Below are 57671 nucleotides of genomic sequence, written 5' to 3'. Positions count from 1 at the left end.
ACCGGCTGATGGCTGAAGCCGGCGAGGATTACGTGCTCCAGCTGATCGACCTGGTCCTTGATGCGCTGGTTGATGCGCGGGTTGGCGTGGCCGAACACGTTGACCCACCAGGAGCTGACCGCGTCGAGGTAGCGTTTGCCTTCGAAATCTTCCAGCCACACGCCTTCACCGCGCTTGATCGGGATCAGCGGCAACTGTTCGTGGTCTTTCATCTGGGTGCAGGGATGCCACAACACCGCGAGATCGCGTTGCATCCACTGATTATTCAGGCCCATGTTCAGTCTCCTCGAGGCGGTCCGCGGCAGGCGCGGACATACAATCGCGCAAGCCTATGCAATGCGTCGCGCGGGAACAACCCATTGTGTCGATTGAGCTACTTTGTATGGGGTGACAGACGTTGCTGGCGGCCTATTGATGGCTAACGTATTCTTCGCGGTTCTTTGAGTCGTCTGACTCGTAAAACTGCTTTTTCCTCGTGTATTTCCGGAGTTCGCTGAATGTCTGCTGGTTGGCTGCGCGCCTGTGCGCTGGTGATGTTGGGGCTGTTCAGCGTGTCTGCGCTGGCCAAGGATAAAACGGCGATCGTGATTGGCGGCGGGCTTTCGGGCCTCACTGCTGCTTATGAACTGCAGAACAAGGGCTGGCAGGTCACCCTGCTGGAAGCCAAGCCGAGCCTCGGCGGCCGTTCCGGCATGGCCACCAGTGAATGGATCGGTAACGACAAGACCCAGCCGGTGCTGAACAAGTACGTCTCGACGTTCAAGCTGAGCACCACGCCGGCACCAGAATTCGTGCGCACGCCGAGCTACCTGATCGACGGTGTGTATTACACCGCAGCCGATCTGGCCACCAAGGAGCCGGCAACCGCCGATGCGCTCAAGCGCTACGAAAAGACCCTGGACGATCTGGCGCGCTCGATCGAAGACCCGCAGAACCCGGCGGCGAACAGCACGTTGCATGCCCTGGATCAGATCAACGTCTCCAACTGGCTCGACCGTTTGACGCTGCCAGCCACGGCCCGTCAATTGATCAATCAGCAAATTCGTACCCGCTATGACGAACCTTCGCGCCTGTCGCTGCTGTACTACGCACAACAGAGCCGGGTTTATCGCGGTGTGTCCGACCGTGACTTGCGCGCTTCGCGCCTGCTCGGGGGCAGCCCGGTGTTGGCACAAGCCTTCGTCAAACAGCTGAAAACCATCAAGACCAATTCCCCGGTCTCGTCCATTACCCAGGACAAGGATGGCGTGACCGTCAAAGTCGGCAGCGTTGGCTATCAGGCTGACTACGTCGTGGTCGCCGTGCCATTGCGCGCCCTGAACAAGATCCAGATGACCCCGGCGCTGGACGCCCAGCACATGGGCGCCATCAAAGGCACCAACTACGGTTGGCGCGACCAAATCATGCTGAAGTTCAAGACGCCGGTATGGGAAAGCAAGGCGCGCATGTCCGGCGAGATCTACAGCAACACCGGGTTGGGCATGTTGTGGGTCGAGCCAGCCCTGAAGGGCGGTGCCAACGTGGTGATCAACCTGTCCGGCGACAACGCGCGGGTGATGCAGGCCTTCGGCGACAAGCAGATGGCCGATCAGGTACTGATTCGCCTGCATGCCTTTTATCCACAGGCGCGCGGTTCGTTCACCGGTTATGAAATCCGCCGCTACAGCACCGACCCGTCGATGGGCGGCGCTTACCTGGCCTTCGGTCCGGGCCAGATCAGCAAGTACTGGCGCCTGTGGGAACGTCCGCTGCAGCGCATAGCGTTCGCTGGCGAACACACTGACACGTTGTACCCAGGCACGCTGGAAGGCGCATTGCGCACGGGTCAGCGGGCGGCAGGTCAGGTTGAAGACCTGGCGGCAGGCAAGTCGTTCGAGCCGGCGAAGGTTGTTCCGGCAGCGACCGCTGCGGCGGCCGGCGCAGTGGCGGCGAAGAAAGGCAACTTCTTCAGCAATCTGTTTGGTGGCTTGGATGACGAGAAGAAGCCGGAGCCGGTCAAGGCACCCGAGCCGGTCACACCGCCAGCACCGGCGCCCGCGCCAGTGGCCACCCCGGCACCAGCGCCCGTGGAAGCACCGAAGCCTGCAACACCGGTGAAAGCCGAGCCCGCCAAGAAGGCTCCGGCCAAGGCACCGGCGAAAAAGCCTGCGGCCAAGACCGAAGCCAAAAAAGCGCCAGCCAAGGCGCCTGTGAAGAAAGCCGAACTGGCGAAGAAACCAGCGACCAAACCCGCTTCGACCGCGGCAACGGACACCCAAGCGCAGTAAGCTTTTGGATTAAGGAAACGCGGCAGAAATGCCGCGTTTTTTTATGCCTTGAAGAACAGAACCGAATAAACCTCGTGGCGGAGGTGTTCTTCATTTGGACGTCATTTCTTTTCACACATTGGTCTTTAATCTTTCCTTAACTCACCCATTTCAGACTCTTTATCGTATTTCTCGATATTTCAAAGCGAAATTTTCCGCTTTAAATCGATAGATAACTCGATAGTCTTGGTCGCAATTCTCACAGGATTTGGGCATGCAGCTACGTAACTCTTCTTCCCGCTACGGTTGGGTCAGCATCTTCATGCATTGGGGCGTGGCGCTGGCGGTCTTCGGTCTGTTCGCGTTGGGGTTGTGGATGGTCGGTCTCGACTACTACAGCACCTGGCGCAAAGACGCGCCGGACCTGCACAAGAGCATTGGCCTGGTGTTGTTGGCAGTGATGATTCTTCGGGTGATCTGGCGCTTCATCAGCCCGCCGCCGCCCACACTGGAAAGCTATAGCCGCCTGACGCGCATGGGCGCGAAGTTCGGCCATTCGTTTCTGTACCTCGGCCTGTTTGCTGTGATGATTGCCGGTTACCTGATTTCCACCGCAGACGGTGTCGGGATTCCGGTGTTTGGCCTGTTTGAAGTTCCTGCACTGGTGTCCGGACTACCGGACCAGGCAGACACCGCCGGTGTGATTCATCTGTATCTGGCGTGGGCACTGGTAATTTTTTCCGGTCTCCATGCGTTGGCAGCATTGAAGCACCATTTTATCGATCGTGATGCGACCCTCACTCGTATGCTGGGCCGCAAAGCCTGAAGTTCAACCTCGACTCCAAAGGAATAGAAAGCATGTTGAAAAAGACCCTCGCCGCTCTGGCAATCGGTTCCGCTCTGCTGTCCGCCGGTCACGTAATGGCCGCTGACTACGTCGTCGACAAAGAAGGCCAGCACGCCTTCGTTGACTTCAAGATCAGCCACCTGGGCTACAGCTACATCACCGGTACCTTCAAGGATATCGACGGCAAGTTCAGCTTCGACGCCGCCAAGCCTGAAGCCAGCAAGATCGAGTTCAATGTGAATACCGCCAGCGTATTCACCAACCATGCCGAACGCGATAAGCACATCGCCAGCGGTGATTTCCTGAATGCGGCCAAATTCGCCAAGGCCACCTTCGTTTCCACCAGCGTCAAATCCACCGGCAAAAACGCCGCTGGCAAAGACACTGCCGATGTAGCGGGTGATCTGACCATCGCTGGCGTGACCAAGCCCGTCGTGGTCAAGGCTACGTTCCTGGGTGAAGGCAAGGATCCATGGGGCGGCTACCGTGCCGGCTTCGAAGGCACCACCAGCATCAAGCGTTCCGACTTCGGCAAGCAGAAAGACCTGGGCCCAGGGTCCGATGCGGTCGAGCTGTACGTTTCGTTTGAAGGCGTAAAAGCGAAGTAACTTTCGCACCTGACAAAAAAACGCCCCCGATCTCACGATCGGGGGCGTTTTTTATTGCCTGCCAACATTTTAATTACCACCACAAATCCCCTGTAGGAGCCGGCTTGCTGGCGATAGCGGAGTCTCCGCCGACATCCACGAGGCTGACACACCGTCATCGCCAGCAAGCCGGCTCCTACAGGGGAAATTGTCCGGCGCAGAATGTTTTTTGTCTGGCATAAAAAAATGCCCCGGATCGCGAGAGCCGGGGCATTTTTTTATTGTGGCGTTAAATCAGCGGTTGCGAGTCAGCAACGCCGGTTTTTCACCACGCGGACGGCCTGGCAGTTGATCAAGTTGCTCGGGAGTCGGGAAACGATCGGTTTTCGACTCCTTGTGAATGATCTTCGGTGCCGGACCGCGCGGGTTTTGCACGGCGGGTTCCGAGCGCGGCTGATCGTCACGCGCCGGGCGACGGTTGCGGCCTTCTTCGCGACGGGCCTGACCGTCACGTGGAGCGCCGTTGCGTGGACCGCTGCGCTTGGCCGGCGGCGTGCCGGTGGTGGCGCCGTCGCTGCTGCGCGGACCGCTTTGGCGACCCTGAGGCTTGCCGCCGGTGCGCGGAGCACCAGCGCCAGCGGCCGAACCTTGTGCCGGAGCACCTGGACGGCGGCCACGGCCCTGAGCCGGTTTGGCTTGAGGCACGTAGTCGACGCGGTTACCGAAGTTGTCGATATCGTCGTCCAGGAACTCGTCCGGAGCGCGATCAGCGGCAGCGCGTGGCGCCGGACGCTGTTGCTCTCGAGCCGGGGTGCCTTCGCGTGGTTTCTGCTCACGTGCCGGGCGTTCGCCACGGCCGCTGGCCGCCGGTTTTTCCTTGCCGCCCTTGTCCTTGCCTTTGTCTTTACGACCGCCGCCACCGCCGCTGCCGTTCGGACCGTCGCCGCGCGGGCCACGTGGGTTGCGCGGGTTACGCACATCCGGACGCTCGCGGACTTCCGGTTTTTCGGCTTCTACGGCGCTGGAATCGAAGCCCATCAGGTCGCCATCGGCGATTTTCTGCTTGGTCATGCGTTCGATGCTTTTCAGCAGCTTTTCTTCGTCCGGAGCCACCAGCGAGATCGCCTCGCCCGAACGACCGGCACGGCCGGTACGGCCGATGCGGTGTACGTAATCTTCGTCGACGTTCGGCAGTTCGAAGTTGACCACGTGTGGCAACTGATCGATGTCGAGGCCGCGTGCGGCGATGTCGGTGGCAACCAGGATGCGCACTTCGCCAGCCTTGAAGTCGGCCAGGGCTTTGGTGCGCGCGTTCTGGCTCTTGTTACCGTGGATCGCGACGGCGGTGAGGCCGTGTTTGTCCAGGTACTCGGCCAGGCGGTTGGCGCCGTGCTTGGTGCGGGTGAACACCAGAACCTGTTCCCAGGCGCCCGCGGTGATCAAGTGCGCCAGCAGCGAACGCTTGTGGTTGGCCGGCAGACGGAACACGCGTTGTTCGATGCGCTCGACCGTAGTGTTCGGCGGCGTGACTTCAATGCGTTCCGGGTTGTGCAGCAGCTTGCCGGCGAGGTCGGTGATGTCCTTGGAGAACGTCGCCGAGAACAGCAGGTTCTGGCGTTTGCTCGGCAGACGAGCCAGGACCTTCTTCACGTCATGGACAAAGCCCATGTCGAGCATGCGGTCGGCTTCGTCCAGCACGAGGATTTCCACGTGGGACAGATCGACGCTGCCTTGGCCGGCGAGGTCGAGCAGGCGGCCAGGGCAGGCCACCAGCACGTCAACACCACGGGACATGGCTTGAACCTGCGGGTTCATGCCGACGCCGCCGAAGATGCAGGCGCTGACGAACTTCAGGTCACGGGCATAGACCTTGAAGCTCTCGTGGACTTGAGCCGCGAGTTCGCGGGTTGGGGTCAGTACCAGCACGCGTGGTTGGCGCGGGCCGTGACGCTGGGATTTGTCCGGGTGACCGTTGGGGAACAACCGCTCCAGAATCGGAAGGGCGAAGCCGCCGGTTTTACCAGTACCTGTCTGAGCCGCAACCATCAGGTCGCGACCTTGCAACACGGCGGGAATGGCCCGCTGTTGCACCGGAGTAGGCTCGGTATAGCCCGCTGCCTCGATGGCGCGGACTAAAGCCTCGGAGAGACCGAGGGAAGCAAAGGACATGAGTAATCCTGTTTTAGTTAGGGCTTGGCCCAATGGGAGTCTTGCCTGGCGCGAATGGCGTTTAAGAAGAACGCAATCCCGTCCGGTCCTGCTGGGGCTTGAAAGCTCGTCTGAAGCGCTCGCGCGGGCTGAAAAGCTGCGCTGTAGCGGGGTCGAGATGCCTTGAACAAGTCCGAGCGTCCGGGCGTGAGCCTGGCGGGAAGGCCGGAGTATAACAGAGCAATCACTGCGCGCCGCTTTCCTGCTGCTCAACGGTTTTTCCGCGGGCAGCGGTGGCACCCGCGGCTGTCGTGCTGGCCGTCGGGTCGGCGCCATAACGGGCACTCAGTTCAGCGTAGGCGGGCTCGCGCTTGAACCGCTTGAGTTCGGCGCCGAAGCGTTGCACCAGCAAGTCCATGCCCGCATTGCGGCGCACCGCCAGGAACTGGCTCTGTTGGCTGATGACGATCGGGTTTTCGCTGATCTGGTCGCGGATGTTCAACTCGTCGAGTAAATGCTGGCCGACCCGGCGATCGGTGATCAGCAGGTCGATTCGCCCGCGCACCAGTTTGCCGAAGTTGGCTTCATGGGTGGGCGCCGGTTCGCGAGTGAACAGGGTCGATTCGCGAAAGTCCGGGCTGTACAGATAACCCGGAGACGTGCCGATTGTCAGGCCTTTCAGGTCCTCGAGGGTGCGAAACGGATGAGGTCGCTCGTTGGCGTAAAACATCACGAACTGAACTTCCGAGAGCGGTTCGCTGGGGTAGAGCAGGGTGGCTTCACGCTCTTCGCTATGAAAAATATCCAGCGCGCCATCGGCCTGGCCGGTTTCGAGCATCGACAGACAGCGCTTCCATGGCAGGAACTGCCACTCGACTTCAATCCCCAGGCGCTTGAAGACAATGGCTGTGGTTTCGTAGTCCAGGCCCAGCGATTTGCCGTTTTCCTCGTAGACGTAAGGCGCCCACGGTTCGGTGACAATGCGCAATTTCTCGCCCCGAGCGGCGAAGCTCAGGCAAGTGAAAACCAGCACGGCGATTAACTGCGGGATCAATGGCATGGGCTTGAGATTACGACGAGAAGCGGGAAAGAGCCAGAAACCGCCTGCAGATGCTCTATCTCCGTGTGTTGCATCACAATAAAAGTGCGTTGAATGCAAAATATCGCAGCCTGCGGCAGCTCCTACAGAGATTAAACATCCCCCTGTAGGAGCTGGCGCAGGCTGCGATATTTTGATCTTGCCTGTAACGATATTTAGCGCGGCAGCTTCAGGTTGTTCCACACCGCCAGACTCGCTTCAGCCTGGTTCAGTGTGTAGAAGTGCAGCCCCGGAGCGCCACCTTGCAGCAGGCGTTCGCACATCTCGGTGATGACTTGTTCACCAAAGCCTTGAATGCTCTGGGTGTCGTCGCCGTAGGCTTCCAGTTGTTTGCGGATCCAGCGCGGAATTTCCGCACCGCAGGCATCGGAGAAGCGCGCGAGCTTGCTGTAGTTGGTGATCGGCATGATCCCCGGAACGATCGGGATGTTCACGCCTTTCGCCCGTACACGCTCGACGAAGTAGAAGTAGCTGTCGGCGTTGAAGAAGTACTGGGTGATCGCACTGTCGGCGCCGGCGTTGGCCTTGCGCACGAAGTTGTTCAGATCGTCCTCGAAATTGCGCGCTTGCGGATGCATTTCCGGGTAAGCGGCGACTTCGATGTGGAAATGATCGCCGGTCTCTTCACGAATGAATTCAACCAGGTCATTGGCGTGGCGCATTTCACCGCTGGCCATGCCCATGCCTGAAGGCAGGTCACCGCGCAGGGCAACAATGCGTTTGATGCCGGCTGCCTTGTATTGCGCCAGCAGGCCGCGCAAGTCGTCCTTGCTGTCGCCCACGCAAGACAGATGCGGTGCGGCAGGGACTTTGACTTCGCTTTCGAGCTGCAACACGGTGTTGAGGGTTCGATCACGGGTCGAACCGCCGGCGCCGTAGGTGCAGGAGAAGAAATCGGGATTGTACGTAGCCAGCTGACGAGCAGTGGCGAGCAGCTTTTCATGCCCAGCGTCGGTCTTCGTAGGGAAGAATTCGAAACTGTAGCGACGGTCTTGGGACATGGTCATATCCTTGGAAACGCGTAAGCCTGTGGGGCTGGTTTGTCCGCGATCGCCAGCAAGCCGGCTCCTGCAGGGTTTGTATCGTACTCACGTACGACCGCTCCCCTGTAGGAGCCGGCTTGCTGGCGATGCAGGCGACGCGGTGCATCAGAACACCGCGCAGCCGGCCAGCGAATCAGTAGCGGTAAGCGTGCGGCTTGAACGGACCTTCGACAGTCACGCCGATGTAGTCGGCCTGGGTCTTGGTCAGTTGAGTCACGACGCCGCCGAAACCGCGGACCATTTCCAGGGCCACTTCTTCGTCGAGTTTCTTCGGCAGTACTTCAACGGTCAGGCGCTCGGCTTTCTGGGCTGGCGACAGGTCGGCGTACTTCTGGCCGAACAGGAAGATCTGGGCCAGAACCTGGTTGGCGAACGAGCCGTCCATGATGCGGCTTGGGTGACCGGTTGCGTTACCCAGGTTAACCAGACGGCCTTCGGCCAGCAGGATCAGGTAGTCGTCGTTCTGGGCATCGAATGCGCCAGGACCGGTACGGTGGATCTTGTGAACCTGTGGCTTCACTTCTTCCCATGCCCAGTTCTTGCGCATGAAAGCGGTGTCGATTTCGTTGTCGAAGTGACCGATGTTGCAGACGACAGCGCGTTTCTTCAGGGCTTTGAGCATGTTCGCGTCGCAAACGTTGACGTTGCCGGTGGTGGTCACGATCAGGTCGATCTTGCCCAGCAGTGCCTTGTCGATGCTTGCTTCAGTACCGTTGTTGATGCCGTCGATGAACGGCGAAACCAGTTCGTAACCGTCCATGCAGGCTTGCATGGCGCAGATCGGGTCGACTTCGGAAACCTTAACGATCATGCCTTCCTGACGCAGGGACTGAGCGGAGCCCTTGCCCACGTCACCGTAACCGATGACCAGCGCTTGCTTGCCGGACAGCAGGTGGTCGGTACCGCGCTTGATGGCGTCGTTCAGGCTGTGACGGCAGCCGTACTTGTTGTCGTTCTTGCTCTTGGTCACCGAGTCGTTGACGTTGATGGCCGGGATTTTCAGCTCGCCCTTGGCCAGCATGTCCAGCAGGCGGTGAACGCCGGTGGTGGTTTCTTCGGTCACGCCGTGGACGCGGTCCAGGATCGCCGGGTATTTCTTGTGCAGCAGCTCGGTCAGGTCGCCGCCGTCGTCGAGGATCATGTTGGCATCCCAAGGCGCGCCATCCTTCAGGATGGTTTGCTCCAGGCACCACTCGTACTCTTCTTCAGTTTCGCCTTTCCAGGCGAAAACCGGGATACCGGCAGCAGCGATGGCGGCAGCGGCCTGGTCCTGAGTCGAGAAAATGTTGCAGGACGACCAACGCACTTCGGCACCCAGGGCAACCAGGGTTTCGATCAGCACGGCAGTCTGAATGGTCATGTGGATGCAACCGAGGATTTTCGCGCCTTTGAGCGGTTGCTCGGCGGAGTACTTGCGGCGCAGACCCATCAGGGCTGGCATTTCGGATTCGGCGATGATGGTTTCGCGACGGCCCCAGGCAGCCAGGGACATGTCGGCGACTTTGTAATCGTTAAAATCTGCAGGCGTGATAACAGCGCTCATGATGAGCCTCCATTCGTAATGTATGCGAATGGGCGCCGTTGTGCGTTTAGTGTCTGGCCGTGGCCAGGCAACGCCCCATCCGAGCCTGACAGGTCGAACCTGCTGCAGCGCCCCTCGGACAGGTGGCGGGAAAACGGTATCAATGGAACGTTACCGTTTTGAAACGGGGGCGATTATAGCGGGCTATGCTGATCTTCCAAAGCCTTTCTGCAGGTCAATGTCCGAACGGTAATCGAGACCATAGTCGATGGTTAATAGAGCTCTAGTCCGGGCTCTGCCATGATGGCCGGCATCAATCGGCAAGACGGTCAGGAGTGAATATGAATTTCCACACCCGCAAATGGGTAAAACCCGAAGACCTCAACCCCAACGGCACGCTGTTCGGCGGCAGCCTGTTGCGCTGGATCGACGAAGAAGCGGCGATCTACGCCATCGTCCAGCTGGGCAATCAGCGCGTGGTCACCAAGTACATTTCCGAAATCAACTTCGTCAGCGCGTCGCGCCAGGGCGACATCATCGAACTGGGCATCACCGCCACCGAGTTCGGCCGTACGTCGATCACCCTGACCTGCGAAGTGCGCAACAAGATCACCCGCAAAAGCATCCTGACGGTGGAGAAGATGGTCTTCGTCAACCTCGGTGAAGACGGCTTGCCCGCACCGCATGGCCGAACCGAGATCAAGTACGTCAAGGATCAGTTTCAGGATGATGGTATCCGCGAGTAATGCGAGCCCTGTAGGAGCCGGCTTGCTGGCGATGGCGTCATCAGCGACACCGCTTAAACCGAGCCGGCCCCCAGCAGGCGAAGGCGCCATCAGCATCACCAAAGAAAACCGAGTCGCAGCGATCGCCAGCAAGCCGGCTCCTACAGGAGACTGTTTCGTTTGGGTGTGCAGTGAACAGCGACGAACCCCACGTGTCGTACCTACATGACACGCCACAGGTTCAGGAGCTTCAATGGACACGCAAAAAGACGGCAAGACCCCGGACCTCTCGGCGAAAGAGCAGCATGAGGTCGACAAGAGCCAGCCTCCGCGCGCGGCGGTGCTGCACGAAATCATCCGGACACAGGGCGATCAGGAACTTGAACGCAGCATCGCCGCGCTCTGGTGGTCGGCGTTGGCCGCCGGCCTGACCATGGGGCTTTCGCTGATGGCCATGGGGTTGCTCAATTCCCGTCTGCCGGACGCCGAAGGTTTCAAGGTCATCGCCAGTTTCGGCTACTGTGCCGGTTTTCTCGCGGTGATCCTCGCCCGCCAGCAACTGTTCACCGAAAACACCCTGACGGCCGTGCTGCCGATCATGAGCAAGCCGACACTGGGTAACTTCGGCCGGTTACTGCGATTGTGGTCGGTGGTGCTGGTGGGCAACCTCTGCGGCACCTTGCTGGTCGCGTATGTGATGCTGCATCTGCCGATTTTCGACAGCAAGACCGACCTGGCCTTCCTCGACATCGGCCGCAAGGTCATGGAAAACGATGCCGGCCAGATGTTCGCCAAGGGCATCGTTTCGGGCTGGATGATCGCCACCATGGTCTGGATGATCCCGTCCATGGAGAGCGCCAAGATGTGGATCATCATCCTCATCACCTACTTCATGGCGCTGGGGGATTTCACCCACATCGTGGTCGGGTCGGCCGAGGTTTCGTATCTGGTGTTTGCCGGGGAGCTGCCGTGGAAGGATTTCTGGCTGGTGTTCGCCGGTCCGACGCTGGTGGGCAACATCATCGGAGGCAGCTTTATTTTTGCGTTGATCAGCCATGCGCAAATTCGCAGTGAGTCCGGTGCGCCTAAAAAGAAGGGTAGCGAAGCCAGGCTGACCGCTGACGAAGACGCCAGGTAACGAGGGCGGGCGAGGTATCAACGCTCGCCCGGCCAGTCAGTCGGACACATTGACCGCAGCCACACCGTGACGCTGCAGGTAAATGAACAGCAGCGCGGTCAGCATCGTCAGCCCACTGACCAGCGCGCCGGTCCACGGCAAGTCCGCCAGATCGGCACCACTGGCGACCACCAGCCCGCCGATCCAGGCCCCGGCTGCGTTGCCCAGATTGAATGCACTCTGATTCAACGTCGAACCCAGGTTCGGCGCTTCATGAGCCTGATCAATAATCAGCAGTTGCAGGATCGGGCGCAGCGCGAAGGCAAAGATCCCCCACAGCACCAGCGTAATCGCCGCCGGGATCACCGAATGGCTGGTCTGCGTGAACGCTGCCAGCACAAGCACCACCGACAGTGCCATGCCCACCAGCGATGGCAGCAGGCGACTGTCGGCCAATCGACCGCCGAGCATGCTGCCCGCCGTCAGACCCACGCCAAACAACAGCAGCATGATGGTCACGCCATGGGGGCTGACGCCGGTGATGTCCTGCAGGATCGGCGCGATGTAAGTGAACACGCTGAACAGACTGGTCGATGCCAATACGCTCATGCCCAGTGCCAGCAGCACATTGACCTTGCCCAGCACTTTGAACTCGCTGGCCAGGTTGGCCTTGTCCATGGCGATGTTCTTCGGCAGCCAGACCCATTGCGCGATCGCGGCAATCACACCGATCACCGACACCGCCCAGAACGTCGAACGCCAACCGGCGTATTGCCCGAGTGCGGTACCCAACGGCACGCCGAGCACGTTGGCCAGCGTGAGGCCGGTGAACATCATGGCAATCGCCTGGGCCCGTTTGTTCGGTGCCACCAGGCCGGCGGCGACCACCGAACCGATGCCGAAAAATGCGCCATGGCACAGTGCAGTAATCACGCGCGCGGCCATCAGCGTGGCGTAGTTCGGCGCCAGTGCACACAGGATGTTGCCGAAGATAAACATCAGCGTCATGCCCAGCAGCGTGGCTTTGCGCGGCATGTTGGCGGTGCCGACCGCGAGGATCGGCGCGCCGAACACCACGCCCAGGGCGTAACCGGTGATCAGCAGGCCGGCGTCGGGAATGCTCACGGCAAGGTCGCGAGCGACGTCGGGCAGCAGGCCCATGATGACGAATTCAGTGGTGCCGATGCCGAACGCGGCAACAGCGAGGGCAAGCAAAGCGAGTGGCATGCGCAAGGTCTCTGTCGGTAGTCTTGACGCTGTGATCAGGCATACGCATGCCGACGACCGTTCTCGAGGAGAGCGGGCTGAGGCAGAAATTATTGGAATTAGTCTGAGCGCAACTGAGTGCGGCGTGGTCGCTTGCAGTATAAACAGCTGCTGACATATGGCGAATCAATTCTCCCCGATCACTGTAGGAGCGAGCTTGCTCGCGATGGTCGTCAACGATAACGCGTGCTTTCTGTTTAAACGCGGTGTCTCGACGTTCTTCGCGAGTATGCTCGCTCCTACAAGGGATCGCGGCGGTTACAAAAGGAGCGTGCCGTGCTTGCGACGGCTTTGGTGTTGGTGGCGGCGCTGTTGCACGCGGCGTGGAATACGCTGATTAAATTCAGCGCGGAACGGTTGTTGGTCGTGGCCTGCATGGACAGCGTGGCGATGTTGTTTGTCGCCCTGATGCTGCCTTTCGTGGCGTTGCCGCCGATTGAAATCTGGCCGTGGATCCTGGCGTCGGCGGCGTTCGAGTTGCTCTATCGCTATTTGCTGATTCAGGCCTATCGGGTCGGCGATCTGGGGCTGGTCTATCCATTGATGCGTGGGCTGTCGCCGCTGGTGGTGCTGGCGCTGACGCTGATCTTTGCCGGAGAAGTGCTGACCCCTCAGCAGATCTTCGGAATCCTGCTGATTCCGTTCGGCATGCTGTGCTTGCTGTGGCAGGGCGGTGGCGGCACACGTCTGCCGTGGTCGATGCTGCCGGTGGTCGCACTGATCGGTCTGTGCATCGGCTGCTACACCTTTATCGACGGTCAGGCGTTGCGGCGCTGGGCGCATCCGCTGGATTACCTGGTCTGGGTGACCTTACTCAGCGCCTGGCCGTTTCCGTTGCTGGCACTGGTGCGCAAACGCCCGGCGTTCATACTGTTCTGGCGTGAACAGTGGCGACTGGGGTTGGCGGTCGGGTTTTGCGTGTTGTTCAGCTACGCTCTGGTGCTGTGGGCGATGCTGCTGGGTTCGATTGCCGAGGCCGCGGCCTTGCGCGAAATCAGCGTGATTCTGGTGGTGCTGTTTGGCATGCGCTACCTGAAAGAACCTTTCGGCCGCCCTCGGCTCCTGGCCTGTGGGCTGGTGTTGATCGGTATGTTGGTGATGAAGTTTTGACTGGCTCACTGTCGACGAACGCTCGACACATGAAACTTGAAGAAGGGATGACTTTATGACGGTTGCTTTGTGGTGCATTTTGATCGCGATTTTCCTGCCTTTCCTGTGCACGGGCGTGGCCAAGATCAGTGGCGGTTACCGGTTGAGAGACAACCATGACCCCCGGGATTTTCTTGATTCGCTGGAAGGTTTGGGCAGGCGCGCGAATGCGGCGCAACTGAACAGTTTTGAAATCTTCCCGGCGTTCGCTGCGGCGGTGATCGTGGCGCATCTGGCGGGCAATGCCGAGCTGGTGACCATTAATGTGTTGTCGGTTTTGTTTATCACCAGCCGGTTGCTGTACATCATTTGCTACCTGGCGGACTGGCATATTTTGCGGACGTTGGTGTGGTTTGTGGGGCTGGGGCTGATTGTCAGTCTCTTTGTGGTTTCTGCTTAAGAGCCACATCAAAAGATCGCAGGCTTCGCCAGCGCCTACAACGATCGATGCGTCTGCGGCGAACCCGATCAATGTAGGCGCTGGCGAAGCCTGCGATCTTTTGACTTTAGAGCTTGTCGGCCACCTGCGGCACTTGCGGCAATGCTGCACCTTTGGGCCACAGCATCCAGATCTGCCCCTGCTGTTTCATGTCGCCAGCCAATTGCCCGGCCGCTTCCCCGGTGCCCCAGAACAGATCCGCCCGAACTTCACCGGCAATCGCACCGCCGGTGTCCTGGGCCGCCACTGGACGAACCAGCGCCGTGCCGTCCGGCCGCGTTGTGGATAACCACATCAGACTGCCCAGTGGAATCACTTTGCGGTCGACTGCGGCGCTATAACCTGCGGTCAACGGAACATTCAGCGAGCCGCGAGGGCCTTCGTTGCTGTCCGGGTTGCGAGTGAAGAACACATAGCTGGGGTTGCTGCCGAGCAGTTCCGGAATGCGCGTCGGGTTGGCCTTGGCCCAGTTGCTGATCGCACCCATGGTCACGTCTTCTTTTTTCAGTTCGCCTTGTTCCACCAGCCAGCGGCCGATCGGTCGATAGGGATGGCCATTCTGGTCGGCGTACGCGATGCGCAACTGGCGGCCGTCATTGAGCTGGATGCGACCCGAGCCCTGGATTTGCAGGAATTGCAGGTTCATCGGATCGGTCAGCCACGCCACCACCGGCGCCTTGACCCCTTTGGTTTCGATCGTTGCCGCATCGTCGTAAGGCTTGAGCACGCGGCCTTCGAGCCGTCCGCGCAGGCGTTTGCCTTTAAGCTCCGGGTAAATGCTGTCCAGGGAGACAATGATCATGTCTTCGGGCACGCCATATACCGGGATATTCGCCACAGCGGTCTGGGTCAGGCTGCCGGGGTAGACCGGTTCGTAGTAACCGGTGATCAACCCGTTGGGGTTGTCGTTGGCGGCACGCAGGCCGTAGACGTCGAGGTTCTGTTTGAGGAAGCCGCGAATATCGGTGGCGGTTTGCGGCACATTGGCGGCAGCGGCGCAGGTCGGGCCCCAGACCGGATCGGTCTTGAGTCGGGTGCAGGCGCTACGCCACGAACCGAAACCGGCAACCAGGTCGTTATCGGACACTGCGGGCAGGGCTTCCCAGGTGGCGCTGGAATACGTCGCCAGTGCGTGGGTTTTCGGTTTGTTGTTGTCACCACCGGTGCAGCCTGCAAGCACGGCCACTATCGGGAGGGTCCAGGCGAGGCGAGGGCGCCATGCCTTGAAACGGCTGTTCATGGAGTAATTCCTTTGCCGGTTGCGCGAGTGCTCCCTGCGCTCGAACAACCCGTATTGATAATAGGGCTATTGGTGTTTGTCGGTGACGCGAGGATACTGGCCGCCGTTTCCCGTGACCTGAAGCCACCATGACATTTAAAAGACTTTCCGTTGTATTGCTGGCCTGCCTGACGTTGTCTGCGTGTGGCGGTGTCGACCCGAACTCGCCACTGGGCCAGCGCAAGGCGATCTTCAAGCAAATGCTCAAGACCGGCGAAGACCTGGGCGGCATGTTGCGCGGCCGCATTCCATTCGACGGTCCGAAGTTCGCTGACGGCGCGGTGAAGCTCGATGCGCTGTCCCATGAGCCGTGGAAGCATTTTCCGCAGGTGCGCGAAGATGATCACACCAGTGCCAAAAGCGATGTCTGGCAGAAACAGGCACGCTTTCAGGAAATGGCCCGCACCCTTGAAGCCAGCACCGGTGAATTGGTGATTGCCAGCAAGGTCCAGCCTTACAAGGCCAGTAACCTCGGGCCGGCGGTGCAGAAAGTCGAAGATGCCTGCAGTGCCTGTCATAAAGAGTTTCGGGATCATTGATTTGCAGCGCTTTGTCTGACGCTTTCGCGAGCAAGCCCGCTCCCACATTTGAAATGCATGCCCTGTGGGAGCGGGCTTGCTCGCGAAGGCATCAGCCAGAGCACTAAAGATCCGGGAAAGGTCGCTGCTTTTATTTATCCAGCTCATCCAGCGCATCCTGCAATTCCTTGCGGGATTCGGCGAGTTTGTCTTTACGCTTGTTGATCTTCTCGGGATCACCTTTCTTCATGGCTTTGTCCAGGTCTGCCTGACGTTGGCTGACTTCATGTTTGGCGTCGAGAACCTTGTTCTCCCGTTCCTTTTTCAGCGAGGCGTCAGTGCAATGAGTGGTGACTTCGCTCAAAGCGGTTTCCAGGCCCGCCTGCTGATCGGCGTTGCCGTGGGATTTGGCCAGTTCGATCTGATTGATGATGCCCTGTTTCTTGGCGGCGCAACCGGTCAGGCCCGGGGCCTCTTCGGCGGCCATCAGCGGAGCGGCCATCACACCGCAAAGAGTCAGCAGGGCGAGCGGTGAAAGAAATCTCATAAAAGCTCCATGTACAAAGTGCAAATCGGATCGGTATGGCGGTGGGCGTTTGAGCCCATCGGCACCTTTGGGTTCCCGGGTGGGCGAGCACCTGCGGTCGCTAAAACCCGTCGATTCCCGCCGCACGTAATGTGTCACTCAAGGCCAGGACCTGCGGGTCGCGGAAAAATGCGCTCAATTGCGCTGCGCGTCCCGGGCCGATACCGGCCTCGGCCTGCCATTGTTCGGTGTTTCGTTGTGCCAGTGCCTGCCATGAATCGGCAAGCTGCGCCTGGCCGATCGGCGGTAATCCCAGGGCTTTGAGCCAGCGAGCAAAAGGGCGTTGGCGGGCGCTGGCGAAACTGTTTAAAAGACGAGTCGTGCTGCGCTCGCCGAAACCGTCAATGTTAGCAAGCTCTTGAGCATCGAGGGTCAACCAATCCAGCAGGCCGTTCAAACGGCCTGTTTCGAGAAGTTTCTCCCAGGTGCCGGGACCTACATGAGTCAAGGCCAGCCCTTGCTTGCCACTGAGCCAGGCCAGTCGCGCGAGGAATTGGCTCTCGCAACCGGGCGTCGGCTGCCAGCAGCTCAACGGATGAAAGTCTGCTGCCAACGGTATGTTTAATTCGGCGCGTTCGTCGGCGCGCAGAACCACACCGTCGAGCCTGGGAATGGTCAGCCCCGCCAGGCTGATGGACACCTGATCGCCGGGCCGTATATCCAGTTCCTCCCAGCGTCGCAGGGAGCTGACGCTCACGCGTTTGATCTGCCGGTCATCGAGCGTTACCGGTTTCAGCTCCAGCACCGGTGTGATCCGTCCGGTACGACCGATCTTGAAATCGACTTTTCGCACTTCGGCCAGCGCCTGGGCGAAGGGGTATTTCCAGGCGATGGCCCAGTAAGGTGTTTTTACCTGCCAGCGCTCGGCTGAGGGGCGCCGACTCTGGCGCAGGACGACACCGTCGCTGGCAAAGGGGAGCGGCGAGCGGTACCAGTGATCGCGCCAGCGTTCGGCATCGGCGAATGTCTGGATCGGCTGGCTGTAAGGCACCGTGCCCGGCAGCCCCAGTTCATCCAGTGCCTCGATACGGGCGGGCAGGCTGGCCGGGCCTTGCGGCCAATCCCAGGCAAACAGCCCGATGCCAGCGGCTTGCTCAGGGGCGAGTTCCTTGCGGGCCATCAGGCCGGCTACCGTGGAACGGGCATTGAGGCTGCCGGCCTTGGCTTGTACATGGTCGATCAGGCGCCAGTAGAGTTCGCCTTGCACGAGCAAATCCACGGGTTGCGCCAGTTGTCGGGGAATAGCGGGGATCAGTCGCGCCGAGGCCGTCCAGTCCTGTCCGTGCAGGCCGTCACCGCGACTGATCGCCTGATGCAGCACGCCGTTGCGATAGATCAGCGTCACGGCCACGCCGTCGACCTTGGGTTGTATCCAGATGTCATTGCGATCGCGTAGCCAGGCCTCGACCGCATGAGTATCCCGGAGTTTTTCCAGGCCCGTGTGGGCGATGGGGTGGGGAATCTTGCCGACCGCTGTGCGCAATGGTTCGGGCGCCTGGCCCGCGTTAAAGCACTTACGCCATTCGGTCAGCTGTGCACGAGACTGATCGTAGAGTTCGTCGGCGATCAATGAGCGTCCGTGGCGGTGGTAGCTGTCGTCCCAAAGGTCGATCTGTTTTTGCAGGGCAGTGACTTCGTCCAGAGCCCTGGCGGGTGGCCAGTCGGGGCAATCGGCAGCGTTTGAGATTGAGCAGACCAGGGTCAGGAAGAAAATCGAAAACAGGCGCAGAAGCATGGTGAGCGTCCTTGCTCAGGGGGATGCTTTCAAGGTTAGTCAGCTTTCTGGCTTTGGCAGCGAGGATGTTTTTCGGTGTGTTTCGACACAGGAAGATCTTTTGGATTTCTGGCAATAAAAAGCCCCGCACGGCGAACCGTGCAGGGCTTTTGGTACCGGCGGGGAAGTCTTACAGACCGGCAGCCGAACGGAGGTCGTCGGCGCGGTCGGTTTTTTCCCAAGTGAATGTGGTGAAAGTGTCATCGCCCACAGTCTTGGTAGCCGGAGTGCGACCGAAGTGGCCGTACGCAGCGGTTTCCTGGTACATCGGGTGCAGCAGGTCGAGCATGGTGGTGATTGCGTATGGACGCAGGTCGAACACTTCGCGAACCAGTTTGACGATTTTGTCGTCGCTGATTTTGCCGGTGCCGAAGGTGTTCAACGAGATCGAAGTCGGTTGAGCAACACCGATCGCGTAGGAAACCTGAATCTCGCAACGCTCGGCCAGGCCGGCAGCGACGATGTTCTTGGCTACGTAACGACCGGCATAGGCAGCCGAACGGTCAACCTTCGATGGATCTTTACCGGAGAACGCGCCGCCACCGTGACGGGCCATGCCGCCGTAGCTGTCGACGATGATCTTGCGACCGGTCAGGCCGCAGTCACCTACCGGGCCACCGATGATGAACTGGCCGGTCGGGTTGATGTGGAACTGGGTGTCTTTGGTCAGCAGTTCGGCAGGCAGCACGTGCTTGACGATCAGCTCCATCACGCCTTCGCGCAGGTCTTTGTACGACACTTCAGGGTTGTGCTGGGTCGACAGAACAACGGCGTCGATACCGACAACCTTGCCGGCTTCGTAACGGCAAGTCACTTGCGACTTGGCGTCCGGACGCAGCCAAGGCAGCAGGCCGGATTTACGGGCTTCGGCCTGGCGCTGAACCAGTTGGTGCGAAAAGGTGATCGGCGCTGGCATCAGCACGTCGGTTTCGTTGCTGGCGTAGCCGAACATCAGGCCCTGGTCGCCGGCGCCCTGATCTTCAGGCTTGGCACGGTCGACACCCTGGTTGATGTCAGGGGACTGCTTGCCGATGATGTTCATCACACCGCAAGTGGCGCCGTCGAAGCCGACATCGGAGCTGTTGTAGCCGATGTCGAGAATCACGTTACGCACGATTTCTTCCAGGTCGACCCAGGCCGACGTGGTGACTTCACCTGCGATGATTGCCACGCCGGTTTTCACCAGCGTCTCGCACGCCACGCGGGCGAACTTGTCTTCAGCAATGATGGCGTCCAGCACCGCATCGGAAATCTGGTCGGCGATTTTGTCCGGATGCCCTTCGGACACAGACTCGGAGGTGAAGAGGGAGTATTCGCTCATCTCGATTTTTTCCTGAATTTACCGATGGTGAGTGTCGCCAGTCGGCCGCTGAAAGTGGCGGACCTGAATCTGGAAACCATTACGTAAGCCTACATAGAGGCTTTCCCCGGGAACGAGTCCCGCAGCGGTGGCCCAACGGGCCAGATCGTCCTGTTCAAACCCCAACCAGAGATCACCGCAGGCCTCCCTGGCCCAACTCTGGTTGTGGCTACATAACTCTGTCACGAGCAGGCTACCGCCCGGTTGCAGTAAATTGGCCATGTGCTTGAGCGCATCGGCCGGCGCGGCAAAATGGTGCAGCACCATGTTCAGTACAACGCAATCGGCCTTGAGGCTGACACCATTCAATGCATCGGCCAGTTGCAGGCTGACGTTAGCCAGCGTTTCGCGTTCGCAGACCTGGCGTGCCAGTTCGAGCATCGCCGTGCTGTTGTCCAGCGCCGTGACGTGCGTGAAGCGGCGCGCCAGTTCCGGCAGAAAAGCGCCGTCGCCAGGGCCGACTTCAATGGCCGTGGCCCCTTCACTGAAGCTTAGTTTGTCGAGCAAGGCCACCACGCTTTCGCGGTACTGCGGCAGGCCGGCAATCAAGTCCTGCTGGGCACGAAACTTCTCCGCGACCCGTGAGAAAAAGTCCTGGCTGGCCGCCGCCCGTTGCCCGTGGACCTGACCGATCCGCGACTGCACTTCAGCAGGCAGGGTCAGGTTGTCCACTTCTTCGAGCAGTGCAGCGTGCAACTTGCCGCCCAGCAGATCGGTGTGGGGCAGGGCGCGACGGTAGAAAATCGCATTGCCTTCACGGCGGGTTGCCACCAGGTCGGCCTGGGCCAGCACCTTGAGGTGATGACTCATGCCCGACTGGCCGATGCCGAAGATCTGCGCCAGTTCCAGTACGCCAAACGAATCGTTGGCCAGCGCGCGCAATACATTCAGCCGCAGAGGATCGCCGCCGGCCTTGCACAGGGCCGCCAGCTCATCGCACTCGTCATGTTGAATGGAAGGCACGCGTAAATTCATAGGGCCAGCAGTCTAGTGATGGTCAGAAATCCCTGCAAGAGCAATATCAAAAAGTTTTGATATTGGTCGATAGATGGCACTTCTCGGGGAAACGGTCACTCTACAAATCGTCAGCGGAAAGGTTTCACCAGGCGAATGCGACTTTATCCACCGGAAAAACGCCTTCAGATGAGTATCTGTCATTGCCCCGAGGCGGGTCGGTGAGGGAAAATGCTCGCCTTTTTTCCGTTTCGTTTTATTCACTCTCGATTCAATATCCGCAGGAGAACAGCGATGCCCAGCCGTCGTGAGCGTGCCAACGCCATTCGTGCCCTCAGCATGGATGCCGTGCAAAAAGCCAACAGCGGCCATCCCGGTGCCCCTATGGGTATGGCGGATATCGCCGAAGTACTTTGGCGTGACTACCTGAAGCACAACCCGAGCAATCCATCGTTCGCCGACCGTGACCGCTTCGTGCTGTCCAACGGTCACGGTTCGATGCTGATCTACTCGCTGCTGCACCTGACCGGCTACGACCTGTCGATCGATGACCTGAAAAACTTCCGCCAACTGCACAGCCGCACCCCGGGCCACCCGGAATTCGGCTACACCCCTGGCGTCGAGACCACCACCGGGCCACTGGGCCAGGGTCTGGCCAACGCCGTGGGTTTCGCCCTGGCAGAAAAAGTCCTGGCGGCGCAGTTCAACCGTCCGGGCCACAACGTTGTCGACCACCACACCTACGTGTTCCTGGGTGATGGCTGCATGATGGAAGGCATTTCCCACGAAGTCGGCTCCCTGGCCGGTACGTTGGGACTGGGCAAGCTGATCGCCTTCTACGATGACAACGGTATCTCCATCGACGGCGAAGTCGAAGGCTGGTTCACCGATGACACCCCTAAGCGTTTCGAAGCCTACAACTGGCAGGTGATCCGCAACGTCGACGGTCATGATCCGGAAGAGATCAAGATCGCCATCGACACTGCACGCAAAAGCGCGCAGCCAACCCTGATCTGCTGCAAGACCACCATCGGTTTCGGTTCGCCGAACAAGCAAGGTAAAGAAGACTGCCACGGCGCCCCGTTGGGTGACGCGGAAATTGCTCTGACCCGCACCGCATTGAAGTGGAACCACGGTCCGTTCGAAATCCCGGCCGACATTTATGCCGAGTGGGACGCCAAGGAAGCCGGCCTTGCGGTCGAAGCCGAGTGGGATCAGCGTTTTGCTGCCTATTCCGCGGCTTTTCCTGAGCTGGCCAACGAACTGGTCCGTCGTCTGAGCGGCGAACTGCCGGCTGACTTCGCTGAAAAAGCGTCTGCCTATATTGCTGAAGTCGCGGCCAAGGGCGAAACCATCGCCAGCCGTAAAGCCAGCCAGAACGCCCTGAATGCCTACGGCCCGATGCTGCCGGAATTCCTCGGCGGCTCCGCTGACCTGGCCGGTTCCAACCTGACCCTGTGGAAAGGTTGCAAAGGCGTCACCGCCGAAGACGCCAGCGGCAACTACGTGTACTACGGCGTTCGCGAGTTCGGCATGAGCGCGATCATGAACGGCGTGGCTTTGCACGGCGGTCTGGTGCCTTATGGCGCGACCTTCCTGATGTTCATGGAATACGCCCGCAACGCCGTGCGCATGGCCTCGCTGATGAAGAAGCGCGTGCTGTTCGTCTACACCCACGACTCTATCGGTCTGGGCGAAGACGGCCCGACTCACCAGCCGATCGAGCAACTGACCAGCCTGCGCAGCACACCGAACCTCGACACCTGGCGTCCAGCCGATGCCGTTGAATCGGCAGTGGCCTGGAAGTTTGCCCTGGAGCGTAACGACGGTCCTTCGGCCTTGATCTTCTCGCGTCAGAACCTGCAGCACCAAACCCGCAACGCGATTCAGATCGAAGAGATCTCCCGTGGCGGTTACGTACTGAAGGACTGCGCAGGCGAGCCTGAGCTGATTCTGATCGCCACCGGTTCGGAAGTGGGTCTGGCGGTTCAGGCTTACGACAAGCTGACCGAGCAAGGTCGCAAGGTGCGCGTTGTCTCGATGCCTTGCACCAGCGTGTTCGATGCCCAGGATGCCGGCTACAAGCAATCGGTCCTGCCGTTGCAGGTCAGCGCCCGTATCGCCATCGAAGCCGCTCATGCGGACTACTGGTACAAGTACGTGGGCCTGGAAGGTCGCGTCATCGGCATGACCACCTACGGTGAGTCGGCGCCTGCGCCAGCCTTGTTCGAAGAGTTCGGCTTCACCCTGGAAAACATTCTGGGTCAGGCTGAAGAGCTGCTGGAAGACTGATCCAGAAGTTGCGTCGTCCGGACTGCCGCCTTCGCGAGCAAGCCCGCTCCCACATTGGAATGCATTCCCTTGTGGGAGCGGGCTTGCTCGCGAAGACGGTGGTTCGGTCAACGTTGCAATAACGGATTCACCACGGTAATCGAGAACCCCATGCCTCAACCGCGTCCCTACAAAGTTGCACTCAACGGCTACGGCCGGATTGGTCGTTGCGTCTTGCGTGCGTTGTTCGAGCGAGGCGAGAAGGCCGGGTTTGAGATTGTCGCGATCAACGATCTGGCCGACATGGCCAGCATCGAATACCTGACACGCTTCGACTCCACGCACGGGCGTTTTCCCGGCGAAGTGAAGGTCGACGGCGATTGTCTGCATATTAATGGCGACTGCGTGAAGGTCCTGCGCAGTGCTACCCCCGAAGGCATCGATTGGGCGTCTCTCGACGTCGATCTGGTGCTGGAGTGCTCCGGCGCTTACCACACCCGCGAAGATGGCCAGCGTTTCCTCGAGGCCGGCGCCCCGCGTGTGCTGTTTTCCCAGCCGATGGCCAGCGAGGCGGATGTCGACGCCACCATCGTCTACGGCGTGAACCAGGATTGCCTGACCGGCGACGAGCTGCTGGTGTCCAACGCGTCCTGCACCACCAACTGCGGCGTGCCGCTGTTGCGCCTGCTGGATCAGGCCATTGGTCTGGAATACGTGTCGATCACCACCATCCACTCGGCGATGAACGATCAGCCCGTCATAGACGCCTATCATCACGAAGACCTGCGCCGCACCCGTTCGGCGTTTCAGTCGGTGATTCCGGTGTCCACTGGTCTGGCGCGTGGCATCGAGCGCCTGTTGCCGGAACTTGCCGGGCGAATTCAGGCCAAAGCCGTGCGAGTGCCAACGGTAAACGTGTCTTGCCTCGACATTACGATGCAGACCGTGAGCGACACCGATGCCACTGAGGTCAACCGGATCCTGCGCGAGGCTGCCACCAGCGGCCCGCTCAAAGGCCTGCTGGCCTACACCGAGCTTCCCCATGCAAGCTGTGATTTCAACCATGACCCACATTCGGCCATCGTCGATGCCAGTCAGACTCGAGTTTCCGGCCCACGGCTGGTGAACATCCTGGCCTGGTTCGACAACGAATGGGGTTTTGCCAACCGAATGCTGGACGTTGCAGAACACTATCTGCAAACAGCGACTTCAAAAAAACTGTAGGAAGTGCGACCCATGACCGTGTTGAAGATGTCCGACCTCGATCTGCAAGGTAAGCGCGTATTGATCCGCGAAGACCTCAACGTCCCAGTCAAGGACGGTGTAGTCACCAGCGATGCGCGAATCCTGGCTTCGCTGCCGACCATCAAGCTGGCCCTGGAAAAAGGCGCGGCCGTGATGGTCTGCTCGCACCTTGGCCGTCCGACCGAAGGCGAGTTCTCGGCCGAGAACAGCCTCAAGCCTGTCGCCGACTACCTGAGCAAGGCCCTGGGCCGCGAAGTGCCGCTGGTTGCCGATTACCTGGGCGGCGTTGACGTCAAGGCCGGCGACATCGTGCTGTTCGAAAACGTGCGCTTCAACAAAGGCGAGAAAAAGAACGCTGACGAACTGGCCCGACAATACGCCGCCCTGTGCGACGTGTTCGTGATGGACGCCTTCGGCACCGCTCACCGCGCCGAGGGTTCGACCCATGGCGTGGCCAAGTTCGCCAAAGTCGCTGCCGCTGGCCCGCTGCTGGCCGCTGAGCTCGACGCACTGGGCAAAGCCCTCGGCGCCCCGGCCCAGCCAATGGCGGCCATCGTTGCCGGTTCCAAGGTCTCGACCAAACTCGACGTGCTGAACAGCCTGAGCCAGATCTGCAACCAGTTGATCGTTGGCGGCGGCATTGCCAACACGTTCCTGGCGGCTGCCGGTCATCCGGTCGGCAAATCCCTGTACGAGCCGGACCTGCTGGACACCGCTCGCGAGATCGCCGCGAAAGTCAGCGTGCCGCTGCCGGTAGACGTTGTGGTTGCCAAGGAATTCGCTGAAAGCGCCACCGCAACCGTCAAGCTGATCGCCGACGTAGCGGCAGACGACATGATCCTGGACATCGGCCCGCAGACCGCGGCGAATTTCGCCGAGCTGTTGAAGTCGTCCAAGACCATCCTGTGGAACGGCCCGGTCGGCGTGTTCGAATTCGACCAGTTCGGTAACGGCACCAAAGTGCTGGCTCAGGCCATCGCAGAAAGCTCGGCGTTCTCCATCGCGGGCGGCGGCGACACCCTGGCGGCCATCGACAAATATGGCGTAGCGGATCAGATCTCCTACATTTCTACCGGCGGCGGCGCATTCCTCGAATTCGTCGAAGGCAAAGTGTTGCCAGCCGTAGAAGTCCTGGAAAGTCGGGCCAAGGCCTGAGGTCGCTGATTTGACCAGGAAAGGGAGTGTTCAGATGGTCAAGGCGCTAGCGCTGTTGATCGTTGCAGGTTCGCTGGCGGCTTGCGGGAGTAACCCCAAAGCCAAGCCGGACCCTGCGCCGCAATCGGTTGAAAAAGGCTGCTACCAGGCTGACTGGCAAGCGGAAACCAACCCGGTGATCAACAAGCGTTCCGGTCCTGATGGCCTGGACAAGTACGAAACACAGACACCCGCCAAGGAACATGGTTGCCCTTGACGGGTCTGACTCCTTACTCAGGGCTGGCGGCGTGCGCCGTCAGTCGAGGAACACGGATGAAAGGTTTTATCGCCATTACGGCGCTGGCACTGCTGGCGGGTTGCTCGAATTTCAACCTGTTCAAGCCTGCCGAATCGACGGATAACTGGGCCACCTGGACCTGCGACAGCCAGGCCAAAGTGCTCTGGCGCTACACTGATGACAGCCGCAAGGCTGTCGACGTGCGCCTCGGCGGGGCCGATCAGGTCTATCGCCTGAAGCTTGAACCGGGTGCGGAAGGTTCGCTGTACAGCAACGACATGCTGGCGTTTCACGTAAAAGGTGAGGAAGGCCTGGTGTACTGGGTCGCCACCAACGATTTGATTGGCCGCGGTTGTAAAGCGCAGTAAGACACAAAATTGATACACCACAGATCCAATGTGGAAGCAGATCCAAATGCGGGAGCGGGCTTGCTCGCGAAAGCGGTGGGTCAGTCGACATCAATGTTGAATGTGAAACCGCATTCGCGAGCAAGCCCGCTCCCACGGGGTTCTGTGCAGTACTGAAGATTTTTGTAGTACCGAATTAGCGGACCGGGCCAAACCCTCCGATCTGCAATAACTTGAATAGCCGCCGCCGCTCCGGCAGGCTGGCACGATTAACGACCCAAACCGGGAGAGACACACACAATGGCACTTATCAGCATGCGCCAGATGCTGGACCACGCAGCCGAGTTCGGCTACGGCGTTCCAGCCTTCAACGTCAACAACCTTGAGCAGATGCGCGCCATCATGGAAGCCGCTGACAAGACTGACTCCCCGGTGATCGTCCAGGCTTCGGCCGGTGCTCGCAAATACGCCGGCGCACCGTTCCTGCGTCACCTGATCCTGGCGGCAATCGAAGAATTCCCGCACATCCCGGTGTGCATGCACCAGGACCACGGCACCAGCCCAGACGTCTGCCAGCGCTCCATCCAACTGGGCTTCAGCTCGGTGATGATGGACGGCTCCCTCGGCGAAGACGGCAAGACCCCGACCGACTACGACTACAACGTGCGCGTCACCCAACAAACCGTGGCCATGGCTCACGCCTGCGGCGTTTCGGTAGAAGGCGAGCTGGGCTGCCTGGGTTCGCTGGAAACCGGCATGGCCGGTGAAGAAGACGGCATCGGTGCCGAAGGCGTTCTGGATCACAGCCAGATGCTGACCGACCCGGAAGAAGCCGCTGACTTCGTCAAGCGCACCCAGGTCGACGCCCTGGCCATCGCCATCGGCACCAGCCACGGCGCGTACAAGTTCACCAAGCCGCCTACCGGCGACGTGCTGGCCATCGACCGCATCAAGGAAATCCACAAACGTATCCCCAACACCCACCTGGTGATGCACGGTTCGTCTTCGGTTCCGCAAGAGTGGCTGGCGATCATCAACCAGTACGGCGGCGACATCAAAGAAACCTACGGCGTGCCGGTTGAAGAAATCGTCGAAGGCATCAAGCACGGCGTGCGCAAGGTCAACATCGACACTGACCTGCGCCTGGCGTCCACCGGTGCGATGCGTCGCCTGATGGCCACCAACCCGAGCGAATTCGACCCACGTAAATTCTTCGGCGCGACCGTTACTGCGATGCGTGATGTATGTATCGCTCGCTACGAAGCTTTCGGCACTGCCGGCAACGCTTCGAAGATCAAGCCGATCTCGCTGGAAGCGATGTACCAGCGTTACCTGAAAGGTGAGTTGAACGCCAAGGTCAACTAAGCCTTCTGCGTTTGAACCGCACAAAAAACCCGCCGAGAGGCGGGTTTTTTGTGGGCGATGATTAATGGTCAATGCGATCCCCTGTGGGAGCGAGCTTGCTCGCGAAAGCGGTGTGTCATTCAACATTGATGTCGTCTGACACTACGCTTTCGCGAGCAAGCCCGCTCCCACAGTTCAGCTGTGATTCACATCACTTATCGTGATCAATATCCAGTTTGCTAAATGTCACTTTACCGCCTTCACTGGTGTACCCGGTGTTGTCCTGCACATACACCCCGGCCTTGAAGTACAGCGGTTTAACCCGCCACGTGGCGCTGATGTTGGTGTCCCATTGATAACCTGCGGCACTGACGCCCAGCGCCCCGCCAGGGCTGAGGTGGATCATGTAGGAGAACTCCTGATCCAGCTTCACGCCAGTGGCGATGGTGATTACCCGGCCTTCGCCATCATCAGGGTGCATGCGCACTTTGGCGACGATGTTGCCGGTTTTCGTGGTGGTCTTGTATTGGTACTCGACCTTGACCATGGGCTTTTGGCTTTGATAAGCGTGGATCTGGCCGATGACGATCTTGCCCGAGCTCGGCACCTGGTTCACCGCCAGGGTGGCGCGCAGGGAATTGTCGGCGTCCGGGTAGTACCAGTTTTTCAGGGTGCCGTTGCTGTAGGTTTCCCGCAGTTCGGTGCGCGGATATTTCGCATTTTCCGTTCTCGTGCCAGTCACCGGCGACCAGAAAAACAGGGTGCCGGTGTCGGAGTGGAAGTATTGATCCTTGAAGCCGTTCACCAGTTTGGCTGTTTCAACGGTGTACGGCGGGTTGCCGACGGGAACACTGAGGTTCCAGGATGCGAGATCGATCATAGACAAAGCTTCCACAAATTTTGCAGCACGGACGTACCAGAAGCTCTAGCACGCGCCTTGGAGGGCGTTCTTTATAAGCGTGAAAGTTCAATTTGTTAACGGCTGTCTGACAGATGGATGACGTCAAAATCCTGTTAAAAGGCCATCTTTCCCGGTTTTAGCGGCCTGTAGCGGTGACCGTTAGTCGGCAAATGAACCCTTTAGTTAAATGATGGCTTACTGATATCTTCTGCTTTCGCGAATCCCGGTCTAGAGTGAAGGCTTGTTTTTGTCCGGTTTTCACGAGAAACCGGCCTGACGCCCCAACAAGAGAAGCAGCATGGAATGCGCGCAACCCACGCCAGCCGAAGGCAGCTCAACCCTTTTAATCGTCGATGATTACCCTGAAAACCTGATCAGCATGCGCGCGTTGTTGCAGCGCCAGGATTGGCAGGTCATGACGGCTGCGTCCGGATTTGAAGCCCTCAGTCTTTTACTCGAACACGATATCGACCTGGTGCTGCTGGATGTGCAGATGCCGGGCATGGACGGTTTTGAAGTCGCACGCCTGATGCGCGGCAGCCAGCGAACCCGTCTCACACCGATCATTTTCCTCACCGCCAACGAACAGTCCCAGGACGCCGTGATCAAGGGCTATGCCAGCGGTGCGGTGGATTACCTGTTCAAACCGTTCGATCCGCAGATCCTCAAGCCCAAAGTCCAGGCACTGCTCGAGCATCAGCGCAATCGCCGGGCGTTGCAGCGCCTGAGCCACGATCTGGAGGTCGCGCGCGCCTTTAATGCCTCGGTGCTGGACAACGCCGCCGAAGGCATTCTGGTGGTCGGCGAAGACGGTCTGATCCGCTTTGCCAACCCGGCGATGTCGCGGCTGCTCAATGCCAAGCTGCAAGACCTGCAAGGCAAAGAGTTTCTGGATTACCTGCAAAAACCGCACATTCCGATCTGGGCCGACTCCGAATTGCTCGCCGGTTATAAACGCGGCGAAACCTTGCGCCTGCATGACGCGCTGTTGCGTACGGCCCCCGGCCAGCAGGTGCCCGTGGCGCTGTCTTGCGCACCATTGCCCACCGAACAGCACGCGATGGTGGTGACGGTGCTGGACATGTCGGTGGTGCGCCACCTGCATCAGCAGCTGGAATTCCAGGCGGTGACCGACCCGTTGACCGGGCTGCTCAATCGCCGAGGTTTCTATCAGACGGTGGAAAACCTGCTGCTGCGTGGCGAGCGCTCCGACAGCGCGTGGGTGCTGCTCTATCTCGATCTCGACGGGTTCAAGCGGGTCAACGATTCCCTTGGCCACGATGCCGGCGACCGCGTGTTGCGCTGGGTCTCCGAGCAGTTGAAGGCGTGCTTGCGGCCGTTCGACATTCTGGCGCGCATGGGCGGCGATGAGTTCACGGCGCTGCTGGATCTGGAGTTCCCCGAACAAGCGGCGAAGATTGCCGAAAAGCTCATCGAGCGGGTGTCGATCTGTCAGCAGATCGATGGTCTGGATATTGCGCTGGGCGCCAGCATCGGCATCGCCACGTACCCGGATTGCGGGGCCAATCTCGATGGTCTGATGCGGGCGTCGGACATCGCCATGTACGAGGCCAAGCGTGCCGGCCGTCAGCAGTATCGCTTCTATGACCATGACATGAATGGTCGGGCGCGCTCACGGCTGATGCTCGAAGAAAGTGTGCGCACCGCCATTGAAAACCGAGATTTCAATCTGGTGTATCAACCGCAGGTGGCCATCGACGGTGGACAGATTCGCGGGTTCGAAGCGCTATTGCGCTGGCAGCACCCGAGTGTCGGCGACGTGCCGCCCGGACTGTTTTTACCGTTGCTGGAAGAAGCGCGGTTGATCAGTCGCCTGGGCAGCTGGATCTATCATTGTGGCGCCGGGCAGCGCAAAGCCTGGGAAACCCTGTTTGCCGAGGACCTGGTGCTGGGGGTCAGTTTGAGCAGCACGCAATTTGGCATGCCCAACCTGGTCACCGAGTTGCGCCAGGTGCTGGAACGTCATGGCTTGCAGGCGCGTCATCTGGAAGTCGAGGTCACTGAAGAGGCCTTGATGCACAACCCCGAGGAAACCCGTAAACAGCTGCGCCTGCTGCGTAACCTGGGCGTACGGGTGGCGCTGGATGACTTCGGATCCGGGCCGTGCTCGCTGGCTCATCTGCGCGATCTGGAGCTGGACACGCTCAAGCTCGATCGCCATCTGATCGCTCGCTTGCCAGCGTCTTCACGGGATGCGGCGCTGGTGCGCAATGTGATCGACCTGTGCAAACAATACGCAATGCTGGTGATCGCCGAAGGGGTGGAAACCGTCGCGCAATATGAGTGGCTGCAAGCAAATGGTTGCGAGTACGTACAAGGCTTCCTGGTGGCGCACCCGATGGTGGCTGAAGAGGTCGGCGACTTTGCGCAGCCGTTCGACTGGAGCGCGCTGACGGACTGAATTCGCTACACTGGCGACCTTTTCGTAACTGATGTTGCCGCCCCGATGACTGCCTTGAAATTCCTCCAGGCCTATCCCGATGCATTGCAGGACCAGGTGCGCCGGCTGATCACCGAAGGTCGGCTGGGCGATTACCTGAGCCAGCGTTACCCGCAAATGCACGACGTGCAGAGCGACAAGGCGTTGTACACCTATGCGCTGGACCTGAAGCAGGAATACCTGCGTAACGCCCCGGCCATCGACAAGGTGTTGTTCGACAACCGTCTGGACCTGACCCACCGCGCCCTTGGCCTGCACACCACGATCTCGCGGGTGCAGGGTGGCAAGCTCAAGGCCAAGAAAGAAATCCGCGTGGCTTCATTGTTCAAGGACGCCCCCGCCGAGTTTCTGAAAATGATCGTGGTGCACGAGCTGGCGCACTTCAAGGAGTCGGATCACAACAAGGCGTTCTACAAGCTGTGCGAACACATGTTGCCGGGGTATCACCAGATCGAGTTCGATTTGCGGGTGTACCTGACGTGGCGGGAAATGCAGTAAAAGATCTCAGCCTTCGGCAGCTCCTACAAGGGAAGGCGCACACCCTGCAGGAGCTGCCGAAGGCTGCAATCTTTTGATCTTCTAATAACAAGGAGCGGACGTGAGCAAGACCAAGAGCAGCTTCTATCGCCGCTTGTACGTGGCGTACCTGATCGACAGCGGGCTGGCCAGCAGCGTCCCGGCACTGACCGAGGTGACCGGCATGCCCCGGCGCACGGCCCAGGACACCATTGCGGCGTTGGCGGATCTGGACATCATTTGCGAGTTCGAGCAGGAAGAGGGCGCGCGCAACCATGCCGGGCGTTATCGGATTCGCGAGTGGGGGGCGATTGATCGGGGCTGGATCGAGCGTAATCTGCGGCAGATCAAGGCGGTGTTGGAGTATCCCTGAGTTTTGCGGTGGCTGGTCTGACGCCTTCGACTTGCCCGCGAAGAGGCCCTTAAGGGCGACGCATCCCGATATGCGGAATCCCGTCCTCCAAGTATTCCTCGCCCGCCACGACAAACCCGTACCGCCCGTAATACCCCTGCAAATGCGCCTGGGCCGACAGATAAACCGGCACGTCAGGCCAGCGCTTTTCCGCCTGCTTCAACGCCTGGGCGATCAGCTCATGGCCCAGGCCCTTGCCGCGGTAATCCGGTGCGGTAATCACCCGTCCGATTACCACATCACCGCCTTGTAATTCAGGATCGAGCAAACGCAGGTACGCCACCAGTCGATTCCCATCCCAGGCCATCAGGTGGCAGGTGTCACCTTCCAGATCCTGGCCATCGATGTCTTGATAAACACATTTCTGCTCCACAACGAACACTTCGGCGCGCAGCTGCAGAGCGGCGTAGAGCTGCTCTTTGCCCAGATCGCTGTGGTGTTTGCAGATCCAATCGATTGTCATCTTCACATTCCTTGAGCAACGTCCCTCCGATACTAAGCGTCCGGACGAAAGATGTCTTGATGGCGGAGAAATCTGTGACATAGGCCAAAATGCCATCATTCATTTCGCGCGGCGTTGTCTTCTTTGTGTAATCTGGGATGAAGCGCTGTGCAGTGGCTTCGATGAGCTAATGTTAGTACCTGGGTTTCGCCGGTACGGGGCCTTGGAGTTTTGGCTGAAAACGTCGGGCAGCCGCCCGCTAAGGATTTTCGAGCATGCCGCGATTGCATCGAGCTCTGGCCTTGATCGGATTGCTGTCGCTGACTCAGAGCGCCGCAGCGGAAAAACTGCGGTTGGTCGCCGATTCATGGCCGCCCTTTACCGACGCCACGCTGGTCAACGGCGGGCTGGCCACCGACATCGTCAGCACCGCGCTGGCCCGCGCCGGCTATGCCAGCGATTTTGAACAGGTGCCGTGGGCGCGAGCGCTGCTGGGTATAGGCGAGGGGCGTTACGACGTGCTGGTGAACGCCTGGTACACCGATGAACGGACCAGGCTCGGCCAGTTTTCCGGCGAGTACCTGCTCAACCGCGTGCGCTTTCTCAAGCGCAAGGACGCGCCGATCGAATTCAATAATCTGCAGCAATTGCACACGTACCCGATTGCGGTAGTGCGCGGTTATGCCTATTCAACGGCGTTCGATGAAGACGACTCGCTACAGAAAATCCCGGTGCACAGCTTCGCCATGGCCGTGCGCATGCTCGCCGCCGATCGGGTCAAGCTGACCCTGGAGGATGAATACGTCGCGCGTTATTACCTGTCCCGGGAATCAGCCAAGGTGCGCAATGCCGTGGAATTCCTGCCCAAACCGTTGAGCGAGAACAGCCTGCATATTCTGGTCAGCCTGAAAAATCCGCAGCATGCACAGATCGTGGCGGGTTTTGATCGGGAGATTGCCGAGATGAAGGCGGATGGGAGTTATGAGCGGTTGATGAAGGAGCATGGGATGTGAGGTCCCTTCGAGATTTGTGGTTTGGCTGATGGCCTCTTCGCGAGCAAGCCCGCTCCCACAGGTTCAGCGGTGTACCTGGATTTTCTGTTCACCACAAATCCCATGTGGGAGCGGGCTTGCCCGCGAAGAGGCCCGCCCAGCCACCACAGATCTCAATCCTCGCTCGTATCCTTGATGAGATGCGCCGCCAACGTCCGCAACGGCCCCAACTGCCGGCAAATCAGCGCCAACTGCGTCTGCACCAACCGCTGCCCTTCATCGATCTCGTCCGGCATCTGCTCCAGCTCATTGGCCAGCGCCTCTTCCTCATCGCTTTGAATCGCAATCGGCAGTTTGCTCGCCAGGCCTTGAGCGATCTCATCAATGCTCGCCGCCAGTTTCACGCCGGCACCTTCGATCAAATGCTCGCGCACGTCGGCCGGCAGCTGGGTTTCACGGTGTGCGCCCAGCCCTGACAAATAGCTGAGCAACGTGTGCGACAACACCAGGAAACGGAACCCGACATCCGCTTCCTTACGGAAATGCCCCGGCTCCATCAACATGTTGGCCAACGTCGTCGACAGCGCCGCATCCGCGTTATGCGCGTTGCGTCGGGCCAGGCGATAAGCCAGGTCGTCGCTTTTGCCGGCGGCGTATTGCTGCATGATCTGACGCAGGTAAATGCTGTTGCAGGTCAGGGTATTGGCCAGCACTTTGTTCAGGCGTCGGCCCTGCCAGTCCGGCAGGAACAGGAACACCGCAAGCCCGGCGATCAGGCTGCCGAGCAAGGTATCGAAAAGTCGCGGCAGGAGCAGGCCATAACCGTCGCCGACCTGGTTGAAGCAGAACAGCACCATCAAGGTGATCGCCGCCGTCGCCAGGGTGTAGCGCGTGGTGCGGTTGGTGAAGAACACCACCCCGGCGGCAATCGCGAAGCACGACTGGATCAGCGGGTTCGGGAACAGATCAAACAGCGCCCAGGCCAGGGTCAGGCCAATGGCGGTGCCGATGATCCGCTGGCCGAGCTTGCGCCGGGTCGCGCCGTAGTTCGGTTGGCAGACAAAAAGCGTGGTGAGGATGATCCAGTAACCTTGCGAGGGGTGAATCAAATGCACCATGCCGTAGCCGATGCTCAACGCGAGGGGCAATCGAAGGGAGTGGCGGAACAGCAGCGAAGTGGGCGTCAGCTGCGTACGCAAGCGCATCCACACATCCTTGAGGCTGCGTGGTGAACGGTCGAGCAGACTGCTGTCGGTAGCGTCGGCGAGCGCGTCGGGGTTGCTCGCGTCACTGAGCAGATGGTCGAGGGTGCCGAGGTTGGCCGCCAGTGCGCGCAAGGATCGCAGCAGTCCGCGCCAGGCCGGGTTGCTCTGGATGCGCAGGTGTTCGAGGGAGGCGTGCAGGTCGCTCAGGGCCTCGGCGAAGCTGGCGTCATAAGTGAACGGCTGGCGCATCTGGATCGATTCCGCCAGCGCCCGGCAAGCCTTGCCCTGCTGGCGCAGCAGGCGCTGGCAGCGGAACAGCACGTCGCTGTGGAAGAAGGCGTCGGCCAGCGCGTTATACGGATAGTGCGAGGAACTGGCGCGTTCGTGGATGTCCTGGGCGAGGAAGTAGAGTTTCAGGTAGCGGCTGACTTTGGAGCCCGGTCGACCATTGCCGACCCGGTGCAAAATGATTTCCTTGGCGGCGTTCAAAGCCGCTACGACCCGGCCGTTCTGTTGGGCCAGTTCCAGACGACGCGCTTCCACGTCCAACTGCCGGATCGGCTCGAACAGCGACGATTTGAGCTTCAGGTAAAAGCCCAGCTCTCGGAATAATCGCGCGAGGCTCTGCTGCACCGGCTGATTGGAAAACATCGCCTGCCACAACACCGAGAGCAAGCCGTACCACGCCGCGCCGGCCACCAGAAGGACCGGCTCGTGCCAGAAATCGGTCACCGCACCGCCGCGCTGGTCCACGCCGATCATGGTGTAGACCGACAGGATCAACGTCGCCGAGGCAATCGCGCCATAGCGTTCGCCGAGGGCGCCGAGCATGGTCAGGCCGAAACTGGCCAGCGCGAGGGCGATGACGAAGACGATGGGGTAGGGGAAAAGCAATTCGACGGAGAGGGCGGCGATGCTGAAGCACACCAGCGTCACGGCCAAAGAGTTGAGGCGGCCCTGCCAACTGTCGTCGGTCTCGGCCAGGGCGCTGGCAATGATCCCCAGGAACAACGGGATCAGCAGCCCCATTTCATCCAGATACCAACACAGCGCCATGCTGCCGGTCAGGGCGATGAACACCCGTACGCTATAACTGAATTTATCCAGCGCCCAGAGGCGACGCAGTGACTGACGAAAAGGGGTCGATGGCATGAAGTGCGAGGGCCTTCCGAGGCAATGACGCTAAATTGAGCCAGTAATGACGCCGACGCAATGGCGCCGATCACATCTGACAGCAAAATCTGTTCCTTAAGTTCCCTGTCGACGGGCAGGACGCCCTCGCCAGCAAGCCGGCTCTTACAGGGTTTGCGTCATGCCCGGATTTTGTAGCGAATACAAAACCTGTAGGAGCCGGCTTGCTGGCGAAGAACGATAACGCGGTGTATCAGACGTACTGCGCAGCCGCGTAACCCGAAGCCCAGGCCCACTGGAAGTTGAAACCGCCCAGATGCCCGGTCACGTCCAGCACTTCACCGATGAAATACAAACCAGGGCTTTTCAGCGATTCCATGGTCTTGGACGACACCTCATTGGTATCGACGCCACCCAGCGTCACCTCAGCCGTGCGATAACCCTCGGTGCCGGCCGGCACCACTTTCCAGCTCGCCAGTTTCTCGGCGATGTCAGCGATTTCCGCGTGGGTGTACTGCTTCATCGGTTTGGAGACGAACCAGTTGTCCGCCAGCAGGTTGGCCATCTTCTTGGTGAAGATCTCGCCAAGCAGGGTTTTCAACTCGCTGTTCGGACGTTCGGCTTGCTGTTGTTGCAGCCAGCCCGGCACGTCGTGGTCCGGCATCAGGTTGATCTCTACCGAGTCGCCGGATTCCCAGAACGAGGAAATCTGCAAAATCGCCGGGCCGCTGAGGCCGCGGTGGGTGAACAGAATGTTCTCGCGGAAACTCTGGTCGTTGCAGCTGACCAGGCAATCGACCGACGTACCGGACAGCTCGGTGCAAAGCTCCTTGAGCTGATCGGTGATGGTGAACGGCACCAGGCCGGCACGGGTCGGCAACAGTTCGTGGCCAAACTGCTTCGCAACCTGATAACCGAAGCCGGTGGCGCCCAGGGTCGGGATCGACAGGCCGCCGGTGGCGATCACCAAGGATTCACAGGTGATCTGGCCCAGCGTGGTGTCCAGCAAGTAACCGCTTTCCAGCTTCTCGATGGTCTGGATCGAGGTGTCCAGGTGCAGGCTGACGCCGACCTGATCGCACTCATTGAGGAGCATCTCGAGGATGTCGCTGGATTTGTTATCGCAGAACAGCTGGCCGAGCTTTTTCTCGTGGTACGGCACGCCGTGTTTGGCGACCATCCCGATGAAATCCCACTGGGTATAGCGCGCCAGCGCGGATTTGCAGAAGTGTTCGTTCTGCGAGAGGAAATTGCCCGGTTCGGTGTACATGTTGGTGAAATTGCAGCGGCCACCGCCAGACATCAGGATTTTCTTGCCGGCCTTGTTCGCGTGGTCGAGCAACATCACCTTGCGCCCGCGCCCGGCGGCGGTCAGTGCACACATCAACCCTGCGGCGCCAGCGCCAATGATCACGACTTCGGTAGAGCGCAAAACGGTGTCCTCACACAAATTTTAAATTCACCGGGAGACCAATGTGGGAGCGGGCTTGCTCGCGATAACGGTGTGTCAGTCAACATAAATGCCATCTGATACACCGTTATCGCGAGCAAGCCCGCTCCCACATTCGATCCCTGTCAGGCAGAAGATCTCTTACAAAATACGCACGCGCAGCGAACGACCTTTGATCTTGCCGTCATTCAGGCGCTGCAAGGCTTGCTTGGCGATCCCGCGTTCCACGGCCACGTAGGCCTGGAAGTCGAAAATCGCGATCTTGCCGACCTGGGCGCCTGGAATCCCGGCATCGCCGGTCAGTGCGCCGAGAATGTCACCCGGGCGAACCTTGTCTTTACGGCCCGCGCCGATGACCAGCGTGCTCATCACCGGCAGTAACGGTCCACCGCCCTGGGATTTTAGGTTGTCCAGCTGATCCCAGCTCAACGGCGACTTCTGCAATTGCTCGATGGCCTGGGCGCGGTGCGCTTCGGACGGGGCGACCAGGCTGATTGCGATACCTTTTTCGCCCGCACGGCCGGTACGGCCGACGCGGTGAATGTGGATTTCCGAATCACGGGCCAATTCGACGTTGATCACCATGTCCAGCGCATCGATGTCCAGACCGCGCGCGGCGACGTCGGTGGCAACCAGCACCGAAGTGCTGCGGTTGGCGAACATCGCCAGCACCTGGTCACGATCACGCTGTTCCAGATCGCCGTGCAGGCCGACGGCGGAGATGCCTTTGGCGGTCAGGTGGTCAACGGTTTCCTGAACCTGCTGCTTGGTGAAGCAGAAGGCTACGCAGGACGCCGGACGGTGATGCGCGAGGACTTTGACCACGGCATCCATGCGCTCTTCCGGGGAAATCTCGTAGAAGCGCTGCTCGATTTGCGTGTCGTCGTGGAACGCCTCGGCCTTCACTTGCTGCGGATTGCGCATGAATTTCGATGCCAGCTGCTTGATGCCCACCGGGTACGTGGCGGAGAACAGCAGGGTCTGGCGACGCTCCGGGCATTGGGCAATGATTTCTTCGATGGAATCGTAGAAACCCATGTCGAGCATGCGGTCGGCTTCGTCGAGGATCAGCGTGTTCAGGCCGTGGAGCACCAGCGAACCCTTGCGCAAGTGCTGCTGAATGCGACCCGGAGTGCCGACGATGATGTGCGCGCCATGCTCCAGCGAGCCGATCTGCGGACCGAACGCCACGCCGCCGCACAGGGTCAGGACCTTGATGTTGTCTTCGGAGCGGGCCAGGCGACGGATTTCCTTGGCGACCTGGTCAGCCAGCTCGCGCGTCGGGCAAATGACCAGCGCCTGGCAACCGAAGAAGCGCGGATTGATCGGGTTCAGCAGGCCGATACCGAAGGCGGCGGTCTTGCCGCTGCCGGTCTTGGCCTGGGCGATCAGGTCCATCCCTTTCAGGATCACCGGCAAGCTTTGCGCCTGGATCGGCGTCATCTGGGCATAACCGAGGGAGTCGAGGTTAGCCAGCATGGCGGCGGACAGCGGCAAAGTATTAAAAGCGGTGGCGATGGTGGTCACGAGACTGGCCTGCAAAACAAAATGTCGCGCAGTGTACCAGCCTCTGGCCACTTACCTCGAAAGTTCTGGACGAACGCAAAACCTGTGATGTGCCCGGCTCAATGTTCGATGTGCTGTTCGGGACTTCTGACGCGCCGTCCGTCTTCCCGCGAGAGCTGCGAGAAGATCGTCGCGGCCAGCATCGCCATGATTCCAACGGTCACAAACGTGAGTTGGAACGCGCCTAGCACTGTGTTCACGCCATCATTGCCGACTTCTGCCGTGAACCCGCCGAGCAGCGCGCCGGCACAGGCAACGCCCAGGCTCAGGGACAATTGCGCGACCACCGACAGCAGGCTGTTGCCGCTGCTGGCGCTGGCGTCGTCGAGGTCGATCAGGGTCACGGTGTTCATTGCGGTGAACTGCAAGGAGTTGATCGCGCCAAGGATCGCCAGCATGCCCAGCAACAACCAATACGGCGTCTGCTCGCTGACCAGGCCCATGCTCGCCAGCATCAACCCCAGCGCCAACGTGTTGCCGGTCAGCACGATGCGATAGCCGAGCCGTTCGATCAGCGGCCGCGCCACCGACTTGGCAACCATCGCCGCCGCTGCCAGCGGCAGCATGCTCATCCCGGCCTGGGACGGCGAGTAACCCAGTGCCACTTGCAGCAGCAACGGGACGAGGAACGGCAGCGCGCCGCTGCCCAGACGGGCGAACAGGTTGCCGAGGATACCCACGGCAAACGTCCGGGTCTTGAACAGCGACGGCGCGAACAGCGGATTCTCGATATGCCCGGCTCGCAGCCAGTACGCCGCCAGACAGGCCATGCCGCCGAACAGCAGCAACATCACGCGCAAGTGCGGCAGGTGCAGTTCGCCGAGACCCTCCATGGCGACGGTGATCAGCACCATCGCCGCGCCAAACAGCAAGAAGCCGAGGCTGTCGAAGCGCGTGCGCTCGGTGCCGCGCAGGTCGGGGATGAATCTCCACACCGCGTAGCAACCGACAGCGCCGACCGGCAGGTTGATCAGGAAGATCCAGTGCCAGGTCAGGTATTCCACCATCCAGCCGCCCATGGTCGGGCCGATCAACGGGCCGAGCAGGCCGGGAATGGTGATGAAACCCATGATCCGCACCAGCTCCGAGCGCGGGTAGGCGCGCAGCACCACGAGCCGCCCGACCGGCAACATCAGCGCACCGCCCAGACCCTGAATCACTCGGGCGCCGATCAGCATGCTCAGGCTGCTGGAGAGGGCGCAGAGCAACGAGCCGATGCTGAACAACAGGATCGCGCCGAAGAAGATTTTCTTGGTGCCAAAGCGATCGGCGATCCAGCCGGAGGCGGGGATCAGCAGGGCGACGGTAAGCATGTAGGCGATGATCACGCCCTGCATGCGCAGCGGATCTTCCGCCAGGTCCCGGGCCATGGCCGGCAGGGCGGTGTTGAGGATGGTCCCGTCGAGGGACTGCATGAAGAAGGCAATGGCGACGACCCACGGCAACCAGCGGGCGGTGACGGCGTCGAGAGGTGGGCGGTTGGGCATGGGACCTCTTAGTCAGGTAGTGCTCGGCCCCTGTGGCGAGGGGGCTTGCCTGGCTAACGCGGTCTGACAGACAGACCGCATTAGCCGGATTTACGACTGCTTCGCAGCCGAACGGGGGGCAAGCCCCCTCACCGCAGGATCCCCTGTGTACTGGGGGTTTTGTGTTTACAGGGTCAAGGTCAGCCTGCTGACGAGCGCACCCGGCAGTAACGCCGAGGCCGTGGCCCGCTGGCTGTAAGTGCTCGCCGACAGCAACAACTCGCGCTCTTCGGTCAACGCCTCCAACTGCGAACCCAGCAAGCTGTAGGCGCTGTCATCAAAGCGCATGGTGCTCACCGGCGCCTGAATCTCACCGTTCTCGACCCAGAACGTCGCAAACCGCGTCATGCCGGTCAGGCGCGCCGCCGGTTGGTCCGAGTAGTTCAAGTACCACAGATTGCTGATGTACAGCCCCGTGCCCAGCTGCTTGAGAATCTCCGCATCAGGCAATGTCCCGGCCGCCATGTTCAAGGCGCTCGGCATTTCACCGCCGCTGGCGCCGTTGGCGGTCAGGCCGTATTCGGCCGCACTGCGCGAGCTGACCATTTGCGCGCCGGCCTTGCCGTCGACGATCAACTGAAGATCGCTGCGTGGGTAACCCTCGCCGGAAAACGCCGGGCTCAACGAACCGCTGACTTTTTCATCGACGGACACGAGCGGGCTGAACGAGCTGTTGCCTGCGTAAAGCTTCTGCAGCGGGCTGTTTTTGCTGGCAATCGACTGCGCTGAAAATCCACCCCAGCCCAGCATGTCCATGATTTCGCCCATGGCTGCCGGTGCCAGATAGGCGCGGTACTGACCCGGTGGCAGGGTGCGCTGCGGCCTGCCGAGAAACGCCAACTGCTCGCGTGCCTGGGCAAAGCGTTTGGCAAACCCTTCGCTGTTCCAGTCGTGCCCGGCGTAGCTGGCTTTCACTGCCTGACCGTTGTCATGAAACAGGCTGAAATCAAAGTTGAAGCTGTTGGCCTGGTGCCAGCCAAACGCGCCCGAGGAACTGGCGAAACCACGACTGATCGGCCCGGCCGCATAGAAGCCCACCAGGTCCAGCCCTTCGGCAGCCTGGGCGATTTCGGCGACCACTTGCTCAGTGTCCGGCAGCGGATGCGCCTGCACGTTCTTGCTCTGCCAACCGTTGTGGTTGAGCAGCAGATACGGATCTTTGGGCAACAGCGGCAAGGTCTCGCGCAACTGTTGCAGCCCTTCGGCCAAACGCTGGAGATCGACTTCAGCATCGCCCGACAGCGTGATGTCGAGGTCGGCATGCCGGCCCTCGTTGATCAGTTTGAAGCCGACGCTCGCCTGTTGAACCTGTCCGGCCTGACGCACCTTGGCATGGTTGAAACGCACGAAGGCCGACGACTCGGCGGCGTAGCTGAGGGTGAACTGCTCCGGCTCGCGAATCGCATCGCGCAGCCAGTTGACCAAGGCCTTGAACCCGTCGGCCTGATTGTTTGACGTACTCATCAGGCGTCTCCCCCAAACACATCCACATTGCTGAACACACAGGCCGGCGACGCATGGCCGACACGGATCACCTGATTCGGCTCGCCCTTGCCGCAGTTCGGAGTACCAAGGACCTTGAAGGTGCCGGCGTCGCCGACGGCGCTGAGGTTTTTCCAGAACTGCGCGGAAATCGCCCGGTAGTTCGGGTTTTTCACCACGCCTTTGAGCTCGCCGTTTTCGATCAACTGCGCCCATTCGCAACCGAACTGGAATTTGTTGCGCGCATCGTCGATCGACCACAAGCGGTTGGTGCTCATCAAAATGCCGTGCTCGATGTTGCCGATCAGTTGCTCAAGCGGCTGGTCGCCAGGCTCGATGTTGAGGTTGGCCATGCGGTCGATCGGCGGGCGATTCCAGCCGCAGGCGCGGCTGTTGGCAACACCGTCCATGCCGGCACGGAATTGCGACAGCGCACCGCCCAATGGACGCAGCAGCAAACCTTCCTTGATCAGAAACTGCTTGCTGGCAGCGGTGCCGTCGTCGTCATGGCCGTAGCTGGCGAGTTGCTCGGGAATGTCCGGGTCGAAAGTCACGTTGAGCAGTTTCGAACCGTATTGCAGATGGCCGAAGTCTTCTGCCTTGACGAAACTGGTGCCGGCGTAATTGCGCTCGTCACCGAGGATGCGGTCCAGCTCCAGCGGGTGACCGATGGATTCGTGGATCTGCAGCATCATCTGGTCGGGCATCAACAGCAGGTCGCGTGGGCCTTGCGGGGTGTTCGGTGCCAGTAGCAATTGCAGCGCCTGATCGGCGATTTTCGGACCTGCACCCACCAGACCGCAGCGACTGATCACATCAAAACCGCCCTGTTGGCCGAAGTTTTCGCGGCCGAGGGTGCGGGTCTGGCTGTCGTTGCCGTCGTAGGCGGTGACTTCCAGGCTCGGGTAGATGAAGCGTTGGGCCTGGCGCAATTCCGCGCCGGCGCTGCTGAGGTAGATCTGTTCGACGTTGGTGATGCCGATGCTCACCTGCCAGTTCACCAGTCGTTCGTCCTTGGGCACGGACGCGGATTCGGCGCCGAGCAGTTGATAGCAATCGCTCAGGGACGGGAAAGGCTGGTCGAAGTTCGGCGAGAAGTAATCGGCGCGATCGCTGGAGACGGCTTGATCACGCAGGTCGAGCAGGGCGTGGGGCTTGAGTCGGCGGGCTTGTTGCTCGGCTTTTTCCAGCGCGGCCTGCAGGCCGGATTGCGACAGGTCGTTGGTCGCGGCGTAGGCTTCGACGCCGTTGACGCGCACGGTCAGCATCGCGCCTTCGTCACGGCTCAGGCTCGGAGGTTCGGCGACGTTCTTGCGCACCGACAGGTACTGGCCGGACTCGCGCACATAACGCAGCGAAAAGAATTCAGCGCCCGTGCGCAAGGCAGCGAAGCGCTGCTTGAGCTGGGGGTGGAAATCGAACATTCGGGAACCTCCTTGGTATGGGGTTGCGATGTATCGGTGTTGCGAGGGGGGTGAAACGTTTGCGTGGCGCTAGATTAGGCCTGGGCGGGGGGGAGTTCAAGGGTGGGGCGGTGTGGGAGGGATTGCCGGAGGGGGGGCAGGTAGAGATGTGTTGTCTGGTCGGGCCCCTTCGCGAGCAAGCCCACTCCCACATTTGATCTCGGGCGTACACAAGATCTGTGTTCACTGAAAATCAAATGTGGGAGCGGGCTTGCTCGCGATGGGCGCACCGCAGTGTAGCTGTCTTACTGAGCAGTCAGGCTCACATCCCGCAACGGCTTGCCACGCACCGGTGCATCACCGGCCACGTAGTAATCGGCGGTGCTGCGCGGCAATGGCTTGCGACCACGGATCTTGTCGGCGATTTTCTCGGCGATCATGATCGTTGGCGCATTCAGGTTGCCGGTGGTGATGATCGGCATGATCGAGGCATCGACCACGCGCAGGGCTTGCATGCCATGCACACGACCTTCGCCATCGACCACGGCCATTTCGTCGGTGCCCATCTTGCACGAGCAGGACGGGTGGAACGCGGTTTCGGCGTGTTCGCGGATGAACTTGTCGAGCTGCTCATCGGTTTGCACGTCGATGCCCGGGCTGATTTCGCGGCCACGGAAGGCGTCCAGCGCAGGCTGTTGCATGATTTCACGGGTCAGGCGGATGCCGTCGCGGAATTCCTGCCAGTCCTGCTCGGTGGCCATGTAGTTGAACAGGATGCTCGGGTACTCGCGAGGGTCCTTGGACTTGGCCTGGATGCGACCGCGGCTTGGCGAACGCATGGAACCCATGTGCGCCTGGAAGCCGTGCTCTTTCACGCCGTTGCTGCCGTTGTAGTTAATGGCAACAGGCAGGAAGTGGTACTGGATGTTCGGCCAATCGAATTCCGGACGGGTGCGAATGAAACCGCCGGCTTCGAACTGGTTGCTGGCGCCAATGCCGGTGCCGTTGAACAGCCATTCGGCACCGATGGCCGGCTGGTTGTACCAGAGCAGCGACGGGTACAGCGAGACCGGTTGGGTGCAAGCGTATTGCAGGTACAGCTCGAGGTGATCCTGCAGGTTTTCGCCGACGCCTGGCAGGTCGTGGACCACCGGGATGTCGAGTTTTTTCAGCAGTTCGGCCGGGCCGACGCCGGAGCGTTGCAGAATCTGCGGCGAAGCGATGGCGCCGGAACACAGCAACACTTCTTTGCGGGCGCGGACTTCAACGCGCTCTTCAGCGGCGCCGATCAGGTAACGCACGCCAACGGCACGCTTGCCTTCGAACAGAATCTTGTCGGTCAGGGCGTGAGTGACGATGGTCAGGGTCGAGCGCTTCTTGGCGATGTCCAGGTAGCCGCGCGCGGTGCTGGCGCGACGGCCGTTCGGCGTCACGGTACGGTCCATCGGGCCGAAGCCTTCTTGCTGGTAACCGTTCAAATCTTCGGTGCGCGGGTAACCGGCTTGCACACCGGCTTCAACCATCGCGCTGAACAGCGGGTTATTGCCGGCTTTCGGCGTGGTCACGCTGACCGGACCGTCGCCACCGTGGTAGTCGTTCGGGCCGATGTCCCGAGTTTCCGCTTTTCTGAAATAGGGCAGGCAGTTGAGGTAGTCCCAGTCTTCAAGCCCAGGCAGCTTCGCCCAGTTGTCGTAGTCCATCGCGTTACCGCGGATGTAGCACATGCCGTTGATCAGCGAAGAACCGCCCAGGCCCTTGCCGCGACCGCATTCCATCCGGCGACCGTCCATGTGTGGCTCTGGATCGGTTTCGTAGGCCCAGTTGTAGCGACGACCTTGCAGCGGGAACGCCAGGGCGGCCGGCATTTGCGTGCGGAAATCCATGCGGTAATCCGGGCCGCCCGCTTCGAGCAGCAGGACGGTGACGCCTTCGTCTTCAGTCAGACGGGTCGCCAGGGTGTTACCGGCCGAGCCGGCACCGATGATGATGTAATCGAATTCTTGGGACATTGAATGCACCCTCTTTAGATATGGTCAGGTCTGGCGAGTGCTGCGCACTCGATCGCCAGCAAGCCGGCTCCTACAGGATCGGGGGCGCCGTGGCTTTTGTGCACGACGCATAAAACCGTAGGAGCCGGCTTGCTGGCGATAGCGGCCTCGCAGGCGAAGCAGATGTCGCCTTAGAAAACCGAGGCGTAATCGCCCAGTTCGACCTGTACCGATTTGATGCGTGTGAAGTTGTTCAGCGAGCTGATGCCGTTCTCGCGGCCAACACCCGACTGCTTGTAGCCGCCGACCGGCATCTTCGCGTCGGACTCGCCCCAGGCGTTGATCCAGCAGATACCGGCTTCCAGTTGATGAATCACGCGGTGAGCGCGGTTCAGGTCCTTGGTGACGATACCGGCGGCCAGGCCGAAGTCGGTGTCGTTGGCACGACGGATCACTTCTTCTTCGGTTTCGTAGGTCAGGATCGCCATCACCGGGCCGAAGATTTCTTCGCGCACGATGGTCATCTCGTCGGTGCAGTCGGTGAACACGGTCGGTGCCACGAATGCGCCTTTGGCGAAGTCACCTTCGGTCAGACGGCTGCCACCGCACAGCACGCGAGCGCCTTCTTCCTTACCTTTGGCGATGTAGCCCAGCACGCTTTCCATGTGGGCAAAGCTGACCAGCGGACCGAAGTTGGTGTTTTCGTCTTGCGGGTCGCCGATGCGAATGCGTGCAACGCGCTCGGCGATCTTGGCTTCGAACGCCGCTTTCAGGTGAGTCGGTACGAACACGCGGGTACCGTTGGTGCAGACCTGGCCGGAGCTGTAGAAGTTGGCCATCATCGCGGTGTCGGCGGCGCGATCGAGGTCGGCGTCGTCGAATATGATCAGCGGGGACTTGCCGCCCAGTTCCATGGTCACGTCTTTCAGCGAAGAGCTGGAAGCGCTGGCCATTACCTTCTTGCCGGTGTCGGTGCCGCCGGTGAACGAGACTTTTTCGATGCGCGGGTGCTCGGTCAGCCAGGTGCCGACTTCACGGCCGCTGCCGGTCAGGACGTTGAACACGCCAGCCGGAACGCCTGCTTCGGTGTAGATCTCGGCCAGTTTCAGGGTGGTCAGGGAAGTGACTTCGCTTGGCTTGAAGATCATCGCGTTACCGGCCGCCAGGGCAGGAGCGGACTTCCACAGAGCGATCTGGATCGGGTAGTTCCACGCGCCGATACCGGCGACAACGCCCAGCGGCTCGCGACGGGTGTAGACGAACGAAGTCGTGCGCAGTGGAATCTGCTCGCCTTCGATGGCAGGAACCAGGCCTGCGTAGTATTCCAGCACGTCAGCGCCGGTGACGATGTCGACATACTTGGTTTCGGAGAACGACTTGCCGGTGTCCAGGGTTTCCAGGGCCGCCAGTTCATCGTTGCGCTCGCGCAGGATGTCCACGGCACGGCGCAGGATGCGCGAACGCTCCATGGCGGTCATCGCGGCCCAGATTTTCTGGCCCTTTTCGGCGCTGACCACAGCGCGCTCGACGTCTTCCTTGGTCGCACGCTGTACGTTTGCGAGGACTTCACCGTTAGCCGGGTTGATGGCTTCGAAAGTGGCGTCGCTGCTGGCGTCGGAGTAACCGCCATCGATGTAGAGTTTTTGCAGTTCGAAACGGGCCATAAAGTCCTCGCAAGTGCATAAGTGGTTGGCGTTAACCACCGGGGTGTGCCGTGGAGCAGTTGGCATCGCCATCGGTAGCGTTCAGGGGTTGAGCGTTCTATGTGTGCTCTAACTCACCTGCTTGGCCAGTTGGAAATCCATGTATTCGTAAGCGATCCGGTGCGCCTGCTCGGTGTCGAAAGCATCTCCCGACAGCGCGCCGCGCAACCACAAACCGTCAATGAGGGCTGCCAGGCCCCGGGCTGCACTGCGCGCATCATCGAGCGGCAATACGCGGCGGAACTGGCAGCACAGGTTGGAATACAGACGGTGATCGTTGATCCGCTGCAACCTGTGCAAAGACGGGTGGTGCATGCTGGTGGCCCAGAAGGCCAGCCAGGTTTTCATTGCCGGGCCATTGACCTGGCTGGCGTCGAAGTTGCCTTCGATGATCACCTGCAGATGCGCCCGCGGGCTGGCATCTGTCAGCGCCTGACGGCGCGCGGTGACATTCTCGCTCAGGACACTCATCAGGTACTGCGCCGTGGCAGCGATCAGGCCGTTCTTGTCCTGAAAGTAATGACTGATGATGCCATTCGAGACACCGGCCAAACGGGCGATCAGCGCAATGCTGGCATCCCCCATCCCGACCTGATCGACGGCCTGCAATGTGGCTTCGATCAATTGCTGGCGGCGGATGGGTTGCATACCGACCTTGGGCATCTTGCACATCTCCTTAGGCCTTCCGGCAGACGCAAAACGCCTATCGGATTGAGGGCCAGTCTATTTTGTTTTGATTGAACGTTCAATCAACAAAGAATAAGATCTGCGACAAATCGTCGCTGCTTACAGATTTTTCCTACGTGTAAATGGCGATAAACCGACATCCAAAACGGCTCGAAACCTATACGCAACGGCGTCTACAGGCTTCGGGCTTTTTTCGGGGTGTCTTTATATCACCCGCCGGTCGGCTGCCAACTAATCGATTGGTCGGGTATCGCGTTGCCTTGTGTTCTTCTCTCGCACTGCCGGAGCATCTGTGCCATGAGTTCTGCCTCTCTAATAAAGACCCCACCCGAGAAGGTGACGGTCAACGGTTGGGTGTTCTACACCTCTACCGCGCTGATCCTGCTGTTGACCGCCATTCTGATCATCGCCCCGCAAGAGGCCGGCAGAATGCTCGGAGTGGCTCAGGCCTGGTTGTCCCGCAGCTTCGGCTGGTACTACATGGTGGTGATCGCCGCTTACCTGGTTTTTGTGGTCGGCCTGGCATTTTCGTCCTACGGCAAGCTCAAACTGGGCAGCAAGGACGACACCCCGGACTTCAGTTATGGCGCCTGGGCGGGGATGCTGTTCTCCTCGGGTATCGGCATCTCGCTGCTGTACTTCGGTGCTTCCGAGCCGCTGGACCACTATTTCAACCCGCCGGAAGGCGTTTCGGCCAGCAACATGGCCGCGCGCCAGGCGGTGCAACTGACTTTCCTGCACTGGGGCCTGCATGGCTGGGCGATCTACGCACTGGTCGGCCTGGCCGTTGCTTACTTTGCCTACCGTCACAACCAGCCGCTGGCGTTGCGTTCGGCGCTGTATCCGCTGGTCGGTGAGCGTTGGGTCAAAGGCGCGGCCGGTCACGCGGTGGACGGCTTCGGCATGTTCGTGACCCTGTTGGGGCTGGTGACGAACCTGGGGATTGGTTCGCTGCAAGTTTCGTCGGGCCTTGAAAACCTGTTCGGCATGGAACATAGCAATACCAACCTGCTGATCGTGATCATCGTGATGAGCACCGTGGCGACCATCGCTGCCGTGTCCGGCGTGGAAAACGGCATTCGTCGTCTGTCCAACCTGAACATCGTGCTGTTCAGCGGCCTGCTGATTTTCGTGCTGCTGTTCGGCCCGACCCTGCATCTGCTCAACGGCTTCGTGCAGAACATCGGCGACTACCTGAACGGCGTGGTGCTGAAGACCTTCGACCTCTATGTGTACGAAGGCGACAGTGAGAAGTCCGACCGCTGGTTGGGCCTGTGGACCCTGTTCTACTGGGCCTGGTGGATTTCCTGGGCGCCATTCGTAGGCATGTTCATCGCGCGTATTTCCCGTGGTCGCACGGTGCGTGAACTGGTGGCTGGCGTGCTGCTGATCCCGCTGGGCTTCACCCTGGCGTGGCTGTCGATCTTCGGTAACTCGGCCCTGGACCTGGTGATGAACCATGGGGCGGTGGAGCTCGGGAAGACGGCGCTGGAACAACCGTCGATGGCAATCTACCAGTTGCTGGAGCATTACCCGGCGTCGAAAGTGGTGATCGGCGTGTCGATCTTTGTTGGTTTCGTGCTGTTCCTGACCCCGGCGGATTCCGGCGCGGTGATGATGGCCAACCTTTCCTGCAAGGGCGGCAATGTTGACGAAGATGCGCCGCACTGGCTGCGGATCTTCTGGTCTGTCGTGATCACCCTGGTGACCATCGGCCTGCTGTTCGCCGGTAACTTCGAAGCCATGCAAACCATGGTGGTGCTGGCCGGCCTGCCGTTCTCGGTGGTGCTGGTGTTCTTCATGTTCGGCTTGCACAAGGCCATGCGCCAGGACGTGCAGATCGAACAGGAGCAAGCGGAACTGGCTGCACGCGGTCGTCGTGGCTTCAGCGAGCGTCTGACTCAACTGGATTTGCAGCCGAACCAGTCGATCGTTCAGCGCTTCATGGACAAGCAAGTCAGCCCGGCGCTGGAAGAGGCCGTGGTGCAATTGCGTGGCAAAGGTCTGGACGTGCAAACGTTGCTGGGCAAGGCCAAGCGTTGCATGGGCCTGCGGATCGAGATGGAAGAGGGCAACCCTTTTGTCTACGAAGTGAGCCTGGATGGCTACCTGGCGGCGGCGAGCGACACGGTGTCGGCTGAAAGTGCCGATGAGCCGCGCGCACGTTACTACCGCGCCGAGGTGTACCTGCACAACGGCAGCCAGGACTACGACTTGATGGGCTTCACTCAGGATCAGATCACCCGTGACGTGCTCGATCAGTTTGAAAGCCATCGGCAGCTGCTTGGCCGGGTCTATAGCTGAGTAATCAAGGGCGCGGTGTTTCGGTCTGAAGCACTGCGTCGCATTCTTCGCGGGCAAGCCCGCTCCCACACTTGATCTCTAGTGGTCACCCATTCTGTGTTCACTGCAGACCTGATGTGGGAGCGGGCTTGCTCGCGAAGGGGCCATCAGCCGCAAAGCTGATTGACCCGATATCCCATAAACAAAAACGCCGCGATATTCTCGCGGCGTTTTTGTGTCTGCTGCCTTAGCCCAGGTTCTTGCCGAGCAGCGCGTGATACAGTTCGCTGTCGCCGAGAATCCCGACCACCTTGTTGTTGTCATGCAGTACCAGCTTGTTGCCGGTCTGATAACGAATCTGCAGCGCATCGCGCATGCCGATGTTCGAATCCACCAGGGTAGGTCGACGACCCAGGCCTTCCACGGCCTGACCTGGCACCCAGTTCTGCAGGTCCAGGGCCGAACCATTCTGGCGTGCGCCCTTGATGGTGTTGCCTTCGGCCAGGTCCAGCCACGAATCGCCGCCCGGATCGAGGCAGACCGAACCGTTGATGCGTTTGCAGTTGTCGAGGGTGCGCATCAGGCTGCGACCGCACAACACGTTCAGCGGGTTGGTGTGCGCAACGAAGGTCCGCACGTAGTCGTCCGCCGGGTTCAACACGATTTCTTCCGGCTTGCTGTACTGAATGATCCGACCGTCTTTCATGATCGCGATGCGGCTGCCGAGCTTCAGGGCTTCATCGAGGTCGTGGCTCACGAACACGATGGTTTTGCTGAGCTTGCGTTGCAGTTCCAGCAGTTCGTCTTGCAGGCCTTGGCGAATCAACGGGTCGAGTGCCGAGAACGGTTCGTCCATCAGCAGAATATCGGCATCCATCGCCAGCGCGCGGGCCAGGCCGACACGCTGCTGCATGCCGCCGGAGAGTTCGTCGGGCTTCTTGTTGCGCCACTGGGTCAGGCCCACCAGCTCAAGCTTTTCGTCCACCAGCTTGCGGCGTTCTTTCTCGGGGCGGCCCTGCATTTCCAGACCGAAGCTGATGTTCTCGCGCACCGTCAGCCAAGGCATCAGGGCGAACTTCTGGAACACCATCGCGATGCGCTTGGTGCGCATCATTTTCAGTTCGGCGGCACTGCAGGCGGCAATGTTGATTTGCTTGCCTTCGTGCTCGACGAACAGCTTGCCACGGCTGACGGTGTTGAGGCCGTTGATGCAACGCAGCAGGCTGGATTTGCCGGAGCCGGACAGGCCCATCAGCACGCAGATTTCACCTTTTTCGATGTCCAGGCTGGCCTTTTCAACGCCAACGATCTGCCCGGTCTTTTTCAGGATCTCGCTGCGGGTCAAGCCTTGATCAAGAAGTTTCAAGGCCTCGCGCGGATCTTTAGTGAAAATCACATCGACGTCTTCGAAGCGAATAATGCTCATGCGTCACCCCCTACTTTAGCGTCGGGTTGTTTGCAGATACGGTCGAGCATGATCGCCAGCAGTACGATCGCCAGGCCCGCTTCGAAGCCCAGGGCGATATCAGCAGTGTTCAGTGCGTTGACCACCGGTTTGCCCAGTCCGTCGGCGCCCACCAGTGCGGCGATCACCACCATCGACAGCGACAGCATGATGCACTGGGTGATGCCGGCCGCGATGCTCGGCATGGCGTGGGGCAGTTCGATCCTTGTGAGCAGTTGGCGACGCGAGCAGCCGAAGGCTTTGCCGGCGTCCATCAATTCTGCGGGTACATCGCGAATGCCCAGGTAAGTCAGGCGGATAGGCGCGGCAATCGCGAACACCACCGTGGAGATCAGGCCCGGGACCACACCCAGACCGAAGAGGGTCAGGGTAGGAATGAGGTAAACGAAGGTCGGTACGGTCTGCATCAGATCGAGTACCGGACGCATCACGGTGTAGAACATCGGTTTGTGCGCGGCAACAATGCCCAGCGGCACACCGATGACCACGCAGACCAGGGTGGCGAACAGCACCTGGGCGAGGGTTTCCATGGTTTCCTGCCAGTACCCCAGATTGAGGATCAGCAGAAAGGAGGCAATGACGAAAACGGTCAGCCCCCACTTTCGTTGAATGAAGTGTGCCAGTAGCGCGATGAGGCCGATCAATGCCAGCGGGTTGAACCAGGTCAGCGCAAAAGTCACGCCGTGGATCATCGTTTCCAGTGACACGGCGATTGCGTCGAAGGTGTTGGCGCCGTGTTGCGTCAACCATTCAACGAAGCCCGCGATGTACTGGCCTAGAGGTATTTTCTGATCAATCAGCATGGTAGTGAACGTCCGCATGCAAGGAAATAAACAGCCCGGGCGAGCGAACCCGCCCGGCGTAAGCGATTACTGCGCGAGCTTGGCTTTCACGGCCTCCAGGCCTGGTTTACCGTCAATGGTGGTCACGCCAGCGAGCCAGGTATCGAGGACCTGTGGATTCTTTTTCAGCCAGGCCTTGGCGGCCGCTTCAGGCTTCATTTTGTCGTCCAGGATGTTGCCCATCAGTGAGCTTTCCATGTCGACGGTGAATTCCAGGTTTTTCAGCAGCTGACCAACGTTGCTGCATTCCTGGACGTACCCCTTGCGGGTATTGGTTGCCACGGTGGCGGCGCCGAAGTCCGGGCCGAAGAAGTCGTCACCACCGGTCAGGTATTGAATCTTGAAACGCTTGTTCATTGGATGCGGCGCCCAGCCGAGGAATACGACGGCGGTGTCGCGTTTCTGGGCGCGGTCGACTTGCGACAGCATGCCGGCTTCGCTGGATTCGACCATCTTGAAACCGGCGTCCTTCAAGCCGAAGGCGTTCTTGTCGATCATACTCTGGATCAGACGGTTGCCGTCGTTACCCGGTTCGATGCCGTAGATCTTGCCGTCGAGTTCTTTCTTGAACTTGGCGATGTCGGCGAAGTCATGCAGCCCTTTGTCATACAGCGCCTGCGGCACAGCGAGGGTGTACTTGGCACCGGTGAGGTTGGTGCGCACGACATCCACGGTGCCGGCATCGCGGTAGGCCTTGATGTCGTTTTCCATGGTCGGCATCCAGTTACCCAGGAAGACGTCCATGTTCTTGCCGTCAGCCAGGGACTTGTAGGTCACCGGCACGGAAATCATGGTGGTTTTGGTCTTGTAGCCCAGGGCATCGAGCACGACGCTAGTGGTGGCGGTTGTCGCGGTAATGTCGGTCCAGCCGACATCGGAGAAGTTTACGGTGCTGCACTGAGCGGGTTCTGCGGCTTGAGCCAGTAACGGCAGACTCAGCATGGCGGCCAACAACAACGACGGGGAACCTTTCATGGATGGACTCCTTGGTGTTTTTTTTGGCAGTGTTCCGACTGGACCACCGCACTTATAGGTTGCGGTTGGATGGCGTTTTGGAGACAGCTCTACCACGGCGCCTTGCAATCGAGTCGATATGATCATGTACCAGTGAAAATCTGACGCCTACAGGGTGCGTCGTAACCAGTACAGGGATGGTCGCATCCAGTGTCGGTGACGTCGTTTACAGATTTTTTCAGCCCGTTTTCCCCCTCTGCATCGCAAAAAAATGGCGAAAACATGGCGTAAAACGCACACGGCGTTGGTGAGCATGAGTACGTCGGTGTGAGACGTCGAACGACACCGCAAAAGCCTGATGATGCGGCCATCTCGGCGGATTGCAGCTTGAGCGTAGCAGCTCCGTCACCGGGCGCTTCTGCGCCTGGAGTTGGCACATCCAGGAGTTCGGCAGTAATGGCTATCAGCGTTTTCGACCTGTTCAAAATCGGCATCGGCCCTTCCAGTTCGCACACCGTGGGGCCGATGCGCGCCGCGGCGCTGTTCGTGCAAGGTTTGCGTGAGCAGGGTCTTTTGGAACAAGTGCGGCGTGTTGAAGTTCAGCTCTACGGTTCATTGTCGGCCACCGGCATCGGTCACGGCAGCGACAACGCGGTGATCATGGGACTGATGGGGGAGTGGCCGGACGCGATCGATCCGTCGCAAATCGGCATCCGCATTGAAACCCTGCGCGAAACCCACACGCTGCTGCTTGATGGGCGTTTATCGGTGCCGTTCATCTGGGCCCGGGACATGCGCCTGATCGACGAAAACCTGCCGTTCCACCCCAACGCCATGACCCTGATCGCCGAAGGCGATGACGGCGAGCTGCATCGCGACACCTACTATTCCATCGGCGGTGGATTTGTCGTCGATGAAGCACAAGCTTCCAGCGGTGTGGTGGATCTGGATCGCACGGTGTTGCCGTACGATTTCTCCAGCGCCGTCGAACTGCTCAGCCTCTGCAAGCAGCACAACCTGCGCGTCGCCGAACTGATGATGGCCAACGAGAAGGTCTGGCGCAGCGAAGAAGAAATCCGCGCCGGGCTGATGAAACTCTGGCGGGCGATGCAGGATTGCGTCGAGCAAGGCCTCAAGCACGAAGGCATCCTGCCCGGTGGCCTGAACGTGCGCCGTCGCGCGGCCAAATTGCACCGTAGCCTGCAGGAGTTGAACAAGCCCAACGTGATCGGCTCGACGCTGAGCGCGATGGAATGGGTCAACCTGTTCGCCCTGGCGGTCAACGAAGAAAACGCCGCCGGCGGGCGCATGGTCACGGCGCCGACTAACGGCGCGGCGGGGATCATTCCGGCGGTGTTGCACTACTTCATGAAATTCAGCGAGGCGGTGACCGACGCCAACGTGGTCGACTATTTCCTCAGTGCCGCAGCGGTGGGGATTCTGTGCAAGAAGAACGCCTCCATTTCCGGTGCGGAAGTCGGTTGCCAGGGCGAAGTCGGCTCGGCTTGCGCCATGGCGGCGGCGGGGTTGGCGGAGATCCTCGGCGCCACGCCGGAGCAATTATGTAACGCGGCGGAAATCGGCCTGGAGCACAACCTCGGCCTGACCTGCGATCCGGTCGGCGGACTGGTTCAAGTGCCGTGCATCGAGCGCAACGCGATTGCCGCGGTGAAGGCGATCAACGCGGCGCAGATGGCATTGCGCGGTGATGGGCAGCACTTTATCTCGCTGGATCGGGTGATCCGGACTATGCGTGATACCGGGGCGGATATGCATGACAAATATAAAGAGACTTCGCGGGGTGGGTTGGCGGTGAGTGCGGTGGAGTGTTGAGCTGACCCATCTCTGTAGGAGCCGGCTTGCTGGCGATGAACGATAACGCGGTCACTCTGAAAACCGCGTCGGTCCGATCGCCAGCAAGCCGGCTCCTACAAAAGAACCACCAGAGCAGTCAAAACTGCGCGCTAAGTGAACACAGAAATTGGAACGCGCCACGTTTTGGCGCGTCGCTTACAGATAAGCCACTTGTATCAACTCTGGGATCCAAATCGGCCCTGACCGTCCGTCCCCTGTGCTTGCGGTGACACTCTGTCCTGAGGCGTCGCAAGCCTGTTCCCACAAGTGCTACCGATTTGCTCACACGCAACGGAGCAGAGCGCTTGCAGCCCTTCATGCCACTGATAATCCCTACTCGCGACGCGGCTTATATAGACACGCTGCGACGTCGTTTTCAGGAGTTATTGAACGCGCATTCAATTTTAGGCATGGCAATTGCTCTGTCATTACAAAGCCCGTCTCCCATGCGAGAACGATGGCAATAACAAGAGCCTCCGCCTGAGGCCATCACCCGCTTTGTGTGAGGAGATACCGCGATGACGACGTTCAACTCAGGGGCTCAACCCCAGAACCGTGCGCCTCAATCCATCGGCTTTCTGCTGCTGGACAATTTCACGCTGATTTCTCTGGCCTCCGCCGTAGAACCCCTGCGTATGGCCAACCAATTGTCCGGCCGCGAGCTGTATCGCTGGACCACGCTCACCGTCGACGGCGGTCAGGTCTGGGCCAGTGACGGTCTGCAGATCACCCCCGACGCCTCCATGCACAAAGCACCGTCCATGGACACCATCATTGTCTGCGGCGGTATCGGCATACAGCGCACTGTTACTCGCGAACACGTCTCATGGCTGCAAAGCCAGGCGCGTCAATCCAAGCGCCTCGGTGCCGTCTGCACCGGCAGCTGGGCCTTGGCCTGCGCCGGCCTGCTGGACGGTTTCGATTGCAGCGTGCACTGGGAATGCCTGGCCGCTATGCAGGAAGCATTTCCGCGTGTGGCGATGAGCACACGGTTGTTCACCCTCGACCGTAACCGTTTCACCAGTTCAGGCGGCACGGCGCCGCTGGACATGATGCTGCACCTGATCAGCCGCGATCACGGTCGTGAACTGTCGGCCGCGATCTCGGAAATGTTCGTCTACGAGCGCATCCGTAATGAACAGGATCATCAGCGCGTGCCGCTCAAGCACATGCTCGGCACCAACCAGCCGAAGCTGCAGGAAATCGTCGCGCTGATGGAAGCCAACCTCGAAGAGCCGATCGACCTCGACGAACTGGCGGTGTATGTCGCCGTGTCCCGTCGCCAGCTCGAGCGGTTGTTCCAGAAATACCTGCACTGCTCGCCGTCGCGTTACTACCTGAAACTGCGCCTGATCCGCGCCCGGCAGTTGCTCAAGCAAACGCCGATGTCGATCATCGAAGTGGCATCGGTGTGCGGCTTTGTGTCCACGCCGCACTTCTCCAAGTGCTACCGCGAATACTTCGGCATTCCGCCGCGTGACGAACGCGTGGGTTCCAACACCACGCAGCAAGTGGCGATGATGCCGCTGCCGCAAGCATTGGTGCTGTCGCCGTTGTCCGGGCCGTTGTCGGCGTTGAGTCAGGCGCGCAACGAATCGACGTTCGCCAGCGTAAGGCTCTAAGCCGAGGCTCCTTTAGAAAAAGATCGCAGCCTTCGGCAGCGCCTACAAAGATCGTTGTAGGAACTGCCGAAGGCTGCGATCTTTTGATCTTTTATCAGGCGCTACGGCTTTGCTGGTACTCCGCCAATGCCGGCAACAATTGCTTATCAATGGCCTGGCGCACGGCCGGCAGGATGGTCGCGCTGCTGGTGTACATCTGCTTGACCATGGTCCGCAGCGTCATCGCCTTTTCATCGTTCAAGCCCCGCACCGCGCACTCGCATGCCTGCTCGGCGGTGGAGCCGTTCGGTACTTGAAACCCCAACGATTTCAGCTGGCCCAACAGGTCTTCCTGGTCAATCAAATCGGCGTGCATCATGACGCAATCCTTCTTCAGGGAACGGTGTCGTGGTTCGATTCTCGTAGGGGCCGTTGGCGTCGGCAAGGACGATTTGTCGCAATGGCCGCAATACCTATGAACAGGTCGTTTTCGGCTAACTTGCGAGAGGGGAGAGTGGGCACACTGGATTCAGCTGGCTTCACGAAGGTTTGGTCACCCTCGCGCAACGGCTCCTCAACAGTACCTTCTGCCCCGATCCTGTCACGGCTTGATCGGGGCTTTTTTTGCCTGTGAGTCAGGCAGGGATGTGGTGTTTGGGCTGACGCCATCGCGAGCAAGCCGCTCCCACATTCAATCGCATTCCTTCTGAGGGAACTCGGTCGAATGTGGGAGCGGCGGTGCGACGATTCGACTTGCTCGCGATGAACGATGACGCGGTCTAGCGTTGCAATACGAGAATCCGCGACAACAGCTCATCCCGGTCGACATAGCATCCCTGGAAATGCCGGGCGCCCGTGGCGGGATCGAACGCATTGCGCGCATGGAGCGTGCGGCGGTTATCAAAGCACCACATCTCACCCGGATTAAGCCGCGTCATCACCCGGAATCGCGCCTCGCGGGTCATGGCGATAAACCGGCGATACGCACGATATAACCTGGGCATCTGCTCCACCGACGCATCGAACGGCCCGCGCAGAAAGTTCGCCATGCGGATTTCCGACACCTGCCCCAACGCATCCAGCGCAATGATCGGTGCGAGGCAGCGATAGTCGCTGTGACGGTCCTTGTTGCGAAACTCCACCGGGATTTCACACAAGGCTTTGAACGACTCGGGATCTTCCTCGCGCAACGCTTGGGCAATCGCGAAACCGTCGACAAAAATACTCTCGCCGCCGTCCGCGTCATTGACCAGGCAATGCAGGAATTGCAGGCCCGGTTGCAGCTCTCGGGTCGGCAGATCGCTGTGCAACGGCAGGTTGAAAGCGGTGTAGGCATTGCTGTCGGCATCGGCCTTGGATTGCACGTTGAACAGCACGCCGAAATTGCTCTCGCGGATGAAGGAAATCCGCTGGGCAATCAGCTTCAGCGAACCGGGCTCGGTGGGCACGCCGCGGACCTGGGTGAGGCCGATATCACGCACGGCCAGCAGCCACTGCAGCAAGGCGTCG

The 57671-nt window shown here is 60.1% G+C and carries 48 protein-coding genes and 1 riboswitch (2 of these 49 cut by a window edge); of the genes, 21 read left to right on the top strand and 27 right to left on the bottom strand.

All coding sequences use genetic code 11. The features are described from left to right. Window positions 1-275 carry the 5' portion of an adenosylmethionine--8-amino-7-oxononanoate transaminase gene (locus FBY04_RS16285; protein WP_145315801.1) on the bottom strand. The gene continues 1132 nt to the left of window position 1, outside the view, so 275 of the gene's 1407 nt are visible here — the first part of the coding sequence; its start codon is at window positions 273-275; the stop codon falls past the left edge of the window. Between the two features lie 222 nt (window positions 276-497). Between FBY04_RS16285 and FBY04_RS16280 the strand changes: the two genes are divergently transcribed. From FBY04_RS16280 to FBY04_RS16270, 3 genes are all read left to right on the top strand, one after another. Next, window positions 498-2267, top strand: a complete 1770-nt coding sequence (locus FBY04_RS16280; RefSeq protein WP_145315800.1) for a flavin monoamine oxidase family protein — start codon at window positions 498-500, stop codon at window positions 2265-2267. Between the two features lie 253 nt (window positions 2268-2520). Next, entirely contained in the window at window positions 2521-3072 is a 552-nt protein-coding gene (locus FBY04_RS16275; protein WP_084318541.1) for a cytochrome b, read from the top strand. Between the two features lie 32 nt (window positions 3073-3104). Beyond that, the gene (locus FBY04_RS16270; RefSeq protein ID WP_084318538.1) at window positions 3105-3701 is read left to right on the top strand and encodes a YceI family protein; all 597 of its coding nucleotides are present in this window, start codon (window positions 3105-3107) and stop codon (window positions 3699-3701) included. Window positions 3702-3974: 273 nt separating this feature from the next. Here the strand turns inward: FBY04_RS16270 and FBY04_RS16265 are convergent, their stop codons facing one another. The 4 genes from FBY04_RS16265 to ahcY form a co-directional block, all read right to left on the bottom strand. Next, on the bottom strand, window positions 3975-5849 hold the full coding sequence (locus FBY04_RS16265) for a DEAD/DEAH box helicase (protein WP_084318535.1): 1875 nt from the start codon (window positions 5847-5849) through the stop codon (window positions 3975-3977). 223 nt (window positions 5850-6072) lie between these two features. After that, on the bottom strand, window positions 6073-6888 hold the full coding sequence (locus tag FBY04_RS16260; RefSeq protein ID WP_084318532.1) for an ABC transporter substrate-binding protein: 816 nt from the start codon (window positions 6886-6888) through the stop codon (window positions 6073-6075). Window positions 6889-7082: 194 nt separating this feature from the next. Continuing rightward, window positions 7083-7928, bottom strand: a complete 846-nt coding sequence (gene metF / locus FBY04_RS16255) for a methylenetetrahydrofolate reductase [NAD(P)H] (RefSeq protein ID WP_084318530.1) — start codon at window positions 7926-7928, stop codon at window positions 7083-7085. Between the two features lie 175 nt (window positions 7929-8103). Beyond that, the gene (gene ahcY, locus FBY04_RS16250; RefSeq protein ID WP_017341239.1) at window positions 8104-9513 is read right to left on the bottom strand and encodes an adenosylhomocysteinase; all 1410 of its coding nucleotides are present in this window, start codon (window positions 9511-9513) and stop codon (window positions 8104-8106) included. A 23-nt stretch (window positions 9514-9536) separates the two neighbouring features. Beyond that, window positions 9537-9635, bottom strand: a riboswitch (S-adenosyl-L-homocysteine riboswitch). 198 nt (window positions 9636-9833) lie between these two features. On the opposite strand from ahcY, the gene FBY04_RS16245 reads away from it, so the two are divergent. Both FBY04_RS16245 and FBY04_RS16240 read left to right on the top strand, forming a co-directional pair. Continuing rightward, window positions 9834-10238 (top strand): acyl-CoA thioesterase, encoded by a 405-nt coding sequence (locus FBY04_RS16245; RefSeq protein WP_065938148.1) that lies wholly within the window; start codon window positions 9834-9836, stop codon window positions 10236-10238. 232 nt (window positions 10239-10470) lie between these two features. Beyond that, the gene (locus tag FBY04_RS16240; RefSeq protein ID WP_084318527.1) at window positions 10471-11355 is read left to right on the top strand and encodes a formate/nitrite transporter family protein; all 885 of its coding nucleotides are present in this window, start codon (window positions 10471-10473) and stop codon (window positions 11353-11355) included. A 36-nt stretch (window positions 11356-11391) separates the two neighbouring features. On the opposite strand, the gene FBY04_RS16235 is transcribed toward FBY04_RS16240, so the two are convergent. Then, window positions 11392-12561 carry an MFS transporter gene (locus FBY04_RS16235; RefSeq protein ID WP_145315799.1) on the bottom strand — a complete coding sequence of 390 codons (1170 nt, stop codon included), beginning with the start codon at window positions 12559-12561 and terminating at the stop codon, window positions 11392-11394. Window positions 12562-12876: 315 nt separating this feature from the next. Between FBY04_RS16235 and FBY04_RS16225 the strand changes: the two genes are divergently transcribed. Both FBY04_RS16225 and FBY04_RS16220 read left to right on the top strand, forming a co-directional pair. Further along, complete coding sequence (locus FBY04_RS16225; protein ID WP_084318522.1) at window positions 12877-13710, top strand: EamA family transporter; 834 nt, start codon at window positions 12877-12879, stop codon at window positions 13708-13710. Between the two features lie 55 nt (window positions 13711-13765). After that, window positions 13766-14149, top strand: coding sequence for an MAPEG family protein (locus FBY04_RS16220; protein WP_145315797.1), 384 nt, complete (start codon window positions 13766-13768; stop codon window positions 14147-14149). Window positions 14150-14255: 106 nt separating this feature from the next. Here FBY04_RS16220 and FBY04_RS16215 read toward each other — a convergent pair whose 3' ends face one another. After that, entirely contained in the window at window positions 14256-15428 is a 1173-nt protein-coding gene (locus FBY04_RS16215) for a murein transglycosylase A (RefSeq protein WP_145315796.1), read from the bottom strand. Between the two features lie 128 nt (window positions 15429-15556). On the opposite strand from FBY04_RS16215, the gene FBY04_RS16210 reads away from it, so the two are divergent. Next, the gene (locus FBY04_RS16210; RefSeq protein WP_084318514.1) at window positions 15557-16006 is read left to right on the top strand and encodes a cytochrome c; all 450 of its coding nucleotides are present in this window, start codon (window positions 15557-15559) and stop codon (window positions 16004-16006) included. A 130-nt stretch (window positions 16007-16136) separates the two neighbouring features. Here the strand turns inward: FBY04_RS16210 and FBY04_RS16205 are convergent, their stop codons facing one another. From FBY04_RS16205 to FBY04_RS16190, 4 genes are all read right to left on the bottom strand, one after another. Continuing rightward, window positions 16137-16532, bottom strand: a complete 396-nt coding sequence (locus tag FBY04_RS16205) for a DUF1090 domain-containing protein (RefSeq protein ID WP_145315795.1) — start codon at window positions 16530-16532, stop codon at window positions 16137-16139. 100 nt (window positions 16533-16632) lie between these two features. After that, on the bottom strand, window positions 16633-18306 hold the full coding sequence (ligB, locus tag FBY04_RS16200) for an NAD-dependent DNA ligase LigB (RefSeq protein WP_145315794.1): 1674 nt from the start codon (window positions 18304-18306) through the stop codon (window positions 16633-16635). 169 nt (window positions 18307-18475) lie between these two features. Further along, window positions 18476-19666 carry a methionine adenosyltransferase gene (gene metK / locus FBY04_RS16195; RefSeq protein ID WP_145315793.1) on the bottom strand — a complete coding sequence of 397 codons (1191 nt, stop codon included), beginning with the start codon at window positions 19664-19666 and terminating at the stop codon, window positions 18476-18478. 18 nt (window positions 19667-19684) lie between these two features. Continuing rightward, window positions 19685-20680, bottom strand: coding sequence for a metalloregulator ArsR/SmtB family transcription factor (locus FBY04_RS16190; protein WP_084318507.1), 996 nt, complete (start codon window positions 20678-20680; stop codon window positions 19685-19687). Between the two features lie 273 nt (window positions 20681-20953). Here FBY04_RS16190 and tkt point away from each other — a divergent pair, with 273 nt between their 5' ends. From tkt to fba, 6 genes are all read left to right on the top strand, one after another. Next, a complete protein-coding gene (tkt, locus tag FBY04_RS16185; protein ID WP_084318505.1) occupies window positions 20954-22951 on the top strand; it encodes a transketolase in 1998 nt (665 codons plus the stop codon). Between the two features lie 150 nt (window positions 22952-23101). Further along, the gene (gene epd / locus FBY04_RS16180; protein ID WP_084318503.1) at window positions 23102-24154 is read left to right on the top strand and encodes an erythrose-4-phosphate dehydrogenase; all 1053 of its coding nucleotides are present in this window, start codon (window positions 23102-23104) and stop codon (window positions 24152-24154) included. Window positions 24155-24166: 12 nt separating this feature from the next. Continuing rightward, window positions 24167-25330 (top strand): phosphoglycerate kinase, encoded by a 1164-nt coding sequence (locus FBY04_RS16175; RefSeq protein ID WP_084318501.1) that lies wholly within the window; start codon window positions 24167-24169, stop codon window positions 25328-25330. A gap of 34 nt (window positions 25331-25364) precedes the next feature. Then, on the top strand, window positions 25365-25586 hold the full coding sequence (locus FBY04_RS16170) for a hypothetical protein (protein WP_084318499.1): 222 nt from the start codon (window positions 25365-25367) through the stop codon (window positions 25584-25586). Window positions 25587-25642: 56 nt separating this feature from the next. Further along, window positions 25643-25975 (top strand): MliC family protein, encoded by a 333-nt coding sequence (locus FBY04_RS16165; RefSeq protein ID WP_145315792.1) that lies wholly within the window; start codon window positions 25643-25645, stop codon window positions 25973-25975. 279 nt (window positions 25976-26254) lie between these two features. Then, on the top strand, window positions 26255-27319 hold the full coding sequence (gene fba / locus FBY04_RS16160) for a class II fructose-bisphosphate aldolase (RefSeq protein WP_008081027.1): 1065 nt from the start codon (window positions 26255-26257) through the stop codon (window positions 27317-27319). Between the two features lie 190 nt (window positions 27320-27509). On the opposite strand, the gene FBY04_RS16155 is transcribed toward fba, so the two are convergent. Further along, complete coding sequence (locus FBY04_RS16155) at window positions 27510-28178, bottom strand: polysaccharide lyase family 7 protein (RefSeq protein WP_084318495.1); 669 nt, start codon at window positions 28176-28178, stop codon at window positions 27510-27512. A gap of 319 nt (window positions 28179-28497) precedes the next feature. Here FBY04_RS16155 and FBY04_RS16150 point away from each other — a divergent pair, with 319 nt between their 5' ends. The 3 genes from FBY04_RS16150 (at window position 28498) to FBY04_RS16140 (ending at window position 31549) form a co-directional block, all read left to right on the top strand. Next, window positions 28498-30621, top strand: a complete 2124-nt coding sequence (locus tag FBY04_RS16150; RefSeq protein WP_145315791.1) for a bifunctional diguanylate cyclase/phosphodiesterase — start codon at window positions 28498-28500, stop codon at window positions 30619-30621. Between the two features lie 45 nt (window positions 30622-30666). After that, window positions 30667-31158, top strand: coding sequence for a M48 family metallopeptidase (locus FBY04_RS16145; protein WP_145315790.1), 492 nt, complete (start codon window positions 30667-30669; stop codon window positions 31156-31158). 100 nt (window positions 31159-31258) lie between these two features. Beyond that, a complete protein-coding gene (locus FBY04_RS16140) occupies window positions 31259-31549 on the top strand; it encodes a helix-turn-helix domain-containing protein (RefSeq protein WP_084318490.1) in 291 nt (96 codons plus the stop codon). Window positions 31550-31598: 49 nt separating this feature from the next. Here the strand turns inward: FBY04_RS16140 and FBY04_RS16135 are convergent, their stop codons facing one another. Further along, window positions 31599-32051, bottom strand: a complete 453-nt coding sequence (locus tag FBY04_RS16135; RefSeq protein ID WP_084318488.1) for a GNAT family N-acetyltransferase — start codon at window positions 32049-32051, stop codon at window positions 31599-31601. Between the two features lie 254 nt (window positions 32052-32305). On the opposite strand from FBY04_RS16135, the gene FBY04_RS16130 reads away from it, so the two are divergent. Further along, the gene (locus tag FBY04_RS16130) at window positions 32306-33043 is read left to right on the top strand and encodes an ABC transporter substrate-binding protein (RefSeq protein WP_084318486.1); all 738 of its coding nucleotides are present in this window, start codon (window positions 32306-32308) and stop codon (window positions 33041-33043) included. A gap of 152 nt (window positions 33044-33195) precedes the next feature. Here FBY04_RS16130 and yccS read toward each other — a convergent pair whose 3' ends face one another. The 9 genes from yccS to betI form a co-directional block, all read right to left on the bottom strand. Continuing rightward, a complete protein-coding gene (yccS, locus tag FBY04_RS16125) occupies window positions 33196-35379 on the bottom strand; it encodes a YccS family putative transporter (RefSeq protein WP_145315789.1) in 2184 nt (727 codons plus the stop codon). Window positions 35380-35611: 232 nt separating this feature from the next. Further along, entirely contained in the window at window positions 35612-36790 is a 1179-nt protein-coding gene (locus FBY04_RS16120) for an NAD(P)/FAD-dependent oxidoreductase (protein ID WP_084318482.1), read from the bottom strand. Window positions 36791-36949: 159 nt separating this feature from the next. Further along, a complete protein-coding gene (gene dbpA, locus FBY04_RS16110) occupies window positions 36950-38287 on the bottom strand; it encodes an ATP-dependent RNA helicase DbpA (RefSeq protein WP_235864487.1) in 1338 nt (445 codons plus the stop codon). Window positions 38288-38433: 146 nt separating this feature from the next. Next, window positions 38434-39861 (bottom strand): multidrug transporter subunit MdtD, encoded by a 1428-nt coding sequence (mdtD, locus tag FBY04_RS16105; RefSeq protein ID WP_084318481.1) that lies wholly within the window; start codon window positions 39859-39861, stop codon window positions 38434-38436. Window positions 39862-40026: 165 nt separating this feature from the next. Further along, window positions 40027-41364 (bottom strand): TldD/PmbA family protein, encoded by a 1338-nt coding sequence (locus FBY04_RS16100; protein WP_145315788.1) that lies wholly within the window; start codon window positions 41362-41364, stop codon window positions 40027-40029. Continuing rightward, entirely contained in the window at window positions 41364-42806 is a 1443-nt protein-coding gene (locus FBY04_RS16095) for a TldD/PmbA family protein (RefSeq protein WP_145315787.1), read from the bottom strand. The genes FBY04_RS16100 and FBY04_RS16095 overlap by 1 nt, the downstream gene beginning before the upstream one ends. A 284-nt stretch (window positions 42807-43090) precedes the next feature. Continuing rightward, the gene (betA, locus tag FBY04_RS16090; protein WP_145315786.1) at window positions 43091-44794 is read right to left on the bottom strand and encodes a choline dehydrogenase; all 1704 of its coding nucleotides are present in this window, start codon (window positions 44792-44794) and stop codon (window positions 43091-43093) included. Between the two features lie 170 nt (window positions 44795-44964). Then, a complete protein-coding gene (betB, locus tag FBY04_RS16085) occupies window positions 44965-46437 on the bottom strand; it encodes a betaine-aldehyde dehydrogenase (protein ID WP_084318477.1) in 1473 nt (490 codons plus the stop codon). Window positions 46438-46545: 108 nt separating this feature from the next. Then, window positions 46546-47139: a transcriptional regulator BetI gene (gene betI / locus FBY04_RS16080; RefSeq protein WP_084318476.1), complete on the bottom strand. Its 594-nt coding sequence runs from the start codon at window positions 47137-47139 to the stop codon at window positions 46546-46548. Window positions 47140-47517: 378 nt separating this feature from the next. On the opposite strand from betI, the gene FBY04_RS16075 reads away from it, so the two are divergent. Then, window positions 47518-49467 (top strand): BCCT family transporter, encoded by a 1950-nt coding sequence (locus FBY04_RS16075; protein ID WP_235864486.1) that lies wholly within the window; start codon window positions 47518-47520, stop codon window positions 49465-49467. A gap of 226 nt (window positions 49468-49693) precedes the next feature. On the opposite strand, the gene choV is transcribed toward FBY04_RS16075, so the two are convergent. From choV to FBY04_RS16055, 3 genes are all read right to left on the bottom strand, one after another. Next, window positions 49694-50872 (bottom strand): choline ABC transporter ATP-binding protein, encoded by a 1179-nt coding sequence (gene choV, locus FBY04_RS16065; protein WP_084318474.1) that lies wholly within the window; start codon window positions 50870-50872, stop codon window positions 49694-49696. Then, window positions 50869-51714: a choline ABC transporter permease subunit gene (gene choW / locus FBY04_RS16060; RefSeq protein ID WP_084318473.1), complete on the bottom strand. Its 846-nt coding sequence runs from the start codon at window positions 51712-51714 to the stop codon at window positions 50869-50871. The genes choV and choW overlap by 4 nt, the downstream gene beginning before the upstream one ends. A 66-nt stretch (window positions 51715-51780) precedes the next feature. Then, on the bottom strand, window positions 51781-52728 hold the full coding sequence (locus FBY04_RS16055; RefSeq protein ID WP_084318472.1) for a choline ABC transporter substrate-binding protein: 948 nt from the start codon (window positions 52726-52728) through the stop codon (window positions 51781-51783). Between the two features lie 435 nt (window positions 52729-53163). On the opposite strand from FBY04_RS16055, the gene FBY04_RS16050 reads away from it, so the two are divergent. Next, on the top strand, window positions 53164-54540 hold the full coding sequence (locus FBY04_RS16050; RefSeq protein WP_145315785.1) for an L-serine ammonia-lyase: 1377 nt from the start codon (window positions 53164-53166) through the stop codon (window positions 54538-54540). Window positions 54541-55079: 539 nt separating this feature from the next. Further along, entirely contained in the window at window positions 55080-56183 is a 1104-nt protein-coding gene (locus FBY04_RS16045; protein WP_017341204.1) for a GlxA family transcriptional regulator, read from the top strand. Between the two features lie 94 nt (window positions 56184-56277). On the opposite strand, the gene FBY04_RS16040 is transcribed toward FBY04_RS16045, so the two are convergent. Both FBY04_RS16040 and FBY04_RS16030 read right to left on the bottom strand, forming a co-directional pair. Then, window positions 56278-56541 carry a hypothetical protein gene (locus FBY04_RS16040; RefSeq protein ID WP_084318470.1) on the bottom strand — a complete coding sequence of 88 codons (264 nt, stop codon included), beginning with the start codon at window positions 56539-56541 and terminating at the stop codon, window positions 56278-56280. 400 nt (window positions 56542-56941) lie between these two features. Further along, window positions 56942-57671 carry the 3' portion of a gamma-butyrobetaine dioxygenase gene (locus FBY04_RS16030; protein ID WP_145315784.1) on the bottom strand. The gene runs 434 nt beyond the window's last position, so the window shows 730 of its 1164 coding nt (coding positions 435-1164); the start codon falls outside the window, past its right edge — the gene reads right to left on this strand; it ends in the stop codon at window positions 56942-56944.

It is taken from the genome of Pseudomonas sp. SJZ080 (genome assembly GCF_007828295.1).
Classification (GTDB): domain Bacteria; phylum Pseudomonadota; class Gammaproteobacteria; order Pseudomonadales; family Pseudomonadaceae; genus Aquipseudomonas; species Aquipseudomonas migulae_A.
This window is presented reverse-complemented; position numbering and strand designations above follow the sequence as displayed.

Bases quoted from the DNA above. Each gene is read 5' to 3' on its own strand.
- FBY04_RS16280 (WP_145315800.1), top strand. From the start codon at position 498: ATGTCTGCTGGTTGGCTGCGCGCCTGTGCGCTGGTGATGTTGGGGCTG.
- FBY04_RS16275 (WP_084318541.1), top strand. From the start codon at position 2,521: ATGCAGCTACGTAACTCTTCTTCCCGCTACGGTTGGGTCAGCATCTTC.
- FBY04_RS16270 (WP_084318538.1), top strand. From the start codon at position 3,105: ATGTTGAAAAAGACCCTCGCCGCTCTGGCAATCGGTTCCGCTCTGCTG.
- FBY04_RS16265 (WP_084318535.1), bottom strand. From the start codon at position 5,849: ATGTCCTTTGCTTCCCTCGGTCTCTCCGAGGCTTTAGTCCGCGCCATC.
- FBY04_RS16260 (WP_084318532.1), bottom strand. From the start codon at position 6,888: ATGCCATTGATCCCGCAGTTAATCGCCGTGCTGGTTTTCACTTGCCTG.
- metF (WP_084318530.1), bottom strand. From the start codon at position 7,928: ATGTCCCAAGACCGTCGCTACAGTTTCGAATTCTTCCCTACGAAGACC.
- ahcY (WP_017341239.1), bottom strand. From the start codon at position 9,513: ATGAGCGCTGTTATCACGCCTGCAGATTTTAACGATTACAAAGTCGCC.
- FBY04_RS16245 (WP_065938148.1), top strand. From the start codon at position 9,834: ATGAATTTCCACACCCGCAAATGGGTAAAACCCGAAGACCTCAACCCC.
- FBY04_RS16240 (WP_084318527.1), top strand. From the start codon at position 10,471: ATGGACACGCAAAAAGACGGCAAGACCCCGGACCTCTCGGCGAAAGAG.
- FBY04_RS16235 (WP_145315799.1), bottom strand. From the start codon at position 12,561: ATGCCACTCGCTTTGCTTGCCCTCGCTGTTGCCGCGTTCGGCATCGGC.
- FBY04_RS16220 (WP_145315797.1), top strand. From the start codon at position 13,766: ATGACGGTTGCTTTGTGGTGCATTTTGATCGCGATTTTCCTGCCTTTC.
- FBY04_RS16215 (WP_145315796.1), bottom strand. From the start codon at position 15,428: ATGAACAGCCGTTTCAAGGCATGGCGCCCTCGCCTCGCCTGGACCCTC.
- FBY04_RS16210 (WP_084318514.1), top strand. From the start codon at position 15,557: ATGACATTTAAAAGACTTTCCGTTGTATTGCTGGCCTGCCTGACGTTG.
- FBY04_RS16205 (WP_145315795.1), bottom strand. From the start codon at position 16,532: ATGAGATTTCTTTCACCGCTCGCCCTGCTGACTCTTTGCGGTGTGATG.
- ligB (WP_145315794.1), bottom strand. From the start codon at position 18,306: ATGCTTCTGCGCCTGTTTTCGATTTTCTTCCTGACCCTGGTCTGCTCA.
- metK (WP_145315793.1), bottom strand. From the start codon at position 19,666: ATGAGCGAATACTCCCTCTTCACCTCCGAGTCTGTGTCCGAAGGGCAT.
- FBY04_RS16190 (WP_084318507.1), bottom strand. From the start codon at position 20,680: ATGAATTTACGCGTGCCTTCCATTCAACATGACGAGTGCGATGAGCTG.
- tkt (WP_084318505.1), top strand. From the start codon at position 20,954: ATGCCCAGCCGTCGTGAGCGTGCCAACGCCATTCGTGCCCTCAGCATG.
- epd (WP_084318503.1), top strand. From the start codon at position 23,102: ATGCCTCAACCGCGTCCCTACAAAGTTGCACTCAACGGCTACGGCCGG.
- FBY04_RS16175 (WP_084318501.1), top strand. From the start codon at position 24,167: ATGACCGTGTTGAAGATGTCCGACCTCGATCTGCAAGGTAAGCGCGTA.
- FBY04_RS16170 (WP_084318499.1), top strand. From the start codon at position 25,365: ATGGTCAAGGCGCTAGCGCTGTTGATCGTTGCAGGTTCGCTGGCGGCT.
- FBY04_RS16165 (WP_145315792.1), top strand. From the start codon at position 25,643: ATGAAAGGTTTTATCGCCATTACGGCGCTGGCACTGCTGGCGGGTTGC.
- fba (WP_008081027.1), top strand. From the start codon at position 26,255: ATGGCACTTATCAGCATGCGCCAGATGCTGGACCACGCAGCCGAGTTC.
- FBY04_RS16155 (WP_084318495.1), bottom strand. From the start codon at position 28,178: ATGATCGATCTCGCATCCTGGAACCTCAGTGTTCCCGTCGGCAACCCG.
- FBY04_RS16150 (WP_145315791.1), top strand. From the start codon at position 28,498: ATGGAATGCGCGCAACCCACGCCAGCCGAAGGCAGCTCAACCCTTTTA.
- FBY04_RS16145 (WP_145315790.1), top strand. From the start codon at position 30,667: ATGACTGCCTTGAAATTCCTCCAGGCCTATCCCGATGCATTGCAGGAC.
- FBY04_RS16135 (WP_084318488.1), bottom strand. From the start codon at position 32,051: ATGACAATCGATTGGATCTGCAAACACCACAGCGATCTGGGCAAAGAG.
- FBY04_RS16130 (WP_084318486.1), top strand. From the start codon at position 32,306: ATGCCGCGATTGCATCGAGCTCTGGCCTTGATCGGATTGCTGTCGCTG.
- yccS (WP_145315789.1), bottom strand. From the start codon at position 35,379: ATGCCATCGACCCCTTTTCGTCAGTCACTGCGTCGCCTCTGGGCGCTG.
- dbpA (WP_235864487.1), bottom strand. From the start codon at position 38,287: ATGCTGGCTAACCTCGACTCCCTCGGTTATGCCCAGATGACGCCGATC.
- mdtD (WP_084318481.1), bottom strand. From the start codon at position 39,861: ATGCCCAACCGCCCACCTCTCGACGCCGTCACCGCCCGCTGGTTGCCG.
- FBY04_RS16100 (WP_145315788.1), bottom strand. From the start codon at position 41,364: ATGAGTACGTCAAACAATCAGGCCGACGGGTTCAAGGCCTTGGTCAAC.
- FBY04_RS16095 (WP_145315787.1), bottom strand. From the start codon at position 42,806: ATGTTCGATTTCCACCCCCAGCTCAAGCAGCGCTTCGCTGCCTTGCGC.
- betA (WP_145315786.1), bottom strand. From the start codon at position 44,794: ATGTCCCAAGAATTCGATTACATCATCATCGGTGCCGGCTCGGCCGGT.
- betB (WP_084318477.1), bottom strand. From the start codon at position 46,437: ATGGCCCGTTTCGAACTGCAAAAACTCTACATCGATGGCGGTTACTCC.
- betI (WP_084318476.1), bottom strand. From the start codon at position 47,139: ATGCCCAAGGTCGGTATGCAACCCATCCGCCGCCAGCAATTGATCGAA.
- choV (WP_084318474.1), bottom strand. From the start codon at position 50,872: ATGAGCATTATTCGCTTCGAAGACGTCGATGTGATTTTCACTAAAGAT.
- choW (WP_084318473.1), bottom strand. From the start codon at position 51,714: ATGCTGATTGATCAGAAAATACCTCTAGGCCAGTACATCGCGGGCTTC.
- FBY04_RS16055 (WP_084318472.1), bottom strand. From the start codon at position 52,728: ATGAAAGGTTCCCCGTCGTTGTTGTTGGCCGCCATGCTGAGTCTGCCG.
- FBY04_RS16050 (WP_145315785.1), top strand. From the start codon at position 53,164: ATGGCTATCAGCGTTTTCGACCTGTTCAAAATCGGCATCGGCCCTTCC.
- FBY04_RS16045 (WP_017341204.1), top strand. From the start codon at position 55,080: ATGACGACGTTCAACTCAGGGGCTCAACCCCAGAACCGTGCGCCTCAA.
- FBY04_RS16040 (WP_084318470.1), bottom strand. From the start codon at position 56,541: ATGATGCACGCCGATTTGATTGACCAGGAAGACCTGTTGGGCCAGCTG.